This is a genomic window from Candidatus Binataceae bacterium (assembly GCA_035508495.1).
Lineage (GTDB): Bacteria > Desulfobacterota > Binatia > Binatales > Binataceae > JASHPB01.
The window spans coordinates 1-57175 of record DATJMX010000019.1; the positions used below are offsets into that span (position 1 = coordinate 1).

Here is a 57175-nt window from a genome sequence, read left to right on the forward strand (position 1 = left end):
CACTTAGAATTGGCTCCCCGGGCCGGATTCGAACCAGCGACCCGACGGTTAACAGCCGTCTGCTCTACCGACTGAGCTACCGGGGAGCGCTCAGAGCGCGATCGGAACTATCCTTGGTATCCGTCCGCGCACGCGAAATCAAGATTCACCTGCGCCGTGTCCATTCTCCCTGATTGACGGCGTGAATCAATGAGACGTAGGCGGGGTCGCGGGGGCGGGGCCGCCGAGCGCCTTATCCTGGATCGATGCCATCGTGCGCACCGTCTCGACGATCACGCGCGCCGGCAGCACTCCGGCAAGGCCGGAGAACAGCGGATCCGATGACGCCGCGGAGTTGGCCTCGATCATGCCCCACAGGGCGAAGCGTAGGCCTGCGCTGACGAAGACCGGAGCGCCGCTCGAAAATCCCGGCGCGGTACCGCCATCGAGCAGCGCAAGTTCCTGTACGCCTGCGCCGATGACTTCGGTCTCCGCCGGAAGCGGTACCGACACATGGCCGAAGCGCGCCAGCGCCTCGAAGCGTTTGTTAGTGACACCGACGGTCGCGGCGGTGAGATAGTAGAGTTGCGCACCGGTTTCCGGCCGCGCGTAAGGATCGTCGGCGCCCATCACCGAGCTCAACGCAATCGGCGCAATGCTCGCGTTTTCGGGACTGAACGGCACCGCGGCGACGTCGGCCTTGGCGTTACGCGGATCGAGAATCCATTTGCTTTCGGGCGGCAATTCTTCTTCGCGCATCGCGCCGGTGCGCTTGTCCTCGACGCTCAGCCTGAGGCCGTAGCGTGCGTGGCCATTCTCGTCGAGCAAATTGTGATGGGTAGTCACGAGGTAAACGAACGATCGTCCCGGCGCCGATTGGCTCGGCACTGCGATGAAAAACGCAGTCCCGACCTGCACCGTTCGTGAGCCCTCGTGTGCGACGATTCCGGCGACATTGCGCAGCGTCTGCGTGCCGATTTCAGCCGCGTTCGAGAGTGCGGGCGCTACGGCAATTGCAAGAACAGACGAAAGAAAAGCCGCGCGACAAAAGCGGCGCACGGCGCTGCGTACTTGTGAACCACCAGATGTTTTCAACACGGCAGAGCAGCATAGCAGCGGCGGCATCGCCGCGTAAGTCAGCCGCCGCGCGCGATCGCGCTCAGCGGCGCAGCAGGTTGCGCGCCACGACCCAACGATGAACCTCGGTCGGGCCGTCATAGATCCGCATGTTGCGCACCATCCCCGCCATCAGTTGCAGCGGCAGTTCCTTGGTCATGCCCATCGCACCGAAGGTCTGCATCGCATGATCGATGATTTCCCACGCCATCTCGGTGCCAAAGACTTTGATCATCGAGATTTCGCTGCGCACGTCGCGGCCCTGATCGATCTTCCATGCGGCGTCGTAGGTCATCAGCCGGCAAGCGTGAATCTTCGTCGCGGCGTCTGCTATCCACCACTGGATCGCCTGGCGCTCCGAGAGTGGCGCGCCGAAGGTGCGGCGCTGCGGCGCGTACTCGAGCATCATTTCGAGCGAGCGCTGCGAAAGCCCAATGCACCACGAGGCCATCTGCACGCGCCGCGTCGATAGCCGCAGCTGCATCGGCGCGAAGCCCTGCCCCTGCTTGCCAAGCAGGTTCGCATGCGGCACGCGGCAATCCTCGAGCGCGATCTCGTAGGTGAAGGCGCCGCCAATCATCGGGATCCGCCGCACCACGTTGAATCCCGGCGTGCCCTTATCGACAAGGAACGCGGAGATTCCGCCGCGTGAGCCTTCGACGCGATCCGTCACCGCCATCAGGATCGTAAAGTCGGCTTCGGCTGCGCGGCTGACCCAGATTTTGCGGCCGTTGATGATCCACTCGTCGCCCTGCCTCACCGCTCGCGTCGTCATCGCGGCGGGATCGGCGCCTGCGCCGGGCTCCGAGATTCCGATCGCCGAGATCGTCCTGCCGCTGACGTAAGGCGCGAGATAGCGCTTGCGCTGATCCTCGTTGACGGTCGCGCTCAGCATTCGCAGGTTCGGCGAATCGGGCGGCAACACGTACGGCGTCACGGTGCGGCCGATTTCTTCTTCGACACCGATCATCGCGGTCGAAGGGAGATCGGATCCGCCGACATCAGCGGGAGCATCGAGCCCCCAGAGCCCGAGCTCACGCGACCGGGCGTCGAGCGGTTCGCGCTCTTCGTCCGTCAGCTTGGCGCCTTCGCCGTTCGCCTCGCGGACGAGCACTGCCGGCTCGAGCGGCAGCAGATCGTCGCGCACGAAGCGCGCAACGAGATCCTTGAGCATCTGATGTTCTTCACTCAGCCCGAATTCCATGGCGTAGCCTCACGGCGCTCGAATTTGAGCGACACCTTTCCAGATTCCGGCGCGGAAACAAAGTCGGTGAAAACAGCAATGGCGCGGGTCTCGCCCGCGCCATCGTCAAAGAGCTGAAATGTTGACTAGTTGTTTACCAGCGATCGCCACGATCGCCGCCGCGGCCGCCGCGCTCACCTCCGCCGTAGCCCCCTCCACCGCCGCGTCTGCGATCGCCGCCACCGCCGCCGCCGCGAGGACCGCCGGTGCTGCGCGCCTCGTCGATCTTGATCTTGCGGCCCTTGAGATCTTGGTCGTTGAGTTTCTCGATCGCTCCCGCCGCTTCGGTTGGATCGGCCATCTCGACAAAGCCAAACCCGCGCGACTGACCGGAGAACTTGTCAGACACTACGACCGCGCTTTCGACTTTACCCGCCTGGGCAAAAAAATCGGCGAGATCCTGCTGCGTAACTGAGTAGGCAAGATTGCCTACGTACAATTTCGTGGGCATCGAGGTCCTCCTTCAAACATCAGCCAGGAAGCGTCCAAACAGGAGACCCCGCTGCCGGAAAAGTAGCTTGGATCTTCGAGAAAGGCGGCGTCCGAGCGATTACGCGATCGAGACTAACGGCGCTGCATAGTGGTGTAAAGTCGCAGGCACACCGCCGCATTTGCTGTTTCGCCATACTGCGCAATTCTCTGTTTCGGTGCGCACGCGACAGTACTAATTCGGTTGCGACTCTGCATGACGATGAGGAGGTGGGTCCGCGTTGCGTTGTACCTCAACGTCAACCGGAAAGCCGTCGAGCGTGGATGGAACTTTGCTGCTCACTTCGTCGAGGTGATCGGGGCTGTCCACCTCAACCGCGAGCACCACTTCGCCGCGATCGTTGATTACGGTCGCGACACCGCGGACGTGCGGCATCTTCATCAACTCCGCCAGATGCTCCTGACGCACTTGTGCGATTTGCTGCGCGTCGGCGGCGTAGGGATTCTGATCGTCGTCGTACTGTGCCCACGCGGCTCGTGCGCCGATGACTCCGATCGCCAGCACTGCGAAGAGCGCGTACTTCACAGGAAATTTATCGCGCCGAAAGCAGCGTCAACTCAAGCGGGAGGGCGGGCGAGGGCCCATGAAATTAGACCCTCGCCCCTGGCGGACAGAGGAGCGGTTAGTTGAGAACGATCGGCTGTAACGCTCGATCGACCTGGGCCTGCGTGACCGGCTCGCCGTTCTGAATCTTCGCGATCAGCTTGTCGATGTCGTAGCTGCGATAGGCAAACGGCAGATGATTCTTGCTGCCCTGCGCTGCGGCCTGGGCTTCGCCCGAAGCATTCGCCAGCATCGCGAGGTCTTCCTGAGCCTGATACGAACTCGCTATTGGGGCGCGTCCCAAACCGACCGGACCTGCGAGCGCGGGAAGCGCGAGACCGAGAACAAAAGCCGCCGAAGCGGTGATCGAAATGATTGATTTCATAGCACTGATCTCCTTGCGGATGTTCTATGCATTCATTGATTCTGCAATTGAGATGCCGCCGCGAAGTCCACAGATACATTGAGGAATGCTTTTTTCACGAGGCGGCATCGACTATTCATTGCACGCCATGGACTCCGCCGCGCCGACCAACTCATCCGCGCCAAGGCGCACAATCACCTCCAACGAAGCAGCGCATACGCTGCTGGCGAGCTTTCTCGGCTGGATGCTCGATGCGTTCGACTTTTTCATTCTCGTCTTCGTGCTGCCGAGCGTCGCAAAGGATTTTCACCGCTCGATTCCTGACCTCGCATTCACGATCACGGCGACGCTCGCGATGCGTCCGGTCGGGGCGCTGATCTTCGGTTGGGTCGCGGATCGCTACGGCCGCCGCATCCCGCTGATGGTCGACGTCATCTTCTATTCAATCGTCGAAGTGTTGAGCGGGCTCGCGCCGAGCTACGGATGGTTCCTGTTTCTGCGCGCGCTGTACGGCATCGGGATGGGCGGCGAATGGGGCGTTGGCGCATCGCTCGCGATGGAAGCGGTGTCGCCGCGGATGCGCGGATTCTTCTCGGGCCTTTTGCAGGAAGGCTACGCGGCGGGATACCTGCTCGCGGCGGCCGCGTTCAATTTCGTCTTTCCGCACTTCGGATGGCGGGCGATGTTTTTTCTGGGCGGCGCTCCGGCGCTGCTGACGATTTATATTCGCACCAAAGTGCCGGAGTCGGAGGCGTGGGAACGCACGCGCCCTGACATGCAGCAGATCAAGTCGGCGATCGGCTCCAATCTGAAGCTTTTCCTTTACATGATCGTGCTGATGACGATGATGAACCTCGTCTCGCACGGCACCCAGGACATCTACCCGACGTTTCTCAAAATTCAGCGCGGACTCGACACGCATGGCATCGCGAAGATGGCGATCATTTACAACATCGGCGCGATTATCGGCGGCCTCGTGTTCGGCTACCTGTCAGATCGAATCGGACGCAAGCGCGCAATGATGACGGCCGTCATCGGCGGCGCGCTGATCGTGCCGTTCTGGATTTTCCCCAAGTCGCTCGCGATGCTGACGCTCGGCGCCTTCATTATGCAGTTCATGGTGCAGGGCGCATGGGGCGTAATTCCGGCGCATCTGACGGAGATGTCGCCCCCGGAGGTGCGCGGCCTCTTCTCGGGCCTCGCCTACCAGATGGGCGTGCTGCTCGCCGCCAACGCCGCGTTCGTCGAGGCGCTGCTCGCGGAGCGCATCGGCTACTCAGTCGCGCTTGCGCTTGTCGGCGCCACGGTCATGATCGGCGCCGCAGTGGTCGTATCATTCGGCAGTGAGCGGCCCGGCCGCGATCTTCACCTCGCAGCCGCCGACGACTGATCTACTCCGCGATTCGCAAGGGCCGGCAGATTACGCCGCACCTGTTCCATCATCTCCTCGTCAGAGATCGAGGTAGTGCGTCCGTCAGCGTATTGCGCATCGACCCACTCGGCGATCTTCAGCACCTCGGCGGATTTCTTATCGACCTGGCGATCGCGTCCAAGTCCCAGGAACGAGTTGATCCACCATGCGATTCCAGCCGTGCCTGACGTTTTGTCGACCGCTACGCGCGGCGGACGGCGCAGGATCTTAGCCGTATCGAACACGTTGTAGATTTCCTCGTCCTTGAGCAGACCGTCGGCGTGAATACCGGCGCGCGTCACGTTGAAATCGCGTCCCACGAACGGATAATTCGCGGGAATTCGGTAGCCGATTTGATTCTCGAAGTACTCGGCGATCTCGCTGATGACCGACAGATCCATTCCGTTCGGGTCGCCCTTGAGCGACACGTAATCCATCACGAGTCCTTCGAGCGGAGGATTGCCGGTGCGCTCGCCATAACCGAGCAGTGTGCCGTTGGCGTACGTGCATCCGTAAAGCCACGCCGCCGTCGCGTTGGCGAGCACCTTGTGAAAATCGTTGTGCCCGTGCCATTCGAGGCACTCCGGCGGCACGCCGCATTCGCGCCTGAGCCCGAGAATCAGCTTCGGCACGCTGCGCGGAATCGCGACGCCAGGATACGGCACGCCGAAGCCGAGCGTATCGCAGACGCGAATCTTGATCGGAATTTTGCTCGCCGCGCTGAGCTCCATCAGCTTCGACACGAACGGCACGACGAAGCCGTAAAAGTCAGCCCGCGTCGCATCCTCGAGATGGCAGCGAATGCGAATCCCGGCGTCGAGCGCGGCCTGCACAATACCGAGGTAATCCTCGAGCGCCTGGCGCCGCGTGCGCTTGAGCTTCAGGAAGATGTGATAGTCGGAAGCCGAAGTCAGGATTCCGGTCTCGGCCAGGCCCATTTCTTTCACGAGCTTGAAGTCGGCCTTGACCGCGCGAATCCATCCCGTGACTTCGGGGAACTCGAAGCCCAGCTCCTGGCATCGCCGCACCGCCTCGCGATCGACGTTGGAATAGAGAAAGAACTCCGATTGCCGGATGATGCCGCGCGGGCCGCCGAGCCGATGCAGCATCGCGTACATCGCCACGATTTGCTCGACGGAATAAGGCGGCCGCGCCTGTTGGCCGTCGCGAAAGGTGGTGTCGGTGATAAGAAACTCGGGCGCCGGGTCGGGCTGCTCGACGACGCCGTCGAAAACGATCTTAGGCACCGCGTCGTAAGGAAAAACGTCGCGCAAAAGGTTGGGCTCGGCGACGTCGACAAGCTCGTGACGCCCCGCAATCTGGTTCGGGTTCGCTGAATCACTCATGAAACTGCTCCTCGCTCGAAGTGGCGATGCACTTTCCGAAATATCCCGCTAATCAACATATGTCAAGTTACATGAAGAGATCTGAATGTTGAAATTCGGATTAAGAACGGATTGCGCCAACAAGTCCCGGACGGACTTCGATCGTGGGACAGAAAACCTCGCGCCTGCCGATAGAGCGGCAGGCGCGAGCTTTTACGCGATGCTGATTAGAAAAGTATCTTCTTTCCGAGCAGCAGGAGCGGGAAAATGCCGCCGCTCGAGCCGGGCGGCGGCGCGACGGCGCCGTATTCGAAAGCGCCCGCCGAACAGGATTTGGGATGAATCGGGGCGGGGCGGCCGTAGCCGCGCTGATCAGTGGTTACGCGAATCGGAATCGGAGTGGACGTCTGCGCCAAGCATTGGTTGGCGGGTACGAACTCAGCCGCCGCGCTCGAGGCGCTGAGCGCGATCGTGAGCGTCGGTCCGCCATGGTTTCCAAGCCCGGTCGGATCCAGTCCGGGATCGGTATTGCTAACGCTGCCAGGCCCCATCGGACACGACGCGTCGCTATAGATATTATAGCCCTGATCGTTGTAGCGGCTGGGCGGAAACGGGACATAGCAACTCACCCCGCCGGATACGATGTTGCCGCGGAGGATCGTGGCGGTGAACTGTGCCTGGTTATTGTAAGTATAAAATGTATGCGCGCCATTATTCGCGAATGTGCTGAAGGCAGCGTCCACGATCCCGTTGGTATTCGAGAATGCTCCACCATTTGAAGCGCTCAGGCCGTTTCCAGAAAACGTGCTGTTAAGGATGGTCACCTCGGCGTCGCCACCGGAACTTCCATCATTGACGATCGCGGGACCGCTGTTAGCGGTGAAGGTGCTGCCAACGATGTTAGTAGTCACTGTTCCGAAATTAAAGATCGCATTACCATTGCCGGAGAACGTACAATTACTCACTTGCCCGGCGCCGCGACTGTGGTTGAATGCGACTTGCTGATTATTGCCGAACAGTGAGTCAGTGATCGTCGTGGCTCCGATAGCACCGCCTTGAACTGCCACTTTATTGCCGGTGAATGTGCTGTTCTTGATCGTGAGCGCACTCCCGTTCTCATTCACCGCGACACCTTTGTTGTTGACGAAGTTGCCCTGGTCGATCGTAGTCTGCGAGATTGGCGGCCCCGGCGGCCCGATCGTAAGAGACCTCGAATCGACAACAGCGGAGTTCAGATTGCCATTTCCAGTGAATGTCGAGTTCGTTATCGCAATGACGGTATTGGTACCCGCAATTACCGAACCGCCAAAGTTGGTAAAACTGCAGTTGCTGATCGTTACATGGAGGGGATCAACGGAAAGCGCGAACAGGGCGTTTGCCGGGCCTCCAGAAAATCCAATGTTGCTGAGCGTCAAGCCTTTGAACCGTGCGGGGAGCGTCAGCGAAACAGCCTCGAGCATATCCGCCGGAATACTGCTGGCACTCACGTTGATGCCATTTGGAGTCGGACCTTCGATCGTGAGCGTGCCATTCACAAGTCTGGGCAGCTCGCTCGTGAGCACGATCGTCTGACCCGCGACCGACGGCGAGAATTTGATCGTGTTGTTGTCGCCGCCCCGTGTAGCACAGGATGCTCCGGGTGAGGGGTTGCCTTGCGACGCATTGATCGCGTCGCGCAGGGTGCAGTGCCCGCTACTCGTCGTATCCGAGACCGTATTGACTTCGTAGTCCGTCGCCGACGCAATGCCAGCGAGAGCGAACATCAAGACTGCCGACATTGCGGCGATCCCAAATCGCGTCAACGTGACCATCTGAACCGTCCTTTCAATTTGTGGCGTATCGCGAGACCGGTGGGCCAACTTTCGCCTTTAATTGGCCGAAGCATGCATAGCGCGGTTTACCCACCCTTTTCCACTGTTTCAGCATGAGCCTTGCAGCATGAGCCTTGCGATGTGTCCGCTCCGAGGCTCGGGGCTTTCGTTTGGACGCTGGATGCGCTAAACGAGCGGTTAGTTGGAGCGCCATCCAACGGAGGTGAATCCCCATGAAATTTGGCATTTTCTATGAGATCTCAGTGCCGCGGCCGTGGGGACCGGAGACCGAGCGCACCGTCTATGACAACTGCCTCGAGCAGGTCGCATTGGCGGACGAGCTCGGCTTCGATCAAGTCTGGGCCGTCGAGCATCACTTTCTCGAAGAGTATTCGCACTGCTCCGCGCCCGAGCTGTTCCTGACCGCCTGCGCGATGCGCACCAAGAAGATGCGCGTCGGGCATGGAATCGTGGTCTGCGTGCCGGAGTTCAATCATCCGATCAAAATTGCAGAGCGCACCGCCGTGCTCGACATCCTGTCGCACGGCCGCCTCGAGGTCGGCACCGGACGCTCCGCGACCTGGACCGAGCTCGGAGGCTTCCGCGCCAATCCCGACGAGACCAAGAAAACCTGGGACGAGTTCGTGCACTGTCTGCCCAAGATGTGGACGCAGGAGCGCTTCTCCTACCAGGGCCGCTCGTGGTCGATGCCGACGCGCACCATCGTGCCGAAGCCCTATCAGAAGCCGCATCCGCCGATGTGGGTTGCGGTCACCAGCCCGGGCACCGAAATCGATGCTGCCGAGCGGGGGATGGGCAGCCTCGGCCTGACCTTCGGCGGATTCGCCGAGCAGGAAGAGAAGGTCAAGCGCTATCGCAAAATTATCAAGAGCTGCGAGCCGGTCGGCTCGTTCGTCAACGAATCGGTATCGACGGTTAACTTCCTGTATTGCCACGAGGACGATGCCGAAGGGGTGAAGGTCGGCAAGCGCATGACCGGCGTTTTCAACTATCTCGCCGCGCAGCTGCTCGCCGCGCGCGAGGCTTATCCGACCAAGTCGTATCCGTCGCTTGGATTGCTGCCCTCGCTGCGGCGCGACGTGTCGAGCCCCGGTGACGAGTCGGGCGCGCCCGAAGGAATCGCGATGGGCAACCCGGCGCGTATCACGCGCGAGCTCAAGAAGTGGGAGGCGGTCGGCGTCGATCGCGTTAACTTCCTGTTGAATGCGCTCGAGACCGTGCCGCAGGAAAAGGTGCTCGCGAGCCTGCGCCTGTTCGCCAAGGAAGTCATGCCGCACTTTCAGTCGAGCGATGCCGCCTCGGCGGCCGCGGGAGGTCGTTGATGCCACCGCGGTTTGGATCGTTGGATTTGAATAAGTGGGCGAAGTTCGCCAGCGTGATCGACGGCTACAAGACTGACGCACTGACGCTCAAGGGCGCGCACATCCTCGAGCTGCATATCGAGATCGACGACGACCCGGCGGATGCGTTGATCCCCAAGACGATGCATCCGTCGATTCCGGCTTACGCGGTGTTCAACTTCGTATCGTATCCGGAGAGCCCCTGCGGTCCGTTCGCGGTCGCCGAGGTTCGCGTCGCTGGCCGCACCGGCGTGCGTCCGCGCAGCTTCGTGCTGTCGAGTATCTGCAACAACGAAGAAGCGGCGAAGGCGCTCGCGAGCCGCTGGGGATATCCGACGCAGGTCGGCGACGTCAAGCTCGATTTGCGTCACGATCGAATCGTCGGCAAGGCCAGTCTCGGTGGCAAGCCGGTGCTCGAATGTGAACTGCTCGATCGCGACGCGATCTCGGGCGGCGACATCCAGTACATCGCGAGCATGCATCTCGCACGCAATAAGCAGGACGACCAGCTCGTGCTGGTGCAGGTCGATCCTGAGTACGCTTTCAGCAGGGCCGAGCGCGGCAAGCCACGCGTGGGCCTGCTCGATATGGACGCGTTCCACGTCGGAGCGTGCCTAAGGCTCGCGAATCCGATCTCGGCGTGCTACGCGGTCGCCGACGTGACGCTGCCGAAGATCAGATACATCTGCAATCCGGAGCTGCCGGCGATGCAGGGCACGACCAAAGTCGCCGCCTAGCCGAGCGATGATAGCTAATGTGAAAGCCGCGCCCCGCAAGGGCGCGGCTTTTTCTTGGTCATGACGTCACTCGAAGTTAGCGCCAGTGGGCGCCGCATCGGGACCTCACGCTCGCCTGATTTCTGACCGGGCGATGAGTTCCTTGACTGCAATTTGAGGGGCTCCGTATAGTGGCGGCAGATGGGCCCCTTGCCTTGATTTCCGGGCCTCTTGCTCCGACCGAACTCTTGCGCTGGTTGTCAGATGAAACGACGTGAAGAAATGACCTTCTGGGAACGGCTCTACCTGCCGGAGATTCTCAAGGGTCTTGCGATCACCAACTACCACTTCGCCCGCAACCTCATGCTCCATACCGCGCATATGTTCGGCCTCGCCAAGAGCAGAAGGGCGACTACCACCGTCCAGTATCCCGAAGAGCGCAAGCATTATCCCGATACCTATCGCGGCAGCCATCGCCTGACCCTGCGCCCCGACAGCTCCGTGCGATGCACCGCGTGCTTTCTCTGCGCGACGGCGTGCCCCGCGCAGTGCATCTATATCGAAGCGGGCGAGGCGCCCGATCCGCACGTCGAGAAGTACCCGCTGCGCTACGAGATCGACACCCTGCGATGCATCTACTGCGGGCTCTGCGTCGAGGCCTGCCCCTGCGACGCGATCCGCATGGACACCTACGTGCATCCGCGCATCTGGGGATTCGATCGCAAGGACTTCGTCGAGACCAAGGAAACCCTCATGCATCGGTCGCACGTCCTCGCCGACAAAGGCCGCGAGGGCAACATGGACGAGCTCCAGGCCTGGTACAAGGAACAGGACGCGCAGGTTTACAATCCGCTTCGCCCCGAGCTCAAGACCTACACCGAGCGCGACCGCCCAAGCCATATGCTCGAAGCGCCGGAGCTGACCGAGATGCCCGCGATCGATCGCCACCAGGCGCGCAACGGAAAGTAATCGTTCATGACGCGGGTGACCATTGGGCTGTGCCTGGCGTCGCTCGTCGTCCTGTTTATCGCGTATGCGAAGGGCGTCGGCGTCATCCACGGCGGCAATGTGATGGGCCACGTGTATTGGGCGACGGGTGCGTTGACCCTGGTGGCGCTCGCGATTTTTATCGCGATCGCGCATCTCGCCCGCGCCGAGCGGATGATTCGTGAGTTGCGCGAGCTATGCGCTCGCAACGGCATCGACTACGGCGAAGACTAGGCTATAGTTTGAACTTCGGGCCGGCTTTGGCCCGCAGAGGTTGCCAGATGACCCAGATAGAAGCTGCCCGCAAGGGCGTCATCACCCAGCAGATGCTCGAAGTTGCCGAGGACGAAGGCCTCAGCCCCGAGGAGATTCGCGATCTGGTCGCAAGCGGCGAAGTCGTCATCCCGCACAATATTCATCACGACTTCCGCGCCATCGGCATCGGCCGTCGGCTGCGCACCAAGGTCAACGCCAACATCGGCGCGTCGAATTTCCATCAGCTCGTCGGCGAAGAAGTAGAAAAACTCTACACGGCGGTTCGTTACGGCGCCGACTCGGTGATGGACCTCTCGACCGGCACCGACCTCGACAAGATTCGCGTCGAGATTCTCTCGCGCTGCTCCGTGATCCTCGGCACCGTGCCGATTTATCAGCTCGCCTCCGAGCGCTCGATCATGGAAATGGACGCGGAGCACTTCCTCGAAGTCATCGAGCGCCAGGCGCGCCAGGGCGTCGACTACATGACGCTGCATTGCGGCGTCACGCGCGACAGCGTCGCCAAACTGCGCGGCCATCAGCGCATCGAAGGCATCGTATCGCGCGGCGGCGCGGTTCTGGCGGCATGGATCGAGCGCACCGGCCAGGAGAATCCGCTCTATTCACATTACGACGAGGTCTGCAAAATCCTGCGCGAGCATGACGTGACGATCTCGCTCGGCGACGGGCTGCGTCCCGGCGCCACGGGCGACGCCACCGATCGCGGCCAGATCGCGGAGCTGCTCGTGCTCGGCGAACTCACCGAGCGCGCCCGCGCCGCGGGCGTCCAGGTGATGATCGAAGGTCCGGGGCATGTGCCGCTCGATCAGATCGAAGCGAACGTGAAGCTCGAAAAGCGCGTATGCGGCGGGGCACCGTTCTACGTGCTGGGACCGCTGACCTGCGATGTCGCACCGGGCTACGACCACATCACCGGCGCGATCGGCGGCGCGATCGCATCGGCCGCGGGCACCGATTTTCTCTGCTACGTCACCCCGGCCGAGCATCTGCGCCTGCCGGACATCAACGACGTTCGCGACGGCGTTATCGCCACGCGAATCGCGGCTCACTCGGGCGACCTTGTGAAGGGCGTGCGCGCGGCCAAGGTCTGGAACGACCAGATGTCGCGCTACCGCAAGGCGCTCAACTGGGAGGGCATGTACGCGATGGCGATGGACCCCGACAGGGCGCGCTCGTACAAGGAAGAGAGCGAGGCCGCCGGCTCCAACGTCTGCTCGATGTGCGGCTCGCTGTGTTCGATCAATATCGACAACGCCGCGATCAAGTTCACCAAGCGCCGCGCGCTTGCCGAGGCAGAAGCTCATGCCGCGGGGTGACGAGAATCACGACTACTCCGCCGCGCTCGAGCTGGAGCTGAAAGACCAGAACGGAGTAACGCGGCGGCTCGCCGATTTTCGCGGTCACAACCTGGTTGTGTTCTTCTATCCAAAAGATGACACGCCAGGATGCACGGTCGAGGGCAAGGAGTTTCGCGATCACTTCGAGGAATTCCGCGCGCTCGATACGCACATCATCGGCGTGAGCACCGATCCGGTCGACCGCCATCTCGCGTTCGCGACCAAGCACGCGTTTCCGTACCTGCTGCTGTCCGATGAGGGCGGCCAGCTCTGCGAGGCATTCGGCGTGCTGCGCGGAACGCGCGCGGCGCGCTCGACCTTCGTCTTCGATACGGATTTGCGCGTGCGGCGCGTCTTCCAGGAAGTGACGCCGCGCGGTCACGCGGCGCAGGTGCTGAGCCTGATACGCGCGCTGGTCGAATCGCATCGAATGATCGGCGGCTGATCTGATACAACGCGCCTGATGCGCCGCTGGGGCGCCATGGTTATAGTTGTGAATTGAAACCAACGCTGCCCGCGGGCGGGACGGTGAAGCTTATGGCAAAGACATCGAAAAATATCATCGACGAAGCGCGCGCCAATATTAAGGCGATCGACATCGACGAAGCGCGCAAGATGCTCGATAAGCCGGGCACGGTGCTGATCGACGTGCGCGAGCCCGACGAATGGCGCCAGGGCCATATCCCCCAGGCGGTCGCGATTTCGCGCGGATTCCTCGAGCTGCGCGTCGAAGAAAAAATTCCTGACCACAAGACGCCGGTAATCGTCCAGTGCGCATCGGGAACGCGCTCGCTGCTCGCGGCGCGCACTCTGCGCGAACTTGGCTACGAGAATCTCTACAACCTGACCGGCGGCTTCAACGCGTGGAAGGATCGCGGCCTGCCGTGGGTCGCGGATCGCCAGTTCACGAACGAAGAGCTGAATCGTTACTCGCGCCATTTCGTGATCCCCGAGGTCGGCGAGAAGGGCCAGGCCAGACTGCTCGATTCCAAGGTCTTGCTGCTCGGCACCGGCGCCCTCGGCTCCCCTTCATCGCTATATCTCGCCGCTGCGGGAGTGGGGACCATCGGCCTCGTCGATTTCGATGTCGTCGATCTCTCCAACCTCCAACGCCAGATCGTTCATAACGTCGATCGCGTCGGGATGCTGAAGACCGAATCGGCGCAGAAGCAGATCAACGCGCTCAACCCCGGTATCAAGGTCGTGCGCCACGATGTGCGCCTCACGTCCGAGAACGTGATGGGCATCATCAAGGACTACGACGTGGTCGTGAACTGCGGCGACAACTTCCCGACGCGCTACCTCATCAACGATGCGTGCGTGTTCGCGAAGAAGCCGCTGGTCGACGGCGCGATCTTCCGTTTCGAGGGTCAAGCCACCGTTTTCTGGCCCGACAAGGGCGGCCCCTGCTACCGATGCCTGTATCCCGAGCCCGCGCCGCCTGACATGGCCCCGTCTTGCGCGGAGGCCGGGGTGCTCGGCGCGCTGCCAGGGGTGATCGGCTCGATCGAAGCGCTCGAAGCGATGAAGATCCTCCTCGGCGCAGGCCATCCGCTAATCGGCAAGATGGTTTACTTCGACACGCTGTCGGAGCGCGACTACGTGCGCATCCTGAAGATCCGCAAGGATCCGAAGTGCCCCGTATGCAGCGAGCATCCAACCCAGACCAGCCTCATCGACTACGAAGCCTTCTGCGGCCTCGGCACCCCACAAAACGGCACGGCTCACGCAACCGAAGGAGCGGCGGCAAGCGCGGCGGCGCGCTAGCTTTCAGTTTTCTATCGCGCAACCTAAGGCGGTCATTTGTCAGCCGAGAAGATCGCTCGATTGACTGTTCACGCGCGTTCTAGGCGAGACTCATATCGCGCGTGATCGTTCAATAAGGCAAAGACCCTCTATCCGTCGTCACGTCGGCAAATGAATTGTGACGTCGCAATCGAAGAAGTCGTCAATTCTGGTGCGCATCGCCGCCATCTAAAGGTCCGGCTACGATCGGACCATGTCCGTTCGGCGGCCGCCTAAACGCGAACGAGACCAGAGCAAAGGTGTTTGCCGCGAAAAGCGGCGTGACATCGCCCGAAATTCTGTTCAGACTCAAGACGCCAGGAAGGCGTAGTTTCGTTGGCCGGGGGGCATAAGACGGCGTTTCCACCGCTGTTGAGCGTCGGACGACATCCAAAGACAGTGGACGAATTGCGTGAGCTTTGCGTTACCGACCCGATGTTCGCGTTGTCGAAGGGTCGTTCTGAGATATTTGCTTCGCGGAGGAAATATTTAAGGAGCTCACGTCAGAAAAATTCCGGCGGAAATTTGGGTTGATGGAAGCTTTTTGACAAAAAAATTGAACCGGATGATGTTGATTTGGCCGTAGTGCTAAGGGAAGCGGACTTACCAACTACTTCAACCGGGATAGCGCTCTTGAAGAGGATTGCAGCTAAAGGATTTAAGTTAAAATAGATATCTTAGTTTAAAACCCATGAAAAGGATTCTATTGTCCACGTTGCTTTTCTTCTTCGTTCTTTCAACCTTCTTTACTGCGGCGCGGGCTGCTGGAGGACCCGAGTTCAACTACTTCACCGTTTCGGCACCTATTCGTTTGAAGATTGGACCGCATGAGTCTATCGATGAATACACACTCGAAACGCTGGGCGCTGTGGTGATTAGCACTAAGGTTCCATTCCAGTGGAACATGGAAATAGATAACTCGGAAGGATCGCGCACACATTTAAACTCAATGGCAACCGCGCGGACCGAGGGCGCGCCATCGTGAAATATCGTCGAGCAGTGACGATGATCGCGATTCTCTGCTCGGCAGCACTCGCTGTCATTTCCCATCCCCTCGCCGCCGGTGCCGATTCAGCGACCTCTGGCGTGGTGGTGGTCAAAACTCGGCCAGGCTCCGTTCGCGGCTTGATTAACGGACACACGCGCAAATTCATGGGAATCCCGTTCGCCGCGCCTCCGGTTGGCAAGCTGCGATGGGAACCGCCGCAACCGCATGCGGACTGGACCGGAATCCTCGATGCAGCCCGGCCAGGCAGTTCGTGTCCGCAAATGAGCTTTTCCGGCTCTCGTCTTGAAGGATCGGAAGACTGCCTCTATCTAAATGTCTATACGCCGAATCCGGCAGGCAGTGGACTGCCGGTGATGGTCTGGATACACGGCGGCTCGTTCATTATGGGTTCGGGGGCGGATTACGACGGCACGATGCTCGCGCAAAAGGGCAATCTGATCGTGGTGACGATCAATTATCGCCTTGGACCGCTAGGATTTCTCGCGAGCCGCAGCATCGAGCGCACGAGCCCCGATCATACTTCCGGCAATTACGGAATCATGGATCAGCAGGTCGCGTTCAAGTGGGTAAAGGAAAATATCGCGGCGTTTGGCGGAGATCCGTCGCGAGTGACTATCGCGGGCGAATCCGCGGGCGGCCAAAGCGTGGGCTTGCAGATCGTGTCACCGCTTGCTGCAGGATTATTTCAGCGCGCGATTCTGGAGAGCGGGCCCTTCATCTCAATGCGCCCGATCGCCTCAACGCGCACGCTCGCCGAGCAGGATAAGCACAGCGACGAATTCATCGGCAAGCTCGGATGCAGCGGCGCCTACGATGTCCTCGCATGCCTGCGCGACCAGCCGCTCGATCAGGTCATGAGAGCTCTCCCCGCGAGCCCGATCGGACAGGCAGAACCGGTCTGGGCTCCGGTGATCGATGGGCACGTGGTGCCGACTGAGCCGGGCGACGCTCTGCGCGCGGGCAAGTTCAACAAGGTACCTGTCATCAGCGGCTCCAATCACGACGAAGGCACCCTGTTCATGGCCTATGGCCAGCAGCTCAGCGTCGCTCAGTATGAAGCCGGATTGCGGCATTGGTCGGGAGACAAGGCGCCGCAAGCGCTGGAAGCGTATCCGGCGTCAAAATACTCGACTCCGCTGCAAGCCCTTGCGGCGGTGTTCGGCGACAGAATACTCAGTTGTCCGATAATAGGAGCGACCGAGTTACTATCTACGCAGGTGCCAGTGTTTCAATATGAATTCAACGACCCGCATGCGCCGGGACTTTTCCCGAATCCACCATTTCCGCTCGGCGCCTCGCATGGCTCGGAAATCCCGTACGTATTCGGAAGCGCCAGCCAGAGAGCATCGGCGACGCCCGAGCAGCAACGGTTATCCGACGCGATGATGCAGTACTGGATCGACTTCATCCTTACGGGAGACCCCGATGGGCATCAGCCGCGATGGAACCGCTACAGCGACACTACTCATCAGGTGCTGTCGCTCGCGCCGGGCGCGATCAGGATGGAATCAGATTTTCGCGCCGAACATCACTGCGACCTGTGGGAGTCGATGGACACAAGCGGCTTGCGCGTCGGTCGAGCCGCAGACGGGCAATGACTGCCTGCATTCAAGGTTGGTAACGACGGGCATTCGTTATCAGAGGCATTGATGCAAACTTGGCTTGCCGGTAACAAGCGCCGGTCGTAAGGTCATGCTCGTGTTGGCGACTCTTGAGCATACCAGCAATCCGGCTTAAACGCATTCGCGAATGTGGGCAATTCGTCTCTTTACAAGAATGATCTTGCGTCCTTCAACCACTTCGTCACAATTGGAAAGTTCCTCGACACTCGAATGGGGCCTGAGTTTGACATGAAACTTACCCTAACTATTGGGGACATGAACGACCAAGAGCGAAAGGTGACCGTGCCTCTAACGCAAATGCAACTCACGCCCATCGCTAAACCTTAAGCGACCATTCGGATATCAGAGTTATCCAGAGTTCTACCGTCCCCGGCGGGATGATCTCCGATGCCGATTTCTTTCCATTTCAACCAGAATCGGAGATATCTAGTTATGTTTCGTTTGGCGGCGGCGCCTGGACTAGTCAGACCTTCACAATATCGGCGAACCGCACCAATTCCGGCGAGTGAGATCGAATTGGCGGTTCTCGGTATTGCCGTGCTGGTAGCGTTTGGTGTCATTCTCGCGCTGGCGTGGAATCGCTTGAATGCGAGACCGTCGAACGCAGCGTCCAAAGGGCTGGAAAGGAGTTGATTTCGATTTCCCCGACCCCTGAGCCTTCATCCGGCGTCGAGTGACAAACTCCTTCAATCTTGCTCATACACTCATCTCCACTTACTCGCACGGGGCAATCCGCCTGGCGTAGTGCGTATGGTGCAATCGATGAATCGTTCCGAGCGGTATCTTTCGAGCGTCGCGAGCGTCGATTGATCGATGAGACGAATGATGTGGAAGGGGAGACTCTGAATATGGTGGGAGAACTGGTTGGCGGCGGCGTCGTGAACGGCACCTTCCATTTGCGCTTTCTGAACGCACCCGATATCAAGGGTCGCATAGGCCGTTCGTTCGCACGCGGCGGCGATTTAAACTGGCCTTTCTCGTGAAATGTGGGCGGGCGGCAGCGATGGCGTCCGCCTTGTGTTTTCTGGAATTATTCATCGGCGAGGAACTTGCGGATGGCGCTCGGACCGTTTTATGTCGCGCAAAGGCTTCGGGAGGGAAAGGGCTTGAGAGGGACCGCGCTTTTCATGCGCCACGGCGAGACCGCGTGGAATCGCGAGGGCCGCGTGATGGGCCGCAATCAGATCAATCTCGACGAGCACGGCCGCGCCCAGGTCGCAGCCTCGATCCCGTTCGCGCAACTGATCGCGCCCGAGATCATTGTGAGCAGTCCGCTCAATCGCGCAAAGCAATCCGCCGAGATCATCGCAAGCGGCCTCGACGGCGTGCAGATCGCGCTCGATGAGGATCTCTCCGAAGTTCAATACGGCCGCTGGGAAGGGATGGTTTACGACGAGCTGGTCGATGACCCCGAGTATCGCACCTATCGCGAGCATACCCTGGACACTCCCACTCCCGGCGGCGAGACCATCGCGCAGGTGCAGACGCGCGGCGTGGCGGCCGTGCTGCGCGCGATCGCGGCGAACCCGGCCCGCCGCGTGCTGTTCGTATCGCACGGCGACATCATTCGCACCGTGCTCTGTCATTTCATGGGCCTCGGCCTCGAGCACTTCCGGCGCATCCGCGTCGACAATGCAACGTTCTCCGCGATCCAGATCGCGGGCGATTTCGCGGAGATTAAATTTCTTAATCTGCTGCCCGATCCGGGGCGCGCTTTCGTTGCACCATTCAAGAGCAAGCGCAATAAAGTTGAGAATCACTAGCCGCGTGGCATAGTTCTCGCGGTAACAATTTGTGCGGTAGAGGCAGCGGGCCTCCGCCGCTTGAACTCCGTGATCGTTTCTTCCGCTCCCGCGCGGGATGCGGAGGACGGGAGCGCGCGTCGTATGTGGATTGTCCAACTCGCGCTGCGAAGACCGATCAGCGTCGCCGTGATGGCAGCGCTCATGCTCCTGCTGGGGCTGGTGTCGCTGTCCACGATGAACTTCGACATCTTTCCCGCGATTAACATCCCTGTCGTCGATTGCGTCTGGTACTACCCCGGCCTGTCCGCCGAGGAGATGGAGCAGCGCGTCGTCAGTATCAGCGAGCGCGCCTCCTCCACCACGATGAACGGCGTCGAGCACATCGAATCGACCTCGCTCAACGGCATCGGTCTGCTCAAGTTTTACATGCAGCCCGGCGCCGACACGGGGCTTGCGATTTCCCAGCTCGTCTCGGTCTCGGAAGCGATCAAGAACATCCTGCCGCCCGGCATCAGCCCGCCGAGCGTCATCGACTATAACGCGACCAACGTGCCGATCGCGTTCATGGTGATGTCGAGCGAAACGCTGCCGCAGAGCCGCGTTTACGACTTCGGTTACAACTTCGCGCGCCTGTTCCTGTTCACCATTCCCGGCTTGTCATCGCCCGCTCCCTTCGGCGGTGCGCAGCGCCAGATCATGGTCAACATCGATCCGGCCGCGATGTATGCGCGGGGCGTGTCGCCGCAGGACGTGGTCAACACGATGCAGGCGCAGAACGTCATCATTCCGGGCGGCGACGCCAAGATCGGCGACACCGACTACAACGTCGTGATGAACGGCAGCCCGCGCACGGTCGCCGCGCTCAACACGCTGCCGATCAAGGTCGTCAACGGCGCGCCGGTTTATATCGGCGACATCGCTCACGTGAGCGATACCTCCGCGGTGCAAACCGACGTCGTGCGCTTCAATGGCCAACTCGCAACCTACATGCTGATCCTGAAGCATGCGTCGGCCTCGACCCTGACGATCGTCGATTCGGTGAAGGCGATCATGCCGCGGATGCTCGCGATCGCGCCCAAAGGACTCACCGCGAAGCTCGCGTTCGATCAATCCGTGTTCGTGCGCGAGTCGCTCAAAGACGTTCTGCAGGAGGGCGTGATCGCGGCATCGCTGGTCGCGCTGATGGTGCTGCTGTTCCTGGGATCGCTGCGCAGCACGCTCATCGTTATCACCTCGATCCCGCTCGCGATCCTCACCTCGATAATCGGACTCAAGCTCACCGGCCAGACGATCAACATCATGACGCTGGGCGGGCTCGCCCTCGCGATCGGAATGCTGGTTGACGACGCGACCGTCGAAGTCGAGAACATCCATCGCAACCACGCGATGGGCAAGCAGCTCGGCGTGGCGATTCTCGACGGCGCGCGCCAGATCGCAGTGCCGGCCTTCGTCGGCACGCTCGCGATCTGCATCGTGTTCTCGCCGGTCGTCGCTCTAACTGGTGTCGCCAAGTTCCTCTTTACCCCGCTTGCGCTCGCCGTCGTTTACGCGATGCTCACGTCGTACCTGCTCTCGCGCACGCTGGTGCCGAGCATGGCGCTGCATCTTCTTGCCGACGAGCCCGAGGGACACGCCGTCAAAGGATGGCTCGGCCGCGTGACGACGCGCTTTGAGAATTGGTTCGATCGCCAGCGCGACCGCTACGGCATCCTGCTCGCGCGAATCATGGCGCATCGCGCGCTGGTCCTCGGCTGCATCGCGATTATCGTCGTCGCCTCGATGGGCCTGGTGCGGGTCGCGGGCGAAGACTTCTTCCCGCGCGTCGACTCCGGCATGATCCGGCTTCACGTGCGGGTTCCCGTCGGCAAGCGAATCGAGGAAACCGCGCGCATCCTCGACGGCGTCGAGCGCACGATTCGCTCGGTCATCCCGTCCAACGAACTTTCGGTGATGACCGACCACATCGGCCTGCCGGTCTATTGGGCGCTGCTCTTCTACCAAACCGACAGCATCGGCCCGCAGGACGCCGACATCCAGATTCAGCTCTCCGCCGATCATCATCCAAGCCTTGGCTATGTCGATCAGATTCGCGACGCCATCCATCGCCGCTATCCTGGAGTTATCATCTATCCACAAGCAGCCGACATTATCAGCCAGGTGCTCAGCTTCGGCCTGTCGGCGCCGATCGACGTGCAAATCGTCGGCCGCAATCTCGATGACGATTATCGAATCGCCGAAGAGTTGCAGGACCAGGTCGCAACCATTCCCGGCGCGTCCGATATCCGCATCGCACAGGTGATTGACTATCCGACGCTGCGCATCAAGGTCGATCGCGAGAAGGCCCTGGAGCAGCAAATCACCCAGCGCGACGTGACGATGAGTATCCTGACCTCGCTCGCGTCGAGCGTCGTCACTTCGCCGAACCAATGGCTCGATCCGCGCAACGGCGTCAATTACAGCGTGGCGGTGCAGACCCCGCAGCATATCGTCGATTCGATCCAGGCCATCGGCCGCACGCCTATCACCTCGAGCACCGACGGCACTCCCGCCCAGTTCCTGACCAATCTCAGCGACGTATCGCACGAGGTCCAGGCGCAGGGCATCAACCACTACACGGTGCAGCGCGTCGTCGATTTGAATTGCAATGTCGAAGGACGCGATCTCGGCTCGGTCGCGGCCGCGGTGCAGGCCAAAGTCGATGCGCTCAAGGACCTGCCCGCGGGCACGCGCGTCACGATTCGCGGCGAAGCGGAGGCCATGAATGCTTCGTTCACGAGCATGGGTACCGGGCTGCTGCTCGCGATCGTGCTCGTGTACCTCTTGATGGCGACTAACTTCCAATCATGGGTCGATCCACTGATCATTATGATGGCGGTGCCGGGCGCGCTGGCCGGCGTGCTCTGGATGCTGGTGGCGACGCGCACCACGCTCAACGTCGAATCCATGATGGGCGCGATCATGGCGGTCGGAGTCGGCGTCGCCAACGGCAACCTGCTCATCACCTTCGCCAACGATCTTCGCGAGCAAGGGCACGACGTGGTGAGCGCCGCGATCCAGGCCGGCATCACGCGGATGCGCCCGGTGATCATGACCGCGCTTGCGATGATCCTCGGGATGCTGCCGATGTCGCTGGCGCTCGGCGCGGGCGGCGAGCAGAACGCTCCGCTGGGCCGCGCCGTGATCGGCGGCCTGATCGCGGCCACGATCATGACGCTGATCGTCGTTCCCGTCGTGTATTCGTTCTTCAGCGGCGAGCGAATCGGCAAGCGCCAGCGCGACGCCGAGGTTGCGGCGCTGGTGGAAATCGCGGAAAAGGATTGACCATGACTGAGAACTCCACTCCCGCGCCGATTCGTTCCGGGCCGCTTTTTTATGCGGTCTGGATCGGCGCTGTCGTGCTGGTGCTGTGCCTGCTCGGCGGGTTAGTGCTCGCGCGCGACATTTGGGTTTCCCATCAAACTGCTTCGCTCGAGCAGCAGGAGCAGCTCGGCCCAGTTGTCGTGGTCGTGCCGCTGACGCATGAAAGCGAAACGCGCGACGTGATCTATCCCGCCGCCGTTCACGGCTACTTCGAGAGCCCGATCTATTCGAAGGTCGCCGGCTACATCGATAAGATGTTCGTCGACAAGGGCGATCGGATTAAGAAGGATCAGCTCCTCGCTATCGTCGTGTCACCAGAGCTTGACCAGCAAGTGAATGACGCGCTCGCGAGCTACAAGATCGCCGCGATCACAAATCGCCGCTACCAGGACCTGGTGCACGCCTCGGTCGTTCCGCAGCAGCAAGCCGATGAAACCAACGCCCAGATGAAAGAGACTTACGCGAAGTGGCAATCGCTCAAGGCCGAGCAGGGCTACGAGCGCGTGCTCTCGCCTTACGACGGCGTGGTCACGGCGCGCAATCTCGATCCTGGCGCGCTGGTTGCCGAGCAGAGCGCGCAGGCGAGCTCGAATCCTCCCATCTTCAACACCGCGACGCTCAAGCCCGTACGCGTTTATGTGCAGATGCCCCAGGACGACGCCGCGTTTATCAACGACGGCGACAAATCAGAGGTGACGGTCTCGCAATATCCCCGCGATCAGTTCACCGGCTCCGTCACCCGGCATCCCCAGGCGCTGATGCAAGACACGCGCACGATGCTGGTCGAGGTGGATTTGCCCAACGATGATCTGAAGCTGCTGCCCGGGATGTTCGCTCACGTGAACATCAAGCTTCACGGCGCGTCGTCAGCGCCGCTCGTGCCCGACGAGGCGCTGGTCTTCGAAAAAGACAAGGTCTATGTGCCGGTGATCAACGGCGATCGAATCCATCTCGCCGAAGTGACTCTCGGTTACGACGACGGTATCCGAAGCCAGATTCTGCAGGGGCTCACGGGTAACGAGAAGGTCGCCTTGAACCTCGGGCAGGCCGCGCGCGACGGCGAAGTCGTGCGCCCGATCGAGCAGCCCGAAGAAGCGCAAAAATAGGTCGAAAGATCGCCGCGGCTACGGCATCCCGGCATTGTTGTATGCCGACTCGGAATGGGGCCCGACCTCGATGCCCTTGCGCACGCGCACGCTCGCAGTGGGCTTGCCCGGCACGTCGACCCGCACGCTGCGATATCCGCCCGCGGCGGCATCGGGTGCGACGAAGCCAACGGTGTACTGCTCGCGCAGCTCGAGGCTGATCTCTTCACAGGCGCGCTTGAGTTGCTCACCGTCGCCCACCTGGCGAATCACGTAGGTCTTCGCGCCAGTCTCAGTCGAAAGGGTGTGCAGCGTTTCCACGTCGACCCGGTCAGCATCGCCGAAGTTCGGCAGCGCAAACGGCCCGATCGCGAAGCTGATACCGGCGCCGGGATTCGGATCGCCGATGCCGATCGAGTACACCAGCACACCCATCCGCCTCGCCTGCGCAACCACGTCCGCCACGGTGGCGGCGCTGGCATTGTCCATTCCGTCGGTGACAACCAGCAGCGCCTTCTTGTCGTAGCGTCCCTGACGCAGGAGGCCGAGGCCCTGCTCGATCACGTCGAAGAGCGCAGTCTGCCCATAGGCGTGCAGAAGCGCGAGCCGGCGCATCACCAGTTCGTGATTCATCGTGAACGACTGGAGTAAAAACGGATGCGACGAGAAGGCGAACAGGAACACGTCGTCGCGATCGTTCAAATCGCGCAAGAATTCCGCGATCGCCACCCGCGCTTGCGGAATCTTCGGCGTCATACTGCCGGAGGTGTCGACCAGAATTCCGACTGAAACGGGAGCGTTGGTGTCCTGGCGAAAAAACTGGATCGGGCGCGGTTTGTTGTCGAGATAGAGATTGAAATCCTGTTTCTGCAGACCTGTGACGTAACTGCCAGAAGGATCGGTGACCGTGACTTGCACCTGCTCATAGCCGGGTTGCTCGCGCAGCTCGCGGCTTGGGATCGTGAGCTCCTCGCCGCCCTGGGGTGCCTGCGGCGGAATCTCGAGATTGGGCGTCATCCCGCGTTGCGGCGCCGGCATCGAGGGAAGCTCCAGCGTCGAGCCGCCCGAATTCTGATGGCCCGGAATGACCAGCGAACTCGAGGGCCGCGTCGTGCCGCCCTGCTGCGCGCGCGCGACGCCGTCGAACGTGAAGGCCATCAGCAGCGCCGCGATCGCCGCGGCCATCCACACCATCCGGGCTTTAGGCATCCTGTGTCCCACTGGAAAAGTGCCCCGCAGCTTCGAACTGCGAGGCCACCGGATAATGATCCTATTTGCGGTGCGCTTGGGCAAGCTCACTTTACGGCGGCTCCATGGGGCCACGATCCTCGTTGACCTTTGACGAATTTCGCCCGCCGATGTTTCAGAATTCAGCCCTCAATTGAGTCACTAAACGGCAAGGCCTAGGATTAGCCTCAGCTTCAGGGGGCGTCGGCGCGATGAGCGAGAACAAAACATCGATCGAATCCGATCCGGTCTCGTTCGTGATGGACGGCAACGGCGAAATCGTCGAATGGCATCCCACCGCGGAGGCGCTCTTCGGATGGACCCGCGCCGAAGCTGTCGGCCGCAGGCTCTCCGCGCTCATGATTCCCGAGCATCAGCGCGAGGCGCACGAGCAGGGCCTGAGGCGCTTCCTCTCCGCCGGCATCGGCAAACTGTTGAACAAGCCGCTGCGGCTCAACGTGATGCATCGCGACGGGCATCTGTTCGACGTCGACTTCCAGATCGGCGCCGAGCAAAGTGCCTCCGGCTATCGATTTCCAACGCGAACCCGCGCCGTCACCGGCTGAGTCGCGCGCAACTAAACGCTCGTTCAATGAACTTGTCCGGCGGCGATTTCTTTCGTAGCTTGAGTTTCGATCCCGCCGCGCCCGGCACGGCCGCCCGCAAGGAGAACAGATGAAATTTGGAATTTTCATGGCGCCCTTCCATCGCGTGGGTGAAAACCCCACGCTCTGCTTCGAACGCGATATGCAGCTCATCGAATGGCTCGACGAGCTCGGTTACGAAGAGGCCTTCATCGGCGAGCATCATTCGTCGGGATGGGAGATCATATCGTCGCCCGAGATTTTCATGGCGGTCGCCGCGACGCGCACCAAGCGCATCAAACTGGGCTCGGGCGTCGTCAGCGTTCCTTACCATCATCCGTTCAATATCGCGCAGCGCTTCAGCCTGCTTGACCATCTGACGCATGGGCGCGTGCTGATGGGATGCGGCCCGGGCGCGCTCGCGGCGGACGCGCACATGTTCGGCATCGAAACGACCACGCAGCGCAAGCGGATGGTCGAAGGCGTGAAGGCGATCGTGCGCCTGTTCACTGAGGAAGGCGGCATCAATATCGACGGCTCGTACTTCAAGATGGTCGATGCGCATCTGCAGGTGAAGCCGTTCCAGCAGCCGCATATGCCGATCTTCGTCGCCAGCACCGTGTCGCCGTCGGGAATGGTCGCGGCGGGTCAGCTCGGATGCGGCGTGTTGTCGGTGGCTTCGTATGCGCCGGGCGGCCTCGACGATCTGAAGAAGCGCTGGGCGATGGCGGAGGAGACGGCGGCTGAGAACGGCAAGACCGTGGATCGCAAGAACTGGCGGCTCGTGTTCCCGATTCATCTCGCCGAGTCGCGCGAAGAAGCGCTGAACGATATTCGCGAGGGCGCCAATCGATGGATCCAGGATTACTTCATCGGCACGCTCGGCGCGCGGCTTCAGTTCGAGGAATATCCCGGACAGCCGACGGCCGAGATGACGATCGATCGCATGATCGCGCGTGGCGGCGTGATCATCGGCACTCCTGACGACGCGGTCGCACGGATTCGCGAGCTGCAGGAAGCGTCGGGCGGCTTCGGCGGAATCCTGGGGCTCGCGCACGAATGGACGACGCGCGAGAAGACGCTGCGCTCATACGAGCTGTTCGCGCGCTACGTCGCGCCGCAATTCCAGGGCCCGGTGGCGCATCAGATTGATTATTCGAATCAGTGGGCGCGCCAGAACCAGGAAGTGCTCTTCAACAAATCCGTGGCCGGCATCCTGACCGCGATGCAGGACTACGCGCAGCACAAGGCCGAGAAGGGCGAGCCGGTTCCCGAGATGCTGACGCAGCCGCTGACGCGCGTGCGTCCGTAGCGGAAATCGCGCGCCTCGCGCTATCAAGTCAATCGATCTTTTCCGGGCCGGATGAGTCGTCCTCATCCGGCCCCTTCGTTATTGCTTGATCGATGCGTGCCGCCGAATTTTTGCTCCCCTGCCCTTTTTTCGATTCCCGCTCCTTATCCTAGGAGAGGGCCAGGGAGAGGCTACACGTTGGCGCTGAGCAAAATGTCGATTCTTTTTCATAACGAAGGCCCGGAGAACTCGCTGGGAAAGAACGGGGCATGCGTTGAATGCGAGGCGCATCACCTCTCCCGCACATACAGTCATCTTGAGCGGAGTCTGCGGAGTCGAAAGCTCTCGGCGCGCCCCGAAGGGCCGGTACCGGTAAGCGCGCGCAGCGCTTTCCTTATTTTCCAAATGTAGGGCGCTATCGTACCAGGCAAAGAAGCGAGCGAAGCCATGAATCGCGATGATTCCGTGGACGCTTGGCGGTGGCGATGCTATTGCGATCGGTGGAGGACATCATGAGCGCTCATGCTGAGATTGCGCGCGCGATCGATTCTTACCGGGAAGAGGTCGTCGGCCTAAGCCACGAGATCCACGAGCATCCGGAGCTGCGCTTCCAGGAGAAGTTCGCCGCCGATCTGCTGGTCAAGGCTGGCGAGGCGCTGGGACTTGCGATGCAGCGCGGGGTGGGCGAAATGCCTACCGCCTTTCGCGGCGAGTTCGGTGGCGAGGGTCCGACGGTCGCAATCATGGCGGAATATGACGCGCTGCCTAACGGCCATTCGTGCGGCCACAATCTGATTGCCGGCGCGGCGCTCGCGGCAGTTGCGGGACTCAAGAGTATCGACGACAAGCTGCCGGGAAAGATCGTCTTTGTCGGCACGCCCGCCGAAGAAGGCGGCGGCGGCAAGATACTGCTGCTGAATCGCGGCGTGCTGCGCGGCGTCGATGCGGCCATGATGGCGCATCCGATGGACATGGAGTATCGCACGATGCCGGCGCTCGCGACGCATCACGTGAAAATCTCCTTCTCCGGCCGTGCCGCGCACGCCTCGCTCGCGCCGTGGGATGGAGCGAGCGCGCTCACCGCGGTGCTGCAGCTCTTTCACAGCGTCGATTCGATGCGGCTTCATCTGCGCGACGGCTCGCGCCTCCACGGCATCATCACCAACGGCGGCCAGGCGGTGAATATCATTCCCGAGTTCACCGAGTGCCAGTTCCTCGCCCGCGGCAGGACCAGCAAATACGCCAAGGAGATTGGCGAGCGTATCGCGCGATGCGCCGAGGCGGCCGCGCTCGCGACCGGGACCAAGGTCGACGTTCAGCATCTCGGCGGCTACAAGAACATGATCAACAACATGTCAATGGCCGATCGCTATGCCGCGCATAGCGAGGAACTCGGCACGCATTCTCCCGTGGCGCGCCAGGATGTGCCTACAGGCAGCACCGACATGGGCGATATCAGCCACGCGATTCCCGCGATTCATCCGGTATTTGCGATCGCGCATCACGGCGAAGGCGCTTGTCATGAAGATGCGTTCGTCAGGCATGCCGATTCGTCGCGCGGCTACGACGCGATGATTCGCGTCGCCAAGGCGATGGCGATGACGGCTTACGATCTGCTGGCTGAGCCGGAGCTGATGAAGGCGGCGAAGGCGGAGTTCGCCGAGCGCAAGGAGAGCTGAGCGGCTAGTGGCAGCCGCATCCGCCCCCGCAACATCCGCCCCCGCCCATGCGCGAGCCGCCGTTCTGCGCGATCGCACTTGAGATCGCGGCGGCGCCATCGCCGTTGCTGCGCGACGCGAACACCGACATCTCGCGCGACAGGTGATCGCCGTGACACGACGGGCATTCCGCGTCGTCGTGACCGGGGCGCACGAACGCCTCGAAGGTGCTCTCACAGTCGGTGCATCGATATTCGTAGATCGGCATAGCGGCTACTCGTCCAGTGGCTGCGCGTATTCGACCAGCACGCCGCGCGTCGCCTTGGGATGAAGAAAGCAGATGAGGCCGGCGAGACCATGGCGCGGATTCTGATCGATTAACTGGATACCCTTGGCGCGCGCGCCGTCGAGTTCCCTGGCGACATCCTCAGTCTCAAAGCATACGTGATGGAGTCCGCCGCCACGCTTGGCGAGGAACCTACCGACGCCATTGTCAGGGTTGATCGGCTCGAGCAGCTCGATCTCGCTCTCGCCGACCTTGAGCAACGCGGCTTTGACGCCCTGCTCTTCGATGGTCGCGCTCTTGGTGAAATGAAGACCGAGCGTGTCGCGCCAGAACTTGAGCCCTTGCTCAAGGTCTGGCACCACCACGCCCACGTGATGAATTTTCTTCAGCACCGTGCCTAGCCCTTATGATCGAGGCACAGCTTCTTCTGCATCGCGTCCCACTTGTGGAGCATCTCGTTGGAGCCGAGCGTGGGATGCTCCGCGCGAGTCTGCGCGAGCTTGTTACAAGCCTCGGACGTGTTGCCCTGCGCTACGTAAACGACCGCCAGGTTGTACTTGGCTTCGTACCACAGGTTGTCAGATTCAGCCGCGGTGCTTTCGACGTTGGTCCACAGCGTAACCGCGTCCTTCCAGTCCTTCTTGGCCTGCGCGATTCGCGCGAGACCGGCGTTCGCGTCGGGCGAACCCGGATCAGCCTTCACGACCTGGTTGAAGATCGTCTCGGCCTTGGCTTCCTCGCCAAGCGCCTGGTAGGCCTGGGCCAGAATCGACAGCGTACCGGTCAGGTTCTTCACCGGGATCTTGCCGCTCGCGACCATGTCGGAGAAGTAGCTGTAGGCGGTTGCCGTCAGCTTGGCATTGGCAATGAAGCCCTTCTCGTCGCCGTTTGCCTGATCGGTCTCCGCCGCCTTCCAGAAATCGAGGCCGAGACCCTTGATGAAGTCGTTCTGCGCCATGTTGCCCTTGTTCTTTTCGACCAGGGACGCGACGTCGCGCTGCACTTCATCATACTTGCCCATCTGCGCGAGGGCCGTGATGCGCCACTCCTGGATATCATGGAAGTGGTCGCTCATCTGCGGATACTGACCTTCGTAACCTTCGAGCAGCGAAGCGACTTGCGGGTAGTCGATCTTGGGCTCGGTCTCGAGGATATCGGCGAGCATCAGGATCGCGCGGCCTCGAGTGTCATGGACGAACTTCTTCTGATTACCCGCCGCCATGCGCTCGGCCTGCGGGGCCATCTTGATCGTTTCCTGGAGGTCGGAGACGGTCTGATTCTTCAGTTGTTCGATATCGACCTTGGGGCCCTTATAATCCTTGTTGCTGGCAGCAGCGAGCGCCTTGTAACTGCACTCGGCGCCGTTGAAACGAGCGGTGTAGCTGTAGTCGTTCTCGCCCTTGACCTGCGAGTACATTTGGGCCGCTTCGACATACTTGCCTTGCGCTTGCAGGCGTTCGCCCAGACGGAAGCGCATCTGCGGCGCGTTGGAACCGCCCGGGAACTTGCTCAGGTACTCGTTGGCGGCGGCAACCCATTGATTCTCGAGGTTGGCGTCCTTCTGACCGCTCGCGTCCCATCGCTCGCGCGCGATGCTGAACTTGGTCGAGGCAGCCCACTCGGCGTTGCCGCCGCTGCCCTTTGCGATCTGAGTGAGTAGCGCCTCAGCCTGATCGTAACGCTTCTGTTTGAGGTAGATATCAGCGGCGTATTGATAGCCTTTGGGATACTTGCCTGTCTCGGCCGCCTCGGCAAAATACTTGGCCGCGCCGTTCTCGTCCTTGCGGTTGAGCAGGATGTTGGCGAGCAGCCACTTCTCGAACGGGTCGCCATTGCCAAATTCCTCGACCACGTTCCTGGAGAACTTCGACGAAGCCGCGATATCGATCGCAAAGCCTGCCTTGTCGTTCTCCTTGGATTTCAGAGCGTCCACCAGCTTGGCGTGATACTGGGCTTTCTGCGCAGGATCGCGAGTGGCGTTCTCAGCGCTGAACAGGGCCTGAAGCTGAAGCATTTGACCGCCACCGGTCGAGGTGTTGCCACCTTCCGTATATTTCTCCGCTTCCCCTGCGTTGCCCATCGCCATGTAAGTGGTCGCAAGACCCTGCCTGGCGGCCTTGGCCTGGGGCGATCCGGGAGCGGATTCGATGATCTGTTTGAAGTCGGCGATAGCCTTGTCGTACTCGGAGTGATCGAACTTGCCGAGCTCGCGCTCGCAATAGGCGCGGCCGAGCAGGTTCTCAGCGACGAGGGTCGGATCGACGATCACCAGCGTGCTCTCGGTGAAGCCATCGATCGACTCGTTGAGCAGCTTCTTCTGCTCTGTCGAGTTGTCGGTGAAGAGCGAGGTCGCGCCCGTGAACCGCAGCCACGCGAGCGGATAGGCCGCCTTCAGCGCGACCTGTTCAGGCTCGCTGTAGTCGCACTGACCGCCTTGGTCGATAGACGCGATGCAATCTTCCTTCTTCTTTTTGTAAGTGTCGGAGATCCTGGTCAGCATGGACTCGAGCTGATTGTAGGCTGGGACCAGCGCGCTCTTGTCGGCCTTGCCGCTCGACGCGAGGCGCGCGAAATCGCTCTCGGCCTTGTCGAGCCGATCGACGACCGAGCTTGCCGTACCGGCGCTCGACTCGGCAGCGCCCATTTGACCTTCGATGCCGGAGATCTCGCTTTCGAGATCGGACAGGCTTTGAGCGGCCGCCGGCGCGGTCATGAACGCCAGAGCGCAGAGGGCGGAAATCATCACCAACAGGCGATGCGTTGGAAGCGAAACCTTCATTTTGTTGTTCCCCACGACTGTTCCCAAAAACGGGTCGCCTTAGATAAAGACAACCCGCTTAGAAGATCAAGCAAATCCGAATATATGCGCAACACCGATCGCAGACGCAAGCGACCTTACACGCGCCGTCCGGCCTTCGATCGCGGGCGCGCCCTTGAGAGCCGGGTCGATCAGCGCCGCGACCATCCCCGCTTCGCTGGCGGCGGCGAGATCGAGATGGGGCGAATCGCCGACGTGCATGGCGTCGCGCGCCTCGACGCCGAGGCTCCTGAGTGCGAGGTCGAAGATCTCGCGGCGCGGCTTGGCGTAACCGGCTTCCGATGAAATCGTGATAGAATCGAAATAGCCAGTCAGACCGAGTCCATCAAGGATTCGGTAAACGCGATGGTCGAAGTTCGAAATCACTCCCAGGCGCAACCCACTGGATTTTAGACGATCCAAGGTGGTTACCGCTTCAGGATCGACCTGCCAGTGGGCTGGATCGGCGAAGTAGGCAAACAGATCGTCGAAGTAGGCGTCGAAGTCGCGAAACTCGCCGAGCCCGGCGAAGCTTTCGCGGACGCGCTCGCGCCACCATCCGCGCTCGAGATGCCGCAGGCGGCTCGAATCGTGACCCGGACCGAACGCGAGCCCCGGCGCCGAGCCGAAAGCATGGCGAAACCCGGCGGTCACCGCGTCCACGGACGCGTCGAGACCATGCTCGCGTGCGATTCGCGAGTAGGCGTGGCCTACAGGCTCGCGCGATTCGAACAGCGTCCCAGCCGCGTCGAAAAAGATCGCGCGCCGCTCGCGAGCCTCGGCCATCTACTTCAGGCCGTCCCAGACTTGGATCAATACGCCGAACGCGGAGCTGGGCGAGATGAAGAACTGCCGCTCGCCGCGCCAGTTGCGCTTCTCGTCCACGACGCGGATTCCGTCGCGCTTCAGCCGATCGCGCATTCCGTCGAAATCCTTGATGTCCATCGAGATGTGATGCATCCCTTCGCCGTAGCGATTGATGAACTTCGCAACGAAGTCGTTCTGCACGGCATGCGGCGGGCTTGCGATAAACTCCAGCTTGAAGCCCGCTACTTCCATGTTGCCGAGCTGAAAGTTTCCTTCCGAGTTGCTCACGTGAATGTCGCGCGCCGACTTGCCGCCGAGATATTTGCCGAAGAAATCGTACGCGGCCGTGATGTCCTTGACCGCGAGCGAGACGTGGTCGAAATACGCCAGGCCGTCAGGCGCGGGCTTGGGATGCGGGGTGTCGAAGTCGGGCACCTGCCAGAACTGGATAAGCGCGCCGAACGCCGCGCGCGGCGAGATGAATGCGGTCGCCGAGCCGCTCGGCATCGTCATCTCATCGACGATTCGATAGCCGTCGGCCTTGAGCGGCGCGATGATCGGCTCGAGATGGTTCACTTCGATCGACAGATGATGCATCCCCTCGCCATGCCGCTCGATAAACTTCGTCACGAAGCCGGGCTTGTTCGGCAGATCTTCAATCAGTTCAACCGCGAAACCACCGAGATGGATGCTCTGAAAATAGAAGGAGCCGCTGACCTGCTCGTCGAGAGTCTTGGGCTCGCGAATCGTGACCGGAAAATACTTCTGGAAAAATTCGAGCGCGCGATCGATTGAACGCACCGCAATCGATACGTGATCGAATCGCATCCTGACTCCCTCAGGTAAAGCCATCAGTCCTCTTTCTCCCTTCGAATCTGGCGAAGTACGGATCCTGTTCCGTCCCCGCGATACCGGCCTACTTGGGTGCCCGCCGCATCGAAGGGCGAAAGCGCCAAAGGAGCCGGAACATGTGCCGAATGATCAGCGGCCAGCCATTTGCGATCTTGCCGGCATAAACCTGGAGCGATTGTCCGGCGCGCGACAGCCCAGGCACGTCAAAGAAATTCGAGCCTCGCGTCAAGCCGCCGGCCCTCGGCCCGCACGACCACATAGCCGCCGCCCTTGAACGGGCCCGCATTGAAAATCTTCGTCGGTCCGATCGCGTCTTCGGCGGCCGACTCATGAATATGTCCCGATATACAGATGTCCGGCTTCACTTCCTCGATAAAGCGGCGCGCCGCCTTGCTGCCGACAGGAGTGCCGTTCATCAGGCGATCGCATTTGGTCTCGAATGGCGGCGCATGACAGATCATCACGAGAGGCCGAAGGTCGGCGACCTGGGCGTAGCCCTGTGCGAGCGTCGCGTAGATTTCATCTTCGGTGAATTCCGTTGGCGTGTTGAACGGCGAGATGTTCGACCCACCGCATCCGAAGAGCGCGACGCCATCGAGGACGATCCCCTTTCCGTGAATCGCAACCTTCTCGTTTTCAAGAAACGCAAAAGTCTCGCGCTGATCGAGATTTCCCGGCACCGCGAGCAGGTTAGGGCACGCCCGCCGCGCCTCGGCGAGTACCTTTCCGCTATCCGCGGCGCCGCCGAAATTCGTCAGATCACCCGCCAGGATCATGAGATCGCAATCGCGCAGCACCTCGCCCATCCGCTCGAGGTTGCGCGTCGCCATATGAATGTCGCCAATCGAAACGAATTTCATGCGCCTGGCCAGCAGTTCGCTACGAAATTTAGCGAACATTCTGGAAGCAGACTAGCCAGTGGCGCGAACCCAACGCACGATGGTGCCGCCGACTCCAGTGCCGGAGCAGCCGTTGGCGTGCGCGCTACGCCGCACCCCGGGCAAGCCCGAGCAGTTTCATGTACCTTGTGGCCACACTTGGTGCAGAATTGCACAGGATTCCCCCCTCGCAACTAGAACTTTAGGTGATTTCTGTTACCAATTTCCCTCTCTATTAAGCAACGCAAGTTGACAGGCATGGACAAATCAAGATCTTTCGACTTCGCATTCGTGTTATGCCGGCCTCAGTCGGCGGGGAATATCGGTGCAGCGGCGCGGGTGCTCAAGAACTTGGGCTTCTCCGATCTGCGGCTCGTCGCGCCGACGCCCAGGCACGGCGGACATGCGACTGCGATGGCGGTGCATGCCAAGGATGTTCTCGCCAGCGCAATCACCTGGCCGGACCTGGCGCCCGCGCTGGCGGATTGCACGCTGACCGTGGGCACGACATGCCGTTCCGGGCCGTATCGCGAGGCTGCCGAGCCTTTGCGCGACGTCGCGCCCGAGCTGGTGAAGCTGGCGGCATCGAACCGAGTCGCGATCATCTTCGGCGCCGAGGATCACGGCCTCACCAACGAGGAGCTGAAATTTTGCCAACGCCTGATCACGATTCCGACTGCGCCTGAGTATCGTTCGCTCAACCTCGCGCAGGCAGTGGGAATTGTTGCGTACGAGCTTGCGATGGCGATGGCGTCGCCAGGTGAGGCTCGGCAAGAGGAGCAGACATTCGCATCGGCGGTCGAAGTGGATGCGATGCTCGATCGGATGCGCGACGCGCTGCTCGCAATCGGTTTTCTACCCGACGACAACCCGGAGCACATCATGTTCACCTTGCGCGCGATCTTCGGCCGCAGCGGCCTGAGCGCGAGGGAGGTCGACGTGCTGAGCGGAATCGCGCGCCAGATGCGGTGGGCCGGCGAAGGTGGTCACGCCACGCTCGAAGCCAAGCGCTCTGCCGGCAAGAAATTACGCTGACGTTTTCCGGCTTGGCCGCGACGCCCTCGATGCGCGATAATCGCGGCTCCGGCTGCCTCGAATGGCTGAGATAATTTCATTCGCCGAGATTCAGCGCGCACGCCGCCGCGCTCGGGCACCCGAGCGCGCGAGCCTCGAGCAAGCGCTGCAAATCCTGCGTGAGAACCTCGCCAACGCAGCAAGAATGCTCGCCGACGCGGCTCCCCGCGAGCAACCGGAGCTTCTGACTCGCGTCGAGCATCTGGCTTCGATGGTCCGCTACGGCATGCGAATGCTCGGCACGGATCCATCGTTCGAGGAACCAACCTCGATCGAGCGCTAGCCAACAGTGACGATCATCTCAACATCATGCGAGCGCCATTCCAGACGCGAGCGCCCTTTTTCTGATTCCCTCTCCCTGACCAGGGAGAGGTCGGCGCGCGCGATGCGCGCGCCGGGTGAGGGTTGCCCGGATGCAGCTCGCATCCACACGCGCGCGGCCATTCGCGATCCAGACAACCCTCACCCTTGCCCTCTCCCCGGCCAGCGAGAGGGATTTCAAAATCCGAGGCGTGTCGCGGTATGAGCGAAGGACTCGATCTTCGAATCGTCAGCGTCGAGAAGGGCTACGAAATCGCCGGTGTGCAGCAGCTCTCGATTCATACCACCCGCGGCACGATTCCGATGATCCTGCATGCGGCGGCGGAGCCGCAGCGCGCGGCGATTTGCGTCTCGGGTGCGATCGGCGGCCTCGACGGCCCTGCCTTTCTCTATCCACGGCTCGGTCTCGAGATGCCGCGGCGCGGCGTCTCGATCGCGCGTATCGACTACCGCATGCCCAACGAGTTCGGCGATTGCGTGCTCGACACGATGGCCGGCATCGCAGTGCTCGGCCGCCTCGGCCATCGCCAAATCGCGACGATCGGTCATTCCTTCGGCGGCGCGGTCGCGATCAACGCTGGCACGATCAGCCCCGCCGTCACGACGGTGATCGCATTGTCGAGCCAGCTCGCAGGCGCGCACGTCGCGAGCGAGCTCGCACCACGTCCGCTGCTGTTGATCCACGGCGATGCTGACGAGATTCTGCCGCCCGCGAGCTCCGAGGCGATCTACGAACGCGCGCAGGAGCCCAAGACGATCAGGATCATCCACGGCGCGAGCCATCGCCTCACCGAAGCCGACGACGAAATCTTCAATCTGACATCGGACTGGCTCCTTAACCGCATCTGACCGACGGAGCACTTTAATGGCACCGGAAAAAATCGCGGGCGATCTGCCCGATACCGTAATGGCGATTGCGCAGGGACACACCGCGAGTGCCGCGTTGAAAGCTGCGGTTGACCTGGAGCTCTTCACGCATATCGCACACGGCCTCGATACCGCCGAAAAGCTCGCCGGGAAAAAAGGCACGCCGCTGCGCTCGATGCGTATCCTGTGCAACGCGCTCGTCTCGTTCGGGATGCTGCGCAAATCCGGCGGTCGCTATGAACTGCCTGCCGCGGTCTCCGCGATGCTAGTGAAAGGCTCGCCGGGCTACATGGGCGGCATGATGGCGATCACAGGCAGCCGAACGTTGTGGAACGAGCTCGCGCGGCTGTCCGATGTCGTCAAGGCGGGACATACTTTGATCGAAACTGGCTCGGCTGAGGCGGCTGACAATCCGTTCTGGGAAGATTTCGCGCGCGGCTCGCGCCTGATGGCGCAGATGACCGGTCCGATCATCGCCGACACACTCGCACCGATCTTCGGCACGGCGGGTCCCAGGCGCGTCCTCGATATCGCGTGCGGCTCGGGATTCTACGGCATCAGTGTGCTCAAGAAATTCCCCGAGGCGCGCCTCACCTCAGTCGATTGGGCAAAGGTGCTCAAGGTCGCCGAGCTAAACGCGCGCCAGGCGGGCGTCGCTGATCGCGTGGAATTTCGCCCCGCAGACGTTTTCAACGACGACCTCGGCAGCGGCTACGATCTCGTCATGGCCGTGAACATCTACCATCACTTCAGCCCCGACAAATGCATCGAGCTGTCGCGCCGCCTTCACGATGCGGCCGCACCCGGCGCCCACCTCGCGATGGTCGACATGATCCCCGATGAATCGCGCGAGAAAAACCAGTTCGCGCTCGCGTTCGCATTGACGATGCTAATCTGGACGCACGAGGGCGATACATACACGCTGAGCGAATATAGAAAAATTCTCGAGAGCGGCGGCTGGCACGACATCGAATTCAAACCCGTCAGCGGCCCGATGCCGTCGCAGCTAATCATAGCCAAGCAGTAGAGATTCACTCGCGACGCTGTTGCGTCTAAAATCGCGCAATGGCTTCCGGACAGAAAATCGCCGTAGTCGGCGCCACCGGCGCGGTCGGGCAGACCGTGCTCAGGATTCTCGAACAGCGCAACTTCCCCGTGCGCGAATTGACCGCGCTCGCCTCCAAACGCTCCGTTGGCAAGACGGTCACGTACAAGGGCGAGCAAATCCCGGTCAAGGAACTCACGACGGAGAGCTTCAAGGGAATCGAGCTGGCGTTCTTCTCCGCGGGCGGCGATCAGTCGCGCGCGTTCGCGCCGGCGGCAGTGAAAGCCGGCACGATCGTGATCGACAAGTCGAGCGCGTTCCGGATGAACCCCGACGTTCCGCTCGTCGTGCCCGAGATCAACGGCGCCGCCGCGAAGAATCACAAGGGCATCATCTCATGCCCCAACTGCACGACGATCGTCACCGTGATGCCGCTGAAGCCGTTGCACGATGCGGGCGGACTCAAGCGCGTGATCGCCACCAGCTTCCAGGCCGTGTCGGGCGCGGGCGTCAACGGAATCGACGAGCTGCGTCAGCAGACCCTCGCATGGGCGCGCGGCGAAAAGCTCAAGGTCGAATTTTTTCAGCATCAGATCGCGTTCAACGTGATTCCGCATATCGACAAGTTCACCGAGGGCGGCTACACGGGCGAGGAAATGAAGCTCACCAACGAGGTGCGCAAGATCCTCGCCCTGCCCAACCTCGCGATCTCGGCAACCACGGTCCGCGTGCCGGTCTTCACCGCGCACTCGATCTCGGTCAATGCCGAGACCGAGCGTCCCGTCGGCACCGCGGGAGCGCGCGCGGCGTTCGAGCGCTTCCCGGGGCTGCGTCTGTACGACGATCCGGCGCACAACCAGTATCCGATGCCGATCATGGTCGAGGGACAGGACGACTGTTACGTCGGCCGAATCCGCGACGATATCAGTTGCGCCAACGCGCTGAACTTCTGGGTCGTCGGCGATCAGCTGCGCAAAGGCGCCGCACTCAACGGCGTGCAGACCGCGGAGCTGCTGATTCAGTAGAGCCACGCGCGATCGCGCGTGCATTCTGGCGGGATTTAGGGCTAGTTTGGCGAGACTATGATGGTCTCGTCGGCGAGGCCCTTTGCCTGGAGAAGCTGAATGATTCCGTTTACCGGTAATCCGCTCAATCGCGCGAGTGAAAAGCGCCTCGACACCGAATGGCTCACCGCGAAGCGGCGCGATCCGTCGTCTCTCGTGCTGCCGCTCTGGAAGCTGCAGCCGCTGATCGTCGAGGCCGACGATGCGGACAATCCGACCGCGCTCGGCCTGCTGAAGCCTGACATCGCCGACTCGCTCGCAAGTGACAATGCGATCTGTGTGTTCCTCGGTCTCGATAATCGCGAGCGCGCGATGTTCGCGCTCGACATTTCATCGTCGAACGATCCGACAACTTCCGGACCGCTCACGGGCAAGGGATATTTTCGCGATGCGCGGATGGCCGCGTCTATTGTATCGATCCCGCATGCGGCGCTTATCGCGCAGGCCAAGGCGATGGTCGATTGGCATCAGCGCCACGGGTTCTGTCCGAACTGCGGCGCCCCCACCAAGCTGATGGACGCCGGCTATAGGCGCTTATGCGATAAGTGCAAGGCCGAGCATTTTCCGCGTACCGACCCTGTAGTGATCATGCTCGCGACGTACGGCGACGAATGCCTCGTCGGACGCGGCAAGCAATTCCCGCAGGGCATGTTCTCGGCACTCGCGGGATTTATCGAACCGGGCGAAACAATCGAAGAGGCGGTGCGTCGCGAGCTGATGGAAGAAGCTAACATCAAAGTCGGCGAGGTGAGCTACTACGCGACGCAGCCGTGGCCATTTCCGTCGTCGCTCATGATCGGATGCTTCGCCAAGGCCGAAAAGCGCGAAGCCAAGGCCGATGACACGGAGTTAGCGGAAGTGCGATGGATCGAGCGTTCCGCCGCCCGTCAGCTCATTGCCGGCAAGCGCATCAACGGCGTGATGGTCCCGCCGCCGATCGCAATTGCGCATCACCTGATAAAGACCTGGGCGCTGCGCGACGATTAGGAGTGCGGACCGCCGAAGAGACGTAGCACATCCGATTCCGTTATCACCGCGGCGCGGATGTCATGGAGCTGACGCTCGATCAGGTTGCGCAATTCCGCGGGCGGCTTCTCGTCAAGCGCCTTTTCGTACTCGCCGATAATCTCCTCGTCGTCGCGCCGGCACCATTCGAGGACGCCCGTGTCGCCCTTGCTCATCGCGACGCTGAGGTCCAACGCCTCGCGATCGATGAACCCCGCGAGCGTGCCGCTGTCGGTGGACTTGAAACCCAGGCCTTCCTGAACGGCCTGGAGCTCGCGCACGAAACGATGGCGCTGCTCGGCCTGCTGATTAAGGAAGTGCTCGAAGTTGGCGCGCTCGACATCGCCGGCCGCGTGACGAAAACGTTTCTCGCTATCTATGTCCACCGCGATGAGGCGTTCAAGGATTTTGCACGTGTCCATAAGACGTGCCTCCATTTGCTAGAAGCATCGGATATGCCATCGACGCGGCAGCTAAGAGCCAGTGTTCTCGATCCGCGATCGGGCCTGAATCGCGAAAATCTTACCGCGTCGATAGCTCAACAATTCGTTGCTATCACGCGCGCGATTTTCTCGTCCGCACCACCTTCTTTGCCGCGCTGACTCGTTGTTTTCGTCCACCCATCTTTGAAGCTGAACGAGCTTGGCGGCTGAGCGCCTTCTTCGATACCGCCGCCTTGCCCTTGCGCTTGAGCGCTCCCTCGGTTGCGCGCGAACGTTTGCGCGCCGGCTTATGCGGATGCTTCGCGCTCGCGCTATCCAGCTCCGCCTTGTGTCGCGTGCTCGCCGTGGAGTTGGTCGATTTAGGCGTTTCGAGCCTCACGCCGGCGCGGCGCGCTTTCGAAAGCCCGATCGCGATCGCCTGTTCAGCGGAACGTGCCCCGTGTTTTCCCTTCCGAATGTGATGAATTTCCTCCCGCACGAACTCGCCGGCTTGCGTCGACGCTGATTTCCCCTCGCGCGCGTCTTCCTTTGCTCGCTCGACAGTTTCCTTTTCGGGCATCAATCCTACTCCTTGCAGCACTCGCCGAATCGCTTCGTCGATCGTCATACCCTGAGATCGACGCAATCGACATGCCATCGCCTTTGCGAGCCGTTGACAGACGGGGCGCTCTGTATAAGTCTGGTTGGTCCGTAGTGTTGCCTTATCGAGAGCGGCGGAGGGACTGGCCCGACGATGCCGCAGCAACCGACCCGTCCCGGGTGCAGGTGCTAACTCCTGCAGGAGCCCATTTGAGGGATTCCTGGAAGATAAGGCGAGAGTGAATAACCCTCGTCTTAGCAGTTAGCGGATCGGGAACGACGTTCGGGCGCGTTCGGCGGCACACGACGTTGAAACGATGACGCTTGGGAAAATATTGATCGTTGGCGCTGGCGGGTTGGGAGTTCCGGCCGCGTGGGCGCTCGCCCGCGATGGCGCGGCGTCAATCACGATTATCGATCCCGATCCGATCGAGTTGTCGAATCTGCCGCGCCAGGTGATTTACACAACGAGTGATATCGGCCGTCCCAAAGCGGAAGCCGCGCGGGATTTTCTGCGCGGGCGATTCCCGGGGACCGAGATCGATGCGCGCGCTATCGCGCTCGACGCATCGAACGCGCGCGATCTGATCGTTGCGCACACCTTCGTGATCGATGCGACTGACAGTCCGCTCGCCAAGTTTCTGATTAACGATGTCTGCCTCGCGCTCGGCGTACCATTTGTTTATGCAGGCGTGATCGGGATGACGGGGCAGGCGATGACGATCATTCCCGGCGCGACGGCATGCCTTCGATGTATCTTCGAAGAGCCGCCGTCCGAGGTTGAGATCGCGACTTGCCGCGACGCGGGGATTATCGGACCGATCGCGAGCGCGATCGGCGAAATCCAGGCGCGCGAGGCACTTCGAGTGTCGCGCGGGATCGAACCGATGCTGGCTGGAAAAATTCTGACTTACGACGGAGCCGCGGCTCCGCGCGTTCGGATCATTTCTTTAAGTGCGCGCCCTGGATGTGCGTGCGGCGCCGTTGCCAAAGGATCAGAGCGGGAGAGAAAGGAACACGATGAGCTACGTCATTAACCTCAAGTGCCGGGAGTGCGGGCAGGATTATCCAATCAGTCCGGTGCACGTCTGCGAGACTTGCTTCGGTCCGCTCGAAGTCACCTACGACTACGCCAAGATTCGCGCCGCGCTCACGCGCTCGGTGATCGAGAAGCGCCCGCATAACCTTTGGCGCTATCGCGAGCTGCTGCCCGTGGAGAGTGACCCCAAAATTGGACCGCATTCGGGTTTCACGCCGCTCGTCAAAATGACGCGGCTCGGCAAGGAGCTCGGGCTCAAGAATCTCTACGTCAAGGACGACACCGTCAATCATCCGACGCTCTCGTACAAGGACCGCGTCGTGTCGGTTGCGATCTCGAAGGCGCTCGAATTCGGCTTCAAGACCGTATCGTGCGCCTCGACCGGCAACCTCGCGACCGCGGTCGCCGCCCATGCCGCGCGCGCGGGTCTCAATTGCTACATCTTCATGCCCGAGGGGGTTGAGAGCGGAAAGATCGTCGGCTCGTCGATCTACGGCGCTCAGGTGATCACGATTCGCGGCAACTACGACGATGTGAATCGCCTGTGCAGCGAGATCGCCGACAAGTACGGATGGGCCTTCGTCAATATCAACCTGCGGCCGTACTATACCGAGGGCGCCAAGACCTTCGGCTTCGAAGTGGCGGAGCAGCTCGGCTGGCGCCTGCCCGATCATATCGTCGTTCCGACCGCGGGCGGCACGATTCTTCCCAAGGTCGCGAAAGCCTTCAAAGAGTTAAAGGAAGTCGGCCTCGTCAAGGGCGGCGATTTCAAGATTCACTCGGCGCAGGCCGCCGGCTCCGCGCCCGTCATTCATGCGCTGCACAAAGGCACTGACCTCATCACGCCGGTGAAGCCCGACACGATCGCGAAGTCGATCGCGATCGGCAATCCCGCTGACGGCTACTACGTGCTGCGCGCGGTGCGTGAGTCAGGCGGATGGGGCGACGTCGCGACCGATGCCGAGATTATCGATGCGATCAAGCTGCTCGCGCGCACCGAGGGTATCTTCGCCGAGCCCGCCGGCGGCACTACGCTCGCCGTGACGCTCAAGCTCTTGAAGCAGGGCCGCATCAAGCCCGACGAAACCGTCGTAGTCTCGATAACCGGCAACGGCTACAAGACGCTCGAGGCGGTTGCAAACGCGATTCAGCAGCCCGCAGTGATCGAAGCGCGGCTCAAGGATTTCGACGCGCTGTTCGAGCGCCTCGGCGGACGGCGCGAGGTTCAGGGCGCGGCCTGAGCGCGCCTTGTCTGCATAATGCGCGAAGCATAAGTCTCAGATTTACCAGTCAGGAGGATTGTTTGGCCTATGGCAGTTCGGGTTCGCGTCCCTACCCCGCTTAGAAGATTCACCGCCGGCGTCGATGAAGTTCCCGCCGATGGCGTGTCGGTAAAAACCGTGATCGAGGATCTCGAACGGCGTCATCCCGGAATCAGCGAGCGCCTGCTCGACGAGAAGGGCGACCTGCGCCGCTTCGTCAATATCTATCTCAACGGCGACGACATCCGCTTTCTCGATGCGCTCAACTCGAAGGTCAAGGATGGCGACGATATCTCAATCGTCCCTGCAATCGCCGGCGGACGCTAACAGCGAGTTCGTGCCGACGAGTCGCGCGGTTAGCGTACTTGAGCTAATCGGCAACACGCCGCTGCTCGAGATCAAGCGCGCGACGCGGGGCCTCATTCCGCCCGGCGTGCGGATTTTCGCCAAGCTCGAAGGCTTCAACCCCGGCGGCTCGGTCAAAGATCGCGCCGCGCGCAAGATGCTCGAGGTTGGGATTCGCGACGGCAAACTCAAGCCTGGCAAGGTGATTATAGATTCGACCTCGGGCAACACCGGGATCGCCCTTGCGATGCTGGGCTCGGCGCTGGGTTACCCGGTCGAGCTGGTGATGGCGGAGAACGTAAGCCGGGAGCGCAAGAAAATCATCCAGGCCTTCGGCGCGAAGATCCATTTCTCCGACCCGCTCGAAAGCTCCGACGGCGCGATTATCAAGTGCCGCCAGATTATCGCCGCCGAGCCCGGGCGCTACTTCAAGCCTGATCAGTACAACAATGAGGCGAACGCCCTCGCCCACTTCGAAACCACCGGCCCCGAGATCTGGCATCAGACCGGCGGACAGGTAACGCACTTCATCGCATGTATCGGCACCAGCGGCACCGTGATGGGAACCGGGCGTTACCTGAAGACGCAAAACCCTGCCGTCAAGGTGATCGGCGTCGAGCCCGACGATGCGATGCACGGACTCGAAGGTCTGAAGCATATCGCGAGCTCGATCGTCCCTGCGATCTTCCACGAAGAGCAGCTCGACGAGGTGATGTTCGTCGGCACCGAAGAGTCCTACGACATGGTCTACGTGTTGGGACAGACCGAGGGCGTGCTGGTCGGCCAATCTTCGGGGGCCGCGCTGCTCGCGGCGTTGCGCGTTGCGCAGACAATTCGCGAGGGCACGATCGTCATCATCTTTCCCGATTTCGGCGACCGTTATCTTTCCACCAACCTCTGGATCGGATGGCGCGAATGGCGCCCCGAAAAGCTCGAACAAGTGATGAGCAAATGGAACGCGTCCACGAACGCTACTACCTGAGTTATCCGCGCGCCCTGATAAAGGAGCCGATCCTCTATCACCTGGTGAAGAAGTTTGACCTCGTCTTCAACATCCGCGGCGCGAGCGTCTCCGAGGAGATGGGCTTGGTCGCGGTCGAGTTCGAAGGCGCCCGCGACCAGATCGAACGCGCGCTGACATGGCTTCGCGCCACCGGCGTGACCGTGGAGCCAATCGAAAAAAACGTCATCGAGTAAGAGGGACGCCCGCGCAACACGCGCGTGCGCGATGCGATGCCGCTCAGCGACCGGCAAATCGAGCGCTACAGCCGTCAGATAATCGTGCCGGGCATCGGCGGCCTCGCGCAGGAGCGCCTGCTCGCGTCACGGCTAATGATTTGCGGCGACGCGAGAGACATCGAAGCACCACTCGCTTATCTGGCAGGCGCCGGCATCGGCAAGATCGTCGTGGTTAGCGATGTGGCCAGCTCTCTTCTCGAACGGATGCATAATCTCAATCCCGACGTATCACTCTCGAAGCGCTCCCCCTCCGAATCCCGCGCCCTGACCAGGGAGAGGTCGGCGCGCGCCCGGCGCGCGCCGGGTGAGGGTAGCCCGGAAAATGGTGGCGAGCGCGAACGCGGCGGGAAATACCCTCTCCCTGGTCAGGGAGAGGGAACAGAAAGTCAGGGAGAGGGTATAGAACGGCAGTATGAGACAGGGGCGGATATTTTGTTCGGACTGATCGGGAGCGATGCCGCGATGAACACCTTCATTGCGATCTCCGATGCCAATCGCGATTACCCAATGATCGTTGCGCGGCTCGATGAGCCGGCGCGGATCGCGATATTGCCGTCGCCGCCGCCGTGCCCACGATGCGCTGACATGCTGACGTCGTTCATCTCGCGCGGCGACACGGCCGACTTTGCTGCGATGATCGCCACTGCTGAAGTATTCACGCTCCTCGCGGCGCAGACGCGGAACGCATCGCTGATCGAGTTCGACAGCTTCGCTACTCGCTCGCGCGCGATCGAGGCGTTGCCCACCTGCGAATGCTCGACGCAGCGGACGATCGCGATGGCGACTAGGAAATCTTCGTCAGCGCGCGCGTGGCTGTTCGATTTCGACAACACTCTGGCCGTGTTGCGGCCCGAGGTTGACTGGAAGGGCGCGCGCCGCGAGCTGGAGTCCTATCTGCGCGCAGAAGGCGCGCCTGACGATCTCTTCGCCCAGGTTCCGAGCGGAGCGATACCGCTTTACGAGGCTTACCGCGTGCGCTTTGCCGACGCGCATCCGGCGACCGCCGCGCGTGCCTCGGAAATTATCGAAAAATTCGAACTTGCGGGCGTCGATCGGGCCCCGCCGCTCGAAGGCGCCCTGGAGTTGCTCACATCACTTGCCGAGTGCGGCCCCCGCGTCGCCATCGTAACTTCCAATTCCTCGCGCACGATCGAGCGATGGCTAGGTTTGCATCAAGCGCGTAGTCTCGTCGCTGTGATCGCCGGACGTGACAGATTGCTTGCGATGAAGCCCGCGCCCGTAACGGTCGAGCTCGCAGTGCAGGAGCTTGGCGTCGCCGCAGCCGACTGCGCATTCGCGGGTGACAGCGCCGACGACCTGAAGGCCGCGCACGCCGCCGGCGTTCGGTTTCATGGAATCGCTTCCACCGCCTCGGCGCGCGACCAATTGATTGCCGCGGGTGCGGACGACGTCTACGCATCGCCGGCCGCGATGGCGATTCATCTCAACCTGTTTCAGCCCGACCCCTCGGACGCGACCGGCGAGCGGAACGCGCGCAATGCAAAAGCTGTCCGCAGATAATCCCGCTCTGCTCAAGCTCGTGCTTGCGCTCAACGGGGTGGCCGCCGACTCCCGCGCGGAGAGTCTCGAATTCGCGCTCGATGGCGAAGTGTGGGCTGCCGCGCGGGTCAATCCCGCATCGCCTCTGCGGTACGTCGAGCGCGACGGCGCCGAATTGATAAGCGGACTCGGCGCGGAGATCGGCGTGCGCCGCGCAGCGCCTCCCGCCTATGCGGCACGCAGGAACGCGCGCGGAATCGAACTCGGCAAAATTGCCGCGATGTGCGGAACCTACGCGACGGTGATACTGCGCGGCGGATGCAGCCTCGCATCCGCGGGCCGCACCTGCGCGCTGTGCCGTGGCCGCGAGCTCACCGAGGCCGCAGGCGAAGTCTGGCCAATCGAAGAAGTCGTCGATGCGCTCCGCGCCGCGTTCGATGAAGGCGATGCCGAGTTCGTGCATGTCGTGCTCGGCCATTTCGCGGCTGACGACGGCGGAGTCCGCGAGCTGGTTCCTTACCTCGACGCGATCCATCGCCACTTCGACACCATCGTCGCCGTCACGATGCATCCCCCGGCCGACCACCGCGCGATCGATTTCGCCTATGCTTCTGGCGTTGATGCGGTGTGCTACAGCCTCGAGGCTCCCGACGCCGAGACGATGCGCGCGCGCTTTCCCGGCCGCGCGAGTTTCATCGGCTTCGATCGCTATCTCGACGCGCTCCGTCACGCGACTTCGGTCTTTCCCAGCGGTGCGATCTGGAGCGAGCTGATGCTCGACCTCGGCACGCCCGCGGCGCTCGAGACCGTGGCAGCGAAGCTCGCCGCGATGGGCGTGATCCCACTCTTCGGCGTATCGGCTCCTGGAGCGGCCGCGCTCGATTCCGAACAGGCCGCCGGGATCGCGACGAAGACATTCGAAGCGGTCAACCGCGCCAATATCTCACTCAACTGGATTCGCGACATTTCAACTTCCTTCACCCCGCTCGATGCACGCCAACTGCTCGCCGACGCGCCGCAGCTTCCGATGCTGCATCATCTCGGCAGCTCCAGGCTGGGCGCGATGACGACGCGGTCGCTGGCGCGGATGCGTCGGCGGCTGCGGGTGCGCCGCGTCAGGGCGTCGTTCGACTCCTCGCAATTGTGAGCGCGCATCAGCCTTCGCCCGAATTGAGCGAGCCGCCGGTTCCGCACGAGCTCGGCGAAGTCGTCGTCGATACGCGGCCGATCGCCGTCGTCCTGCTCTCGCGCAGTATCCGCCCGCTGATCCTGGTCGGCGGCGCGATCGTGTTCCTGCTCCTGATGCGTGCGCAGCCGCCGCCGGGCCTCGGCCAAGACGCCGAGGCGGCGCTCGCCGTGTTCGCGCTCGCAGTTATCTACTGGATCACCGGCGCGCTGCCGCTGATGGTCACGAGCCTGCTCGTAATTGTGCTGCTGCCGCTCGCGGGCGTGCTGCCTGCGCGCAAGGCCTACGCGCTCTTCGGTAACGAGGCGATCTTCTTCGTGCTCGCGGCGTTCATGCTGGCCGCGGCAGTGAATCATCGCGGGCTCGGCCGCCGCGTCGCGCTCAATATCTTCCGCCGCTTCGGCCGCACGCCGAAATCTTTGGTCGCATCGATCTTCATGCTGAGCTCGCTGATGTCTTTCGTCGTGCCGGAGCATGCGGTCGCAGCGATGGTGTTCCCCATCGTGTTCGACATGGTGCGCACGATGGAGCTGAAGCCGGGGCAATCGCGCTACGCGACCGCGATGTTCCTCGCGATGGCGTGGGGCACCAACACCGGTGGAATCGCGACGCTGCTGGGCGGTGCGCGGGCACCGCTCGCGCTCGCGATCCTGAGCGAATCGACGGGGCAGCGAATTTCTTTCACGATGTGGTCGGCCGCGACGCTGCCGCTCGTCGCGTGGCTGATGGTCGCGGGCTACATCATACTGTCCTACTTTTTTCCCGCCGATGTCGATTCGATCGATCGCAGTATCGGCGAGTTGTCGGAGCACGCGGCGCGTCTTGGACGAATCACCTTCGATGAAAGGATGGTCGCGGCGATTCTCGGAGTCACGGTGATCGCGTGGCTCGTCGGCAGCCAGGCGCTCGGCTACGCCAGTATCGCGATTCTCGCCGTGGTCGCACTCTTTGCCTTCAATCTGCTCTCGTGGCGCGAGGTCGAGGAATACGTCAACTGGGGAATCATCTTGATGTACGGCGGTGCGATCGCGGTCGGCTCCGCGCTGCAAAAAACTGGGGCAGCGGGATATCTCGCAAGCTCGACGCTCGGCCGTATGAAGTCCCAGACGCTGATGATCGCGATCCTCGGGCTGACGGCTGAGCTCCTGGGCGAGGCGCTCAGCCATTCCGCGGTGGTCGCTGCGCTACTGCCAGTGGGCCTCGGACTCGCGAAACGATTTGCGATCGACGCGCGCGCAATCACCCTCACGGTCGCGATTCCTGCGGGTCTGACGTTCATTCTACCGGTCGGAACCCCCGCTAACGCATTAGCGTACTCATCCGGTTACCTGCGAACCCGCGACCTAGTGCTTCCCGGTGCATTGATGATCCTAAGCGCTTGGATCGGCCTTAACCTGATGATTCACTTTTATTGGCCACTCATAGGCTTCAATCCGTAGCTCCAAGGACAATTTCATCCGGCTGAAAGAAGGGGACTAAAAAGGGCAAATCGCGGAGCCCTAACAACCAGAGCGGGGAAACAAACTTCGAAGGACCGGAAGCTAGCGAACCTGAGTTCTAAAGAAAGAGCAAACTGCCGGACGCTCGCAAAGCGTTCAGCGAAACAAACTTCCCTTCCCGTGCGGGAAGGGGGATCAGACGTCGGTGCGAGATACGGCTAACGCTCGTTGGCTTTACTGCCGCGACGGAATTATATAACTTCTGAGACCAACCAAGTAATCTATTTTCAGGGAGTCTGAGAAAACTCAATGGATCAGGGCTTTACTTTGTGGTTTACCGGCCTGTCCGGGTCGGGAAAATCCACCCTTGCCAATCTCGTTGCCAATGAACTCCGTGAGCGCGGCCATCGCGTGGAAATCCTCGACGGCGACGAGGTCCGCCAGAACCTCTCCAAGGGCCTCGGCTTTTCCAAGGAAGACCGCGACACCAACATCCGGCGCATCGGCTGGGTCTGCCATCTGCTGGCGCGCAACGGTGTGATCGCGATTTCAGCCGCGATTTCCCCTTACCGCTCCGTGCGCGACGAGGTACGCCGCCAGCACGAACGCTTCTTCGAGGTCTTCGTGAAGTGCCCACTGGACGTGCTGGTCGAGCGCGACGTGAAGGGCCTCTACAAGAAGGCGATAGCCGGCGAGATCAAAGGCTTTACTGGCGTGTCGGATCCATACGAGGAGCCGCTCAAACCCGAGCTCGTGGTCGATAGCAGCGTCGAGTCGATCGACGACAGTCTGGCCAAGCTGCTCGGCCGTCTCGAAGAGCTCGGCCATGTCCGCGCTGGAGCAGGCCGATGAGCGTGCGCGATGACGCTATTACTGCCCACGGCGGCGGCGAGCTGGTTGACCTGGTCGCACCCGAGTCCGAGCGCGCTGCGCTGCGGGCCCATGCCGCGAAGCTCCCGACCGTAACGCTCAACGCGCGCGATCTTGCCGATCTCGAGATGCTCTCGACGGGCGCGTTTTCTCCGCTCACCGGTTTCATGGGCGCAGCTGACTATACCCGCTCGCGCGACGAGATGCGGCTGGCGTCCGGTATTCCGTGGTCGATTCCGATCACGCTTGGCGTCGACGAGGCCAAGGCCTCGTCGCTGAAAGTCGGCACCGACGTTGCCCTCGTATCGGCAAGCGGAAAGCCGCTCGCGATTCTCAAGCTTGCTGAAATTTACAAAGTCGATCGGGTCAAGGAAGCCGAGAAAATTTTCGGCGTGAGCGAGGATGCGCATCCGGGGGCGAAGAACGTCACCTCGATGCCGCCATACTGTCTGGCGGGGCGCGTCACGGTGATCGACGAGATTCCGGGCCGCACCTTCCTAGAGTTCCCGCGCGAGCCGCGCCAGACGCGCGCCAAGTTCCGCGAGCTCGGATGGCGCAAGATCGTTGCGTTCCAGACGCGCAACCCCACCCATCGCGCACACGAGTATATCCAGAAGGCCGCGCTCGAAATCTGCGACGGTCTGATGATCCATCCACTCGTCGGCGAGACCAAGGGCGACGATGTTCCGGCCACGGTTCGGATGGAGACCTACGAGATCCTGCTCGAGTATTACTATCCGAAGAATCGAGCGATGCTCGGCGTATTCCCGGCGCATATGCGCTACGGCGGCCCGCGCGAGGCGATCCTGCACGCGATCGCGCGCCGCAACTACGGCTGCACGCATTTTATCGTGGGCCGCGATCATGCGGGCGTCGGCAACTACTACGGCACTTACGACGCGCAGAAAATCTTCGACAACTTCAAGCCCGAAGAGCTCGGCATCACGCCGCTGATGTTCGAGAACACATTCTGGTGCCGCAAGTGCCTCTCGATGGCGTCATACAAGACCTGCCCGCATGCCGACGAAGATCGTTTGCTGCTGTCGGGCACCAAGGTGCGCGAGATGCTGCGCGCGGGACAGGCGCCGCCGCCCGAATTCACCCGGCCCGAGCTTGCCGCGATCCTGGTCGGTGCGATGAAAGAAAAGAAGTAGTTCTCGATCTTCGGTGAAATGATAAGCGGGCGATCGATGAGATCGCCCGCTTTCTTTTTCGGCCTAGGGATAGGGCTGGCCGCGAATGATCAGATGCTTCTTCCGCTAATGTCGACGACCAAGCTGCTGTTCTTAGCGTTGCTCTGAATCGTCAGGGTATCCGTATAGGAACGGGCGATGATCGGTCGGAAGGAGACCGTGATCGAGCAACTCTTCGAGGCGGCGAGTTGCGTGCCGCACGTCGTGCTGGCCAGAACAAACGGTGCGGTAGTCGCGACGGTCATTTTCGAGATTGTTATCGCCTGGCCTCCCACCGGCGCCGTATTCTGAATCGACACGGTGGCGGATTTGCGAGTCTCGTGCCGGATCGAGCCGAAGCTGAGCGTCGTTGGGCTGGCGGACAGTGTAGCGGCGGGCGTTGCCGTAGGCGTGGGAGTGCTTGTTCCGGTTGCGGTCGGCGTGGCCGTTCGCGTTGGCGTCGCTGTGGCGGTCGGAGTAGGCGTCCTTGTCGGCGTTGCGCTCGATGACGGTCCGCCCGGATACGACATCACGAAGTTAGCGATATCGACGCTGCCCCAGCCCGTGGTCTCGTCGTATCCCACTCCAGCTGAGAATCCCGTCACATTGTTACCGGTATCATTGCCGGTGGTCACGTCGCGGAAACCCGCGGCTACCTCGGACGCGGCCGCGGCGACGTAGATCGTCGGATTGAGATTGCCGAGTCGCTCGCCAAGCCGCTGGATCAAGAGCTGTGTGATACCTGCCCATACCGGCGCGCCGATGCTGGTGCCGCCAACGTAAGTCAGCGCCGCAGTGCCGTTGCCATTCGAATCTTCCATAACGAAGACGCCGGGCAAGGTCACGCCGGCCATCATTGCAACGTCCGGGATCGTTCGCTTGCTGCCGGTATTGACGCTCGTTTGCCATGGGGGCTTTGGAAAGTACGCGCTGGGACCGCCGCCCGTCGCGGCGATTTCGTTCAGAATCGCGTCCTCGTTCCAGGCTTCTTCGATCGTCGAACCGATGTCGTTGCCGCCGCCGTCGTACTTAGGCGAGAACTCCGTGCCGCCAACCGCGACTACGTTGGTGCTTCCAGCGACTTCGTTGATATTCGCATGATGCAGATCGCAGTTATCGACGCCGCTGTCACCCGCCGATACGAAGATCGATTGACCCTGTGCCGCGCCCTGCGCGTAGAGTCCGTCGAGGGTCTGCGTGTAATACGTCGATGACTGCCCGCACAGGCCGTAGCTGATATCGATCGAGCCGCACTTGTTGTCGCTGACGGCCTTGGCGATCACGTCGGCGAACATCGTGGCTGCCGAGCCCGAATTGAAATTGCCAACATACGCGATGGTCGGTACGCCCGGCGCGGTTGCGTGCGACCATTCGATATCGAGCAGCAGCTCGAGCTCATAGTCTGACGACGTGCCCGGGTTCGTCGTTATATAGCTTAGGGTCAGCGCCACGGCCGGCAGGCCGAACTTGGTATCGAACGAGTTGACGACGCCGGTGTATGTGTTCGAGGCCGCGAATATGCCGACGCAATCGTTTTTGGCGCCGTCGCCCTCGATGCCCGATTGCAGCAGCGGGTTCTCGTCATAGAACGTGTAGAAGTCCGACGGCGCGAAGTGATCGCCGAGTGAGCCGCCAGAAACTTCAGCGGTGGGACTGGACGAAGACTGCAGCGCTGTCGTGGAATTTGCGGACTCGCCGCGCCGCATCATCGGGACCAGCGTCGCGACGTTGTTCAGTCCGAGTATCGTCATCCCCGCATCCGCAAGCGCCTTTGGCACTTGCGGCTCGACGACGTTGGCGAACTTGCTGCCATCGCCGAAGAGTTGGATTTGCGTATTGAATGCCTGCTCGATCGCACCGACATTGCCGCGAAATTTGATTCGCGGCTCCAGCGCGCCATCGTCTGTGATTTGAAATCCTTGCGATGTCAGCCAATTACGCGCCGCCGCCAGGTCGTCAGGATCCGGACCGAACTGTTGCTGGAACTCCTGCGGCGTCAGCCATTTGTGGTAGCGCGGTGAGGCCGGATTCTGCAGGTCCGCGAGGAGCCCCTTGAGCGCCGCCTGGTTGCGGGGCACGAAGCGGATTTCCAAATCCATCGCCTGGTTGGCATTCGCGTGGCCAATGGAATGGAGCGCCGAAATCGCGGTCGGAATCGTACCCGAGATCCGCGCTGTTTGAGCCGATGCGGTTGTTGCGATTAGCAGGGTGAGAAGACAAAAGAGCGCGCCGCCAAATCCGCGACACCGGATGCTTTTTGAATTTTTGCTCAAGTTGTCCCCGTTTGGGCGGCAAAACCTATACTTCCCGGTTCTCCGGCCTGCAGCAATTTCCTACAACATCCAGATAAATTCAATTTACGCGCCAATAGCGTATAGGAGGTTGTTTAACCGCTCTGCCACTACCGGCAAAGCGAGAAAGTTGAAGATATCGGAGGCCAGGTCGGACTCTATCGGGCCGCAGCGAGCTTTTCTGCCGCGCGGCGCGCGCGCTCCGGATCGCCAGACCAGGTCCAGGCGTGCTCGGTCCGGCTGACGCCGATTAGAACGCCAAGGAATGCCGTGGGATGGATAAACATCTCGGCGAGACCCGCGTCGTCGCGCCGATGCGACGCGAATCGCAGTCCGCGCTCCTTGAGCCGTGTCTCGATCGCACCAACGTCATCTGTCTCAATAAAGAACATGTAGAGAGAATCGCCGCGCCGCTGATGGAACCGGCCCATCGCGAGTTCATCGCTGGTGATCTGCGCGATTTCGATACGGTCGAGCCGCGCCGGAGGATTGAAGAGCGTCAGCGTGCCGGTATATCCGAACTCTTTGCTTTCGATCGGCGAGAACTTCGACGCGTCGAGCGCAAAGAGCCTCGTGTACCGGTCGGCCGCTGCGCGCCAATCGGACACGGGATTAGTAACCTCGTATATCCACTTGATAGCGCCGACAGGCGCTCGCTCATGATGTTGACTGATGACGGCGTTGAGCCCCATCGTCGCATTGCGATCGAGAAAGATCTGACCGCCCTCGCGTTTGAAACCTGCTCCCATTTTTTGGAAGTGATCCGCGGCTGCGTCGAGGTCTTCGACCGAGAATCCTGCGCCGTAGAGACCGCCCGAGAATTTCGCGACGAAGTCGGCGATTCGTCCGGCGCCGTCCGGCTCGAGCATCTCGATCAGGCTCGACCCGGCCTGCAGCGTCGAGCGCTTCGCCCCGAGCAGCTTCAAATCATCGCGCCGAATGAGCTCGGCGCCGAACAAATCCGCCGCGACACGCTCGGCCGCTTCGAGATCGGCAACCGCGATCTGCACGCGATCCACTCTTTTCAGCATTGAACTATCCTTCCCCGCGCTCGATGTGGGGCGACCTGTGTCTTACGCAGGATTGCCGAGCGACCCTCGCCGCAGATTCAGATGCTCGCGCAGCGAGCGCGGCGAACCGCTCTGAGACTCGGGCGGCGCCTCAAAGCTGCCCCTGAGCAGGAAAATAATCGGCGACGTCGCGAGTGTCGTCACCAGCGACATGACCACCAGCATCGCAAATACGCGCGGATTGATCACTCGAAGCTGGAGCCCAATATTGAGCACGATCAGTTCCGCCATCCCGCGCGTGTTCATCAAGACGCCGAGCGCCGTCGCATCGCGCCATCCGATGCCGTTGAAGCGCGCCGCGACGAAACTGCCGCCGAATTTTCCGACCGACGCCACCAGGATCGTAAGCCCCGTCAGCAGCCATGCTTCCTGGCCGCTCACGAGACCGATCCGCGTGCGTAATCCGGTGAGCGCGAAGAAGGTCGGCAGGAGAAGCACGACTAGAACATCTTCGAGCCGGTCGGTCATTTCACGCGCGAGCTTGCTGTCGCTCGGAATAATTGCACCCAGCGCGAAGGCCCCAAACATCGCGTGGATTCCGATAAGCTCAGTGGTCAGCGCGGACATCATCAGCAGAATGAAGACGATCGCAATGATGCCCTGGGTGAGCCGGCCAGCCGCGCCTTCCTGCCATGCCGTAAAGCGCGTGATTGTCGGCCGCACCAGCATGACCATTAGAACGATGTACGCGAGCGAAGTTGCGATCGTGATCAGGCTGTGACTGCCGTTGGCCTCGACCACGCCGACCACCACTGCGAGCAGACACCATGCAGTCACGTCGTCAACCGCCGCACAGGTGAGCGCGGTGATACCGAGCTCGGTCTTATTGAGGCCGAGATCGGCAAGGATTCGCGAGAGGACCGGGAACGCCGTCACCGACATCGAGACGCCCATGAAGAGCGAAAAACCTGTGAACGGGATTCCCGAAGCACCCACATCCGGATAGAGCACCAGCGCGAGCGCCGCGCCGAGCAGGAACGGCGTGACGATACTCGCATGCGAGATCGTAACGGCGGCGCGTCCGTGCCGCGCGACCATCTTCGGATCGAGCTCCAATCCGACCAGGAACATGTAAAGGATGATGCCAAGCTGCGCGAGCACATCGAGAAACGGCGCTACCATCGGCGGCAGGATATATACCGAAGCTTCCGGCCATACGCGTCCGAGCAAAGAGGGACCGAGCGCAATTCCCGCCACGATCTCGCCCACCACCGCCGGCTGGCGCAGCAGCCGAAACAGCATCCCTCCCATACGAGCGACCGCGATCACCACAGCGAGCGCAATCAGGACGTGAAGCATCACATCCGCATCATGTCCGCCGGCAGGGCCGCCGACCGGGCCGAGCTGCACGGCGGCTCGCGTCGGCATCGATATATTCTCGCCGTACGAATGAATCGCGAGATAGACGCCGACGGCGCCCGTGATCAGCACGATATACAGGAAGGCCTCGCGCAGCGTTCGATTGAGGCCTCCGTGGGGACGCGCGATCGGTTGCTCGTCTGCCATGCCGCGCAAACTAGCAGATACGTCAGCTGAACAGAATTGTGCTGCCTACTGCCGCGGTTCGGAGCTTTATTTAGAACGGGATTCGGCCGGAAAGGATTAACGCATGGTTGTACGTCGGCGCGCTGGTCACGGCGACCTGATAGCCGACGCCGAGCGCGACCCCGATGCGCTGATAGAGCGGGATCGTGCCCACGACTATGCCAGGGGTTAAGAACACCTGGTCTTTGCCGCCGTGTTGACCGTTGGGCCAGGAACAGTTGACTTCGAATTCAGGCCACAAATAGCGCTTGAAGCAATATTGGAACGCAGTGTTGTAGGCGACCGGCGTGCCGAGGCGGCGGATGCCGCCGTCGGGCACGGTCACTCCCACCGTGCTCTGCAAATCGAAGTTGCCCAGCCCCTTGCCGAATGCGAGCGTCGGCGTGAACAGCGGATGCCCCGCGCTGCTGGTATCGTTGCCAGTCGGCGCGCTGAAACCCATGAAGGCGGTCACGATATAGTTGCCGTGCTCTTCGTTAGCCGAAAACAAACGGTACTTCAGCAGAAAGGTCTCGTCCGCCCAGCCGTCCTGCGTCGGATGGCGATTGGTCGTCTTTGGGACCGAGCCGTTGTGGGCAATCCAGGCCGGAATGCATAGCTGCACTTCGACGTTGTACCAGGGAATCAGTTCGAGGCCCTTATTGTCGCCGAAGTTGTCGATCGCGCCGCCATTGCGCTGCGCCTCGAACAGTTGATCGTAACGCACCTGCTCGAGGAGCCGCGGCGTCACAGTTACGATCGGCGTCGCCCAGACTGGCTGCTCGCCTTGAACCTCAGTGACTCGTGGAAACCAGTTGACGAAGTAATCGAGTATTGCCGAGCCGAACGAAGACTCCTGTGACACTGCCGGCGGAGTGGCGGGCTGAGCAAAACATCGCGGCGCCACTCCTGCGATTGCAACGGATATAGCGGCAATCAACAGGGATCGCAGCATGTTACTGCATCGGCGGGTCGTCGTCAGGCGGGGCGAGAATCGGCGAGCCGTGATGCGAGACGATGAACCACGAGTTGCCGACCCGCTCGAAGACGTTGGTCGTGAGCACCTGCGAACGTGAGATACCGTCGTAGCCGCGTTGGGTCAGGTTTTCTTCGACGATCACCACGGCGATATCGCCACTGATCAGCACGTCGGCCTCGCCGAGCTCGAACTTCATTTCGAATACGTTGTCGAAAATCCGCTCCCAGCTCGTCATGACCGGGCCCCAGCCCGCGAGCTTGCGCCAGCCGGGATGGATGCAGATGATGCGCTGGTCGCGCAGCCACACCGCCTCCATCTTCTCCGTATCGAGGCTCTCGAACGCTTCGTAGAAGGCGCGATTCGCGCGCAGGACCGCATCACGATCTGACATGACTATTGGTCCGAGCCTATTTTTTGCGGCGACTGAACGCCAGTCCGTATCAAGCGGGGATTTCGCCACCGTGAAGCGCGGCCAGGCGGGCGCCACTGGCACGCTGCTCGAGAATATCGTCGATCAGCGCGGCGATTTTCTTCGAGCCGTCAGCCGGTTTGATCCCGTCGGGATGAATGTTCGAGATCACCGTGCGGTCGGGCTCGATCGATTTCAGCGACGGACGATAGATGACATAAGCGCTCAGGCTTTCGGCGGTGAGCAATCCCGGACGCTCGCCGACGATCATGCAAACGACGTCGGGCTTCAGGATCTCGCCCAGGTGATCTTCGATTCGCACGCGCGCGTTGCGGACAAAGATCGTTGGTAACAATCGACATCGCGCCCCGAGTACTTTCGTGAGTCCCGCCACGACCGCGGGCGAATGCGCAATCACGGCCGACGACGAAAGCCCGTCGCTAACGAAAATCAGCACCGAGGCGCGCTTGTCGCGCGCGGCTTTCTTCTTCGCGATTTTCTTGAGCC

The 57175-nt window shown here is 61.5% G+C and carries 55 protein-coding genes, 1 tRNA gene and 1 riboswitch (1 of these 57 cut by a window edge); of the genes, 33 read left to right on the forward strand and 23 right to left on the reverse strand.

Annotated features, from left to right (window positions below; genetic code table 11):
* Nucleotides 1-10 precede the first annotated feature (10 nt).
* From VMA09_05950 to VMA09_05975, 6 genes are all read right to left on the reverse strand, one after another.
* Nucleotides 11-86 (reverse strand) — tRNA-Asn (locus tag VMA09_05950).
* A gap of 100 nt (nt 87-186) precedes the next feature.
* Entirely contained in the window at nt 187-1077 is an 891-nt protein-coding gene (locus VMA09_05955; GenBank protein HUA33129.1) for a hypothetical protein, read from the reverse strand.
* Nucleotides 1078-1138: 61 nt separating this feature from the next.
* The gene (locus VMA09_05960; GenBank protein ID HUA33130.1) at nt 1139-2299 is read right to left on the reverse strand and encodes an acyl-CoA dehydrogenase; all 1161 of its coding nucleotides are present in this window, start codon (nt 2297-2299) and stop codon (nt 1139-1141) included.
* A gap of 133 nt (nt 2300-2432) precedes the next feature.
* On the reverse strand, nt 2433-2789 hold the full coding sequence (locus tag VMA09_05965) for a hypothetical protein (GenBank protein HUA33131.1): 357 nt from the start codon (nt 2787-2789) through the stop codon (nt 2433-2435).
* Between the two features lie 213 nt (nt 2790-3002).
* On the reverse strand, nt 3003-3353 hold the full coding sequence (locus tag VMA09_05970; protein ID HUA33132.1) for a hypothetical protein: 351 nt from the start codon (nt 3351-3353) through the stop codon (nt 3003-3005).
* Nucleotides 3354-3450: 97 nt separating this feature from the next.
* Nucleotides 3451-3756, reverse strand: a complete 306-nt coding sequence (locus tag VMA09_05975) for a hypothetical protein (GenBank protein ID HUA33133.1) — start codon at nt 3754-3756, stop codon at nt 3451-3453.
* A gap of 127 nt (nt 3757-3883) precedes the next feature.
* Between VMA09_05975 and VMA09_05980 the strand changes: the two genes are divergently transcribed.
* Nucleotides 3884-5125, forward strand: coding sequence for an MFS transporter (locus VMA09_05980; protein HUA33134.1), 1242 nt, complete (start codon nt 3884-3886; stop codon nt 5123-5125).
* Here the strand turns inward: VMA09_05980 and VMA09_05985 are convergent.
* Together VMA09_05985 and VMA09_05990 are read right to left on the reverse strand one after the other, a co-directional pair.
* The gene (locus tag VMA09_05985; GenBank protein HUA33135.1) at nt 5101-6492 is read right to left on the reverse strand and encodes a hypothetical protein; all 1392 of its coding nucleotides are present in this window, start codon (nt 6490-6492) and stop codon (nt 5101-5103) included. The two genes, VMA09_05980 and VMA09_05985, sit on opposite strands and share 25 nt — an antisense overlap.
* 206 nt (nt 6493-6698) lie before the next feature.
* Nucleotides 6699-8249 (reverse strand): right-handed parallel beta-helix repeat-containing protein, encoded by a 1551-nt coding sequence (locus VMA09_05990; GenBank protein HUA33136.1) that lies wholly within the window; start codon nt 8247-8249, stop codon nt 6699-6701.
* A 266-nt stretch (nt 8250-8515) separates the two neighbouring features.
* Here VMA09_05990 and VMA09_05995 point away from each other — a divergent pair, with 266 nt between their 5' ends.
* The 13 genes from VMA09_05995 (at nt 8516) to VMA09_06055 (ending at nt 23586) form a co-directional block, all read left to right on the forward strand.
* Entirely contained in the window at nt 8516-9625 is a 1110-nt protein-coding gene (locus tag VMA09_05995) for an LLM class flavin-dependent oxidoreductase (protein ID HUA33137.1), read from the forward strand.
* Nucleotides 9625-10380: an acetoacetate decarboxylase family protein gene (locus tag VMA09_06000; protein ID HUA33138.1), complete on the forward strand. Its 756-nt coding sequence runs from the start codon at nt 9625-9627 to the stop codon at nt 10378-10380. Before VMA09_05995 ends, VMA09_06000 begins: the two co-directional genes overlap by 1 nt.
* A 243-nt stretch (nt 10381-10623) precedes the next feature.
* A complete protein-coding gene (locus tag VMA09_06005; GenBank protein HUA33139.1) occupies nt 10624-11328 on the forward strand; it encodes an NADH-quinone oxidoreductase subunit I in 705 nt (234 codons plus the stop codon).
* Nucleotides 11329-11334: 6 nt separating this feature from the next.
* Nucleotides 11335-11580 (forward strand): hypothetical protein, encoded by a 246-nt coding sequence (locus VMA09_06010; GenBank protein ID HUA33140.1) that lies wholly within the window; start codon nt 11335-11337, stop codon nt 11578-11580.
* 47 nt (nt 11581-11627) lie between these two features.
* Entirely contained in the window at nt 11628-12938 is a 1311-nt protein-coding gene (gene thiC, locus VMA09_06015) for a phosphomethylpyrimidine synthase ThiC (GenBank protein HUA33141.1), read from the forward strand.
* Nucleotides 12925-13404, forward strand: a complete 480-nt coding sequence (locus VMA09_06020) for a peroxiredoxin (protein HUA33142.1) — start codon at nt 12925-12927, stop codon at nt 13402-13404. Before thiC ends, VMA09_06020 begins: the two co-directional genes overlap by 14 nt.
* A gap of 92 nt (nt 13405-13496) precedes the next feature.
* Nucleotides 13497-14726 carry a molybdopterin-synthase adenylyltransferase MoeB gene (moeB, locus tag VMA09_06025; GenBank protein ID HUA33143.1) on the forward strand — a complete coding sequence of 410 codons (1230 nt, stop codon included), beginning with the start codon at nt 13497-13499 and terminating at the stop codon, nt 14724-14726.
* A 709-nt stretch (nt 14727-15435) separates the two neighbouring features.
* Nucleotides 15436-15729: a hypothetical protein gene (locus VMA09_06030; protein HUA33144.1), complete on the forward strand. Its 294-nt coding sequence runs from the start codon at nt 15436-15438 to the stop codon at nt 15727-15729.
* Nucleotides 15726-17351, forward strand: coding sequence for a carboxylesterase/lipase family protein (locus VMA09_06035; GenBank protein HUA33145.1), 1626 nt, complete (start codon nt 15726-15728; stop codon nt 17349-17351). The genes VMA09_06030 and VMA09_06035 overlap by 4 nt, the downstream gene beginning before the upstream one ends.
* A gap of 830 nt (nt 17352-18181) precedes the next feature.
* Complete coding sequence (locus VMA09_06040; protein HUA33146.1) at nt 18182-18358, forward strand: hypothetical protein; 177 nt, start codon at nt 18182-18184, stop codon at nt 18356-18358.
* Between the two features lie 123 nt (nt 18359-18481).
* Nucleotides 18482-19138 carry a histidine phosphatase family protein gene (locus VMA09_06045; GenBank protein ID HUA33147.1) on the forward strand — a complete coding sequence of 219 codons (657 nt, stop codon included), beginning with the start codon at nt 18482-18484 and terminating at the stop codon, nt 19136-19138.
* Between the two features lie 123 nt (nt 19139-19261).
* On the forward strand, nt 19262-22441 hold the full coding sequence (locus VMA09_06050; GenBank protein ID HUA33148.1) for an efflux RND transporter permease subunit: 3180 nt from the start codon (nt 19262-19264) through the stop codon (nt 22439-22441).
* Nucleotides 22442-22443: 2 nt separating this feature from the next.
* Nucleotides 22444-23586, forward strand: a complete 1143-nt coding sequence (locus VMA09_06055) for an efflux RND transporter periplasmic adaptor subunit (protein HUA33149.1) — start codon at nt 22444-22446, stop codon at nt 23584-23586.
* Between the two features lie 18 nt (nt 23587-23604).
* Here VMA09_06055 and VMA09_06060 read toward each other — a convergent pair whose 3' ends face one another.
* Complete coding sequence (locus VMA09_06060; GenBank protein HUA33150.1) at nt 23605-24774, reverse strand: VWA domain-containing protein; 1170 nt, start codon at nt 24772-24774, stop codon at nt 23605-23607.
* 230 nt (nt 24775-25004) lie between these two features.
* Between VMA09_06060 and VMA09_06065 the strand changes: the two genes are divergently transcribed.
* The 3 genes from VMA09_06065 (at nt 25005) to VMA09_06075 (ending at nt 28346) form a co-directional block, all read left to right on the forward strand.
* Nucleotides 25005-25358, forward strand: a complete 354-nt coding sequence (locus VMA09_06065) for a PAS domain S-box protein (GenBank protein HUA33151.1) — start codon at nt 25005-25007, stop codon at nt 25356-25358.
* 109 nt (nt 25359-25467) lie between these two features.
* The gene (locus VMA09_06070; GenBank protein HUA33152.1) at nt 25468-26688 is read left to right on the forward strand and encodes an LLM class flavin-dependent oxidoreductase; all 1221 of its coding nucleotides are present in this window, start codon (nt 25468-25470) and stop codon (nt 26686-26688) included.
* Between the two features lie 491 nt (nt 26689-27179).
* On the forward strand, nt 27180-28346 hold the full coding sequence (locus tag VMA09_06075; protein HUA33153.1) for an amidohydrolase: 1167 nt from the start codon (nt 27180-27182) through the stop codon (nt 28344-28346).
* A gap of 4 nt (nt 28347-28350) precedes the next feature.
* Here VMA09_06075 and VMA09_06080 read toward each other — a convergent pair whose 3' ends face one another.
* The 6 genes from VMA09_06080 to VMA09_06105 form a co-directional block, all read right to left on the reverse strand.
* Nucleotides 28351-28593 (reverse strand): zinc ribbon domain-containing protein, encoded by a 243-nt coding sequence (locus tag VMA09_06080; protein HUA33154.1) that lies wholly within the window; start codon nt 28591-28593, stop codon nt 28351-28353.
* Between the two features lie 5 nt (nt 28594-28598).
* Nucleotides 28599-29003, reverse strand: a complete 405-nt coding sequence (gene mce / locus VMA09_06085) for a methylmalonyl-CoA epimerase (protein HUA33155.1) — start codon at nt 29001-29003, stop codon at nt 28599-28601.
* 5 nt (nt 29004-29008) lie between these two features.
* Nucleotides 29009-31390 (reverse strand): tetratricopeptide repeat protein, encoded by a 2382-nt coding sequence (locus VMA09_06090; protein HUA33156.1) that lies wholly within the window; start codon nt 31388-31390, stop codon nt 29009-29011.
* A 66-nt stretch (nt 31391-31456) separates the two neighbouring features.
* Nucleotides 31457-32194, reverse strand: coding sequence for an HAD-IA family hydrolase (locus VMA09_06095; protein ID HUA33157.1), 738 nt, complete (start codon nt 32192-32194; stop codon nt 31457-31459).
* On the reverse strand, nt 32195-33067 hold the full coding sequence (locus VMA09_06100; GenBank protein ID HUA33158.1) for a VOC family protein: 873 nt from the start codon (nt 33065-33067) through the stop codon (nt 32195-32197).
* A 203-nt stretch (nt 33068-33270) separates the two neighbouring features.
* Nucleotides 33271-33966: a metallophosphoesterase gene (locus VMA09_06105; protein HUA33159.1), complete on the reverse strand. Its 696-nt coding sequence runs from the start codon at nt 33964-33966 to the stop codon at nt 33271-33273.
* Nucleotides 33967-34203: 237 nt separating this feature from the next.
* On the opposite strand from VMA09_06105, the gene VMA09_06110 reads away from it, so the two are divergent.
* The 6 genes from VMA09_06110 to nudC all read left to right on the forward strand — a co-directional run bounded on the left by VMA09_06110 (nt 34204) and on the right by nudC (nt 39303).
* Nucleotides 34204-34980 carry an RNA methyltransferase gene (locus VMA09_06110; GenBank protein HUA33160.1) on the forward strand — a complete coding sequence of 259 codons (777 nt, stop codon included), beginning with the start codon at nt 34204-34206 and terminating at the stop codon, nt 34978-34980.
* Nucleotides 34981-35041: 61 nt separating this feature from the next.
* Complete coding sequence (locus tag VMA09_06115; protein ID HUA33161.1) at nt 35042-35302, forward strand: hypothetical protein; 261 nt, start codon at nt 35042-35044, stop codon at nt 35300-35302.
* A 239-nt stretch (nt 35303-35541) separates the two neighbouring features.
* The gene (locus tag VMA09_06120) at nt 35542-36189 is read left to right on the forward strand and encodes an alpha/beta hydrolase (protein ID HUA33162.1); all 648 of its coding nucleotides are present in this window, start codon (nt 35542-35544) and stop codon (nt 36187-36189) included.
* Nucleotides 36190-36205: 16 nt separating this feature from the next.
* On the forward strand, nt 36206-37234 hold the full coding sequence (locus tag VMA09_06125) for a methyltransferase (protein HUA33163.1): 1029 nt from the start codon (nt 36206-36208) through the stop codon (nt 37232-37234).
* 38 nt (nt 37235-37272) lie between these two features.
* The gene (locus VMA09_06130; GenBank protein ID HUA33164.1) at nt 37273-38277 is read left to right on the forward strand and encodes an aspartate-semialdehyde dehydrogenase; all 1005 of its coding nucleotides are present in this window, start codon (nt 37273-37275) and stop codon (nt 38275-38277) included.
* Nucleotides 38278-38376: 99 nt separating this feature from the next.
* Entirely contained in the window at nt 38377-39303 is a 927-nt protein-coding gene (gene nudC / locus VMA09_06135) for an NAD(+) diphosphatase (GenBank protein HUA33165.1), read from the forward strand.
* Here the strand turns inward: nudC and VMA09_06140 are convergent.
* Complete coding sequence (locus VMA09_06140) at nt 39300-39743, reverse strand: PA2169 family four-helix-bundle protein (protein ID HUA33166.1); 444 nt, start codon at nt 39741-39743, stop codon at nt 39300-39302. The two genes, nudC and VMA09_06140, sit on opposite strands and share 4 nt — an antisense overlap.
* Nucleotides 39744-39876: 133 nt before the next feature.
* On the reverse strand, nt 39877-40323 hold the full coding sequence (locus tag VMA09_06145; GenBank protein ID HUA33167.1) for a hypothetical protein: 447 nt from the start codon (nt 40321-40323) through the stop codon (nt 39877-39879).
* 139 nt (nt 40324-40462) lie between these two features.
* Nucleotides 40463-40578, forward strand: a riboswitch (SAM riboswitch).
* An 82-nt stretch (nt 40579-40660) separates the two neighbouring features.
* On the opposite strand from VMA09_06145, the gene VMA09_06150 reads away from it, so the two are divergent.
* From VMA09_06150 to sat, 10 genes are all read left to right on the forward strand, one after another.
* On the forward strand, nt 40661-41380 hold the full coding sequence (locus VMA09_06150) for a HesA/MoeB/ThiF family protein (protein HUA33168.1): 720 nt from the start codon (nt 40661-40663) through the stop codon (nt 41378-41380).
* Entirely contained in the window at nt 41364-42623 is a 1260-nt protein-coding gene (locus VMA09_06155; protein ID HUA33169.1) for a threonine synthase, read from the forward strand. Before VMA09_06150 ends, VMA09_06155 begins: the two co-directional genes overlap by 17 nt.
* A 69-nt stretch (nt 42624-42692) precedes the next feature.
* On the forward strand, nt 42693-42971 hold the full coding sequence (locus tag VMA09_06160; GenBank protein HUA33170.1) for a MoaD/ThiS family protein: 279 nt from the start codon (nt 42693-42695) through the stop codon (nt 42969-42971).
* Nucleotides 42925-43971 (forward strand): PLP-dependent cysteine synthase family protein, encoded by a 1047-nt coding sequence (locus VMA09_06165; GenBank protein HUA33171.1) that lies wholly within the window; start codon nt 42925-42927, stop codon nt 43969-43971. Before VMA09_06160 ends, VMA09_06165 begins: the two co-directional genes overlap by 47 nt.
* Complete coding sequence (locus tag VMA09_06170; GenBank protein ID HUA33172.1) at nt 43941-44186, forward strand: NIL domain-containing protein; 246 nt, start codon at nt 43941-43943, stop codon at nt 44184-44186. The genes VMA09_06165 and VMA09_06170 overlap by 31 nt, the downstream gene beginning before the upstream one ends.
* Before the next feature lie 504 nt (nt 44187-44690).
* The gene (locus tag VMA09_06175; protein ID HUA33173.1) at nt 44691-45749 is read left to right on the forward strand and encodes an HAD family hydrolase; all 1059 of its coding nucleotides are present in this window, start codon (nt 44691-44693) and stop codon (nt 45747-45749) included.
* The gene (locus tag VMA09_06180; protein HUA33174.1) at nt 45727-46875 is read left to right on the forward strand and encodes a radical SAM protein; all 1149 of its coding nucleotides are present in this window, start codon (nt 45727-45729) and stop codon (nt 46873-46875) included. Before VMA09_06175 ends, VMA09_06180 begins: the two co-directional genes overlap by 23 nt.
* Entirely contained in the window at nt 46872-48353 is a 1482-nt protein-coding gene (locus VMA09_06185) for a DASS family sodium-coupled anion symporter (GenBank protein ID HUA33175.1), read from the forward strand. Before VMA09_06180 ends, VMA09_06185 begins: the two co-directional genes overlap by 4 nt.
* Nucleotides 48354-48662: 309 nt before the next feature.
* Entirely contained in the window at nt 48663-49205 is a 543-nt protein-coding gene (cysC, locus tag VMA09_06190) for an adenylyl-sulfate kinase (GenBank protein HUA33176.1), read from the forward strand.
* Entirely contained in the window at nt 49202-50377 is a 1176-nt protein-coding gene (sat, locus tag VMA09_06195) for a sulfate adenylyltransferase (GenBank protein ID HUA33177.1), read from the forward strand. Before cysC ends, sat begins: the two co-directional genes overlap by 4 nt.
* A gap of 89 nt (nt 50378-50466) precedes the next feature.
* On the opposite strand, the gene VMA09_06200 is transcribed toward sat, so the two are convergent.
* The 6 genes from VMA09_06200 to eutC all read right to left on the reverse strand — a co-directional run.
* Nucleotides 50467-52668 (reverse strand): protease pro-enzyme activation domain-containing protein, encoded by a 2202-nt coding sequence (locus tag VMA09_06200; GenBank protein HUA33178.1) that lies wholly within the window; start codon nt 52666-52668, stop codon nt 50467-50469.
* 176 nt (nt 52669-52844) lie between these two features.
* On the reverse strand, nt 52845-53717 hold the full coding sequence (locus VMA09_06205; GenBank protein HUA33179.1) for a VOC family protein: 873 nt from the start codon (nt 53715-53717) through the stop codon (nt 52845-52847).
* Nucleotides 53718-53759: 42 nt separating this feature from the next.
* Nucleotides 53760-55262, reverse strand: coding sequence for a cation:proton antiporter (locus VMA09_06210; protein HUA33180.1), 1503 nt, complete (start codon nt 55260-55262; stop codon nt 53760-53762).
* A 70-nt stretch (nt 55263-55332) separates the two neighbouring features.
* A complete protein-coding gene (locus tag VMA09_06215) occupies nt 55333-56145 on the reverse strand; it encodes a hypothetical protein (GenBank protein HUA33181.1) in 813 nt (270 codons plus the stop codon).
* 91 nt (nt 56146-56236) lie between these two features.
* Nucleotides 56237-56650 carry a nuclear transport factor 2 family protein gene (locus VMA09_06220; protein HUA33182.1) on the reverse strand — a complete coding sequence of 138 codons (414 nt, stop codon included), beginning with the start codon at nt 56648-56650 and terminating at the stop codon, nt 56237-56239.
* Between the two features lie 49 nt (nt 56651-56699).
* A protein-coding gene (eutC, locus tag VMA09_06225) for an ethanolamine ammonia-lyase subunit EutC (GenBank protein ID HUA33183.1) crosses the window boundary here: on the reverse strand, nt 56700-57175 show its 3' portion. Its footprint extends 355 nt past the window's final position; 476 of the gene's 831 nt are visible here — the last part of the coding sequence; the start codon falls outside the window, past its right edge; its stop codon occupies nt 56700-56702.

What these genes read in the sequence shown, in the direction of transcription:
- VMA09_05960 (HUA33130.1), bottom strand. Translation starts at nt 2,299, where the DNA reads ATGGAATTCGGGCTGAGTGAAGAACATCAGATGCTCAAGGATCTCGTT.
- VMA09_05965 (HUA33131.1), bottom strand. Translation starts at nt 2,789, where the DNA reads ATGCCCACGAAATTGTACGTAGGCAATCTTGCCTACTCAGTTACGCAG.
- VMA09_05975 (HUA33133.1), bottom strand. Translation starts at nt 3,756, where the DNA reads ATGAAATCAATCATTTCGATCACCGCTTCGGCGGCTTTTGTTCTCGGT.
- VMA09_05980 (HUA33134.1), top strand. Translation starts at nt 3,884, where the DNA reads ATGGACTCCGCCGCGCCGACCAACTCATCCGCGCCAAGGCGCACAATC.
- VMA09_05985 (HUA33135.1), bottom strand. Translation starts at nt 6,492, where the DNA reads ATGAGTGATTCAGCGAACCCGAACCAGATTGCGGGGCGTCACGAGCTT.
- VMA09_05990 (HUA33136.1), bottom strand. Translation starts at nt 8,249, where the DNA reads ATGTCGGCAGTCTTGATGTTCGCTCTCGCTGGCATTGCGTCGGCGACG.
- VMA09_05995 (HUA33137.1), top strand. Translation starts at nt 8,516, where the DNA reads ATGAAATTTGGCATTTTCTATGAGATCTCAGTGCCGCGGCCGTGGGGA.
- VMA09_06000 (HUA33138.1), top strand. Translation starts at nt 9,625, where the DNA reads ATGCCACCGCGGTTTGGATCGTTGGATTTGAATAAGTGGGCGAAGTTC.
- VMA09_06005 (HUA33139.1), top strand. Translation starts at nt 10,624, where the DNA reads ATGAAACGACGTGAAGAAATGACCTTCTGGGAACGGCTCTACCTGCCG.
- VMA09_06010 (HUA33140.1), top strand. Translation starts at nt 11,335, where the DNA reads ATGACGCGGGTGACCATTGGGCTGTGCCTGGCGTCGCTCGTCGTCCTG.
- thiC (HUA33141.1), top strand. Translation starts at nt 11,628, where the DNA reads ATGACCCAGATAGAAGCTGCCCGCAAGGGCGTCATCACCCAGCAGATG.
- VMA09_06020 (HUA33142.1), top strand. Translation starts at nt 12,925, where the DNA reads ATGCCGCGGGGTGACGAGAATCACGACTACTCCGCCGCGCTCGAGCTG.
- moeB (HUA33143.1), top strand. Translation starts at nt 13,497, where the DNA reads ATGGCAAAGACATCGAAAAATATCATCGACGAAGCGCGCGCCAATATT.
- VMA09_06030 (HUA33144.1), top strand. Translation starts at nt 15,436, where the DNA reads ATGAAAAGGATTCTATTGTCCACGTTGCTTTTCTTCTTCGTTCTTTCA.
- VMA09_06050 (HUA33148.1), top strand. Translation starts at nt 19,262, where the DNA reads ATGTGGATTGTCCAACTCGCGCTGCGAAGACCGATCAGCGTCGCCGTG.
- VMA09_06055 (HUA33149.1), top strand. Translation starts at nt 22,444, where the DNA reads ATGACTGAGAACTCCACTCCCGCGCCGATTCGTTCCGGGCCGCTTTTT.
- VMA09_06060 (HUA33150.1), bottom strand. Translation starts at nt 24,774, where the DNA reads ATGCCTAAAGCCCGGATGGTGTGGATGGCCGCGGCGATCGCGGCGCTG.
- VMA09_06065 (HUA33151.1), top strand. Translation starts at nt 25,005, where the DNA reads ATGAGCGAGAACAAAACATCGATCGAATCCGATCCGGTCTCGTTCGTG.
- VMA09_06070 (HUA33152.1), top strand. Translation starts at nt 25,468, where the DNA reads ATGAAATTTGGAATTTTCATGGCGCCCTTCCATCGCGTGGGTGAAAAC.
- VMA09_06075 (HUA33153.1), top strand. Translation starts at nt 27,180, where the DNA reads ATGAGCGCTCATGCTGAGATTGCGCGCGCGATCGATTCTTACCGGGAA.
- VMA09_06080 (HUA33154.1), bottom strand. Translation starts at nt 28,593, where the DNA reads ATGCCGATCTACGAATATCGATGCACCGACTGTGAGAGCACCTTCGAG.
- VMA09_06090 (HUA33156.1), bottom strand. Translation starts at nt 31,390, where the DNA reads ATGAAGGTTTCGCTTCCAACGCATCGCCTGTTGGTGATGATTTCCGCC.
- VMA09_06095 (HUA33157.1), bottom strand. Translation starts at nt 32,194, where the DNA reads ATGGCCGAGGCTCGCGAGCGGCGCGCGATCTTTTTCGACGCGGCTGGG.
- VMA09_06100 (HUA33158.1), bottom strand. Translation starts at nt 33,067, where the DNA reads ATGGCTTTACCTGAGGGAGTCAGGATGCGATTCGATCACGTATCGATT.
- VMA09_06105 (HUA33159.1), bottom strand. Translation starts at nt 33,966, where the DNA reads ATGTTCGCTAAATTTCGTAGCGAACTGCTGGCCAGGCGCATGAAATTC.
- VMA09_06110 (HUA33160.1), top strand. Translation starts at nt 34,204, where the DNA reads ATGGACAAATCAAGATCTTTCGACTTCGCATTCGTGTTATGCCGGCCT.
- VMA09_06115 (HUA33161.1), top strand. Translation starts at nt 35,042, where the DNA reads ATGGCTGAGATAATTTCATTCGCCGAGATTCAGCGCGCACGCCGCCGC.
- VMA09_06120 (HUA33162.1), top strand. Translation starts at nt 35,542, where the DNA reads ATGAGCGAAGGACTCGATCTTCGAATCGTCAGCGTCGAGAAGGGCTAC.
- VMA09_06125 (HUA33163.1), top strand. Translation starts at nt 36,206, where the DNA reads ATGGCACCGGAAAAAATCGCGGGCGATCTGCCCGATACCGTAATGGCG.
- VMA09_06130 (HUA33164.1), top strand. Translation starts at nt 37,273, where the DNA reads ATGGCTTCCGGACAGAAAATCGCCGTAGTCGGCGCCACCGGCGCGGTC.
- nudC (HUA33165.1), top strand. Translation starts at nt 38,377, where the DNA reads ATGATTCCGTTTACCGGTAATCCGCTCAATCGCGCGAGTGAAAAGCGC.
- VMA09_06140 (HUA33166.1), bottom strand. Translation starts at nt 39,743, where the DNA reads ATGGACACGTGCAAAATCCTTGAACGCCTCATCGCGGTGGACATAGAT.
- VMA09_06145 (HUA33167.1), bottom strand. Translation starts at nt 40,323, where the DNA reads ATGCCCGAAAAGGAAACTGTCGAGCGAGCAAAGGAAGACGCGCGCGAG.
- VMA09_06150 (HUA33168.1), top strand. Translation starts at nt 40,661, where the DNA reads ATGACGCTTGGGAAAATATTGATCGTTGGCGCTGGCGGGTTGGGAGTT.
- VMA09_06155 (HUA33169.1), top strand. Translation starts at nt 41,364, where the DNA reads ATGAGCTACGTCATTAACCTCAAGTGCCGGGAGTGCGGGCAGGATTAT.
- VMA09_06160 (HUA33170.1), top strand. Translation starts at nt 42,693, where the DNA reads ATGGCAGTTCGGGTTCGCGTCCCTACCCCGCTTAGAAGATTCACCGCC.
- VMA09_06165 (HUA33171.1), top strand. Translation starts at nt 42,925, where the DNA reads ATGGCGACGATATCTCAATCGTCCCTGCAATCGCCGGCGGACGCTAAC.
- VMA09_06170 (HUA33172.1), top strand. Translation starts at nt 43,941, where the DNA reads ATGGAACGCGTCCACGAACGCTACTACCTGAGTTATCCGCGCGCCCTG.
- VMA09_06175 (HUA33173.1), top strand. Translation starts at nt 44,691, where the DNA reads ATGAACACCTTCATTGCGATCTCCGATGCCAATCGCGATTACCCAATG.
- VMA09_06180 (HUA33174.1), top strand. Translation starts at nt 45,727, where the DNA reads ATGCAAAAGCTGTCCGCAGATAATCCCGCTCTGCTCAAGCTCGTGCTT.
- cysC (HUA33176.1), top strand. Translation starts at nt 48,663, where the DNA reads ATGGATCAGGGCTTTACTTTGTGGTTTACCGGCCTGTCCGGGTCGGGA.
- sat (HUA33177.1), top strand. Translation starts at nt 49,202, where the DNA reads ATGAGCGTGCGCGATGACGCTATTACTGCCCACGGCGGCGGCGAGCTG.
- VMA09_06205 (HUA33179.1), bottom strand. Translation starts at nt 53,717, where the DNA reads ATGCTGAAAAGAGTGGATCGCGTGCAGATCGCGGTTGCCGATCTCGAA.
- VMA09_06210 (HUA33180.1), bottom strand. Translation starts at nt 55,262, where the DNA reads ATGGCAGACGAGCAACCGATCGCGCGTCCCCACGGAGGCCTCAATCGA.
- VMA09_06220 (HUA33182.1), bottom strand. Translation starts at nt 56,650, where the DNA reads ATGTCAGATCGTGATGCGGTCCTGCGCGCGAATCGCGCCTTCTACGAA.